The organism is Lachnoanaerobaculum sp. MSX33 (assembly GCF_000512995.1).
GTDB lineage: Bacteria > Bacillota > Clostridia > Lachnospirales > Lachnospiraceae > Lachnoanaerobaculum.
In genome coordinates this window covers 1-57,671 of record NZ_AZXX01000028.1, presented here as the reverse complement: position 1 = coordinate 57,671, position 57,671 = coordinate 1, and the positions used below count along the sequence as shown (strand labels likewise).

Annotated in this window: 54 protein-coding genes (1 of these 54 running past the window's edge); 49 read left to right on the top strand and 5 right to left on the bottom strand. The window is 36.8% G+C overall.

Annotated features, from left to right (window positions below; all coding sequences use genetic code 11):
- Window positions 1-1,303: the 3' portion of a replicative DNA helicase gene (gene dnaB, locus HMPREF1495_RS03365; protein WP_034212047.1), read on the top strand. 29 nt of this gene lie to the left of the window's left edge; only the last 1,303 of its 1,332 coding nucleotides appear in the window; its start codon lies beyond the left edge, outside the window; it ends in the stop codon at window positions 1,301-1,303.
- A gap of 104 nt (window positions 1,304-1,407) precedes the next feature.
- Here the strand turns inward: dnaB and HMPREF1495_RS03360 are convergent, their stop codons facing one another.
- Window positions 1,408-1,575 (bottom strand): DUF362 domain-containing protein, encoded by a 168-nt coding sequence (locus HMPREF1495_RS03360; RefSeq protein WP_007592708.1) that lies wholly within the window; start codon window positions 1,573-1,575, stop codon window positions 1,408-1,410.
- 244 nt (window positions 1,576-1,819) lie between these two features.
- Between HMPREF1495_RS03360 and HMPREF1495_RS03355 the strand changes: the two genes are divergently transcribed.
- From HMPREF1495_RS03355 to hslO, 3 genes are read left to right on the top strand one after another with little or no spacing between them, the layout of a single operon-like run.
- Window positions 1,820-2,323, top strand: coding sequence for an SEC-C metal-binding domain-containing protein (locus tag HMPREF1495_RS03355; protein WP_034212045.1), 504 nt, complete (start codon window positions 1,820-1,822; stop codon window positions 2,321-2,323).
- Between the two features lie 57 nt (window positions 2,324-2,380).
- The gene (locus HMPREF1495_RS03350) at window positions 2,381-3,133 is read left to right on the top strand and encodes a class I SAM-dependent DNA methyltransferase (protein ID WP_034212043.1); all 753 of its coding nucleotides are present in this window, start codon (window positions 2,381-2,383) and stop codon (window positions 3,131-3,133) included.
- Window positions 3,134-4,018: an Hsp33 family molecular chaperone HslO gene (hslO, locus tag HMPREF1495_RS03345; RefSeq protein WP_034212041.1), complete on the top strand. Its 885-nt coding sequence runs from the start codon at window positions 3,134-3,136 to the stop codon at window positions 4,016-4,018.
- Window positions 4,019-4,089: 71 nt separating this feature from the next.
- Here hslO and HMPREF1495_RS03340 read toward each other — a convergent pair whose 3' ends face one another.
- Window positions 4,090-4,293 carry a cold-shock protein gene (locus HMPREF1495_RS03340; protein ID WP_007592698.1) on the bottom strand — a complete coding sequence of 68 codons (204 nt, stop codon included), beginning with the start codon at window positions 4,291-4,293 and terminating at the stop codon, window positions 4,090-4,092.
- A gap of 226 nt (window positions 4,294-4,519) precedes the next feature.
- Here HMPREF1495_RS03340 and HMPREF1495_RS03335 point away from each other — a divergent pair, with 226 nt between their 5' ends.
- Window positions 4,520-5,068, top strand: coding sequence for a DUF5662 family protein (locus tag HMPREF1495_RS03335; RefSeq protein WP_034212039.1), 549 nt, complete (start codon window positions 4,520-4,522; stop codon window positions 5,066-5,068).
- A gap of 143 nt (window positions 5,069-5,211) precedes the next feature.
- Here HMPREF1495_RS03335 and HMPREF1495_RS03330 read toward each other — a convergent pair whose 3' ends face one another.
- Entirely contained in the window at window positions 5,212-6,285 is a 1,074-nt protein-coding gene (locus HMPREF1495_RS03330; RefSeq protein ID WP_007592692.1) for a ribonuclease H-like domain-containing protein, read from the bottom strand.
- 123 nt (window positions 6,286-6,408) lie between these two features.
- Between HMPREF1495_RS03330 and ruvA the strand changes: the two genes are divergently transcribed.
- The 14 genes from ruvA (at window position 6,409) to HMPREF1495_RS03260 (ending at window position 20,190) form a co-directional block, all read left to right on the top strand.
- Complete coding sequence (ruvA, locus tag HMPREF1495_RS03325; RefSeq protein ID WP_007592690.1) at window positions 6,409-6,999, top strand: Holliday junction branch migration protein RuvA; 591 nt, start codon at window positions 6,409-6,411, stop codon at window positions 6,997-6,999.
- Window positions 7,000-7,023: 24 nt separating this feature from the next.
- Window positions 7,024-8,022: a Holliday junction branch migration DNA helicase RuvB gene (ruvB, locus tag HMPREF1495_RS03320; protein WP_034212037.1), complete on the top strand. Its 999-nt coding sequence runs from the start codon at window positions 7,024-7,026 to the stop codon at window positions 8,020-8,022.
- A gap of 2 nt (window positions 8,023-8,024) precedes the next feature.
- Window positions 8,025-10,274 (top strand): U32 family peptidase, encoded by a 2,250-nt coding sequence (locus HMPREF1495_RS03315; RefSeq protein WP_034212035.1) that lies wholly within the window; start codon window positions 8,025-8,027, stop codon window positions 10,272-10,274.
- Between the two features lie 68 nt (window positions 10,275-10,342).
- Window positions 10,343-10,789, top strand: coding sequence for an NUDIX hydrolase (locus HMPREF1495_RS03310; protein WP_034212033.1), 447 nt, complete (start codon window positions 10,343-10,345; stop codon window positions 10,787-10,789).
- The gene (locus HMPREF1495_RS03305) at window positions 10,776-11,399 is read left to right on the top strand and encodes a hypothetical protein (protein ID WP_034212031.1); all 624 of its coding nucleotides are present in this window, start codon (window positions 10,776-10,778) and stop codon (window positions 11,397-11,399) included. The genes HMPREF1495_RS03310 and HMPREF1495_RS03305 overlap by 14 nt, the downstream gene beginning before the upstream one ends.
- A gap of 1 nt (window position 11,400) precedes the next feature.
- Window positions 11,401-11,895, top strand: a complete 495-nt coding sequence (locus HMPREF1495_RS03300) for a dihydrofolate reductase (RefSeq protein ID WP_007592680.1) — start codon at window positions 11,401-11,403, stop codon at window positions 11,893-11,895.
- Between the two features lie 25 nt (window positions 11,896-11,920).
- Window positions 11,921-12,946 carry a sugar kinase gene (locus tag HMPREF1495_RS03295; protein WP_034212029.1) on the top strand — a complete coding sequence of 342 codons (1,026 nt, stop codon included), beginning with the start codon at window positions 11,921-11,923 and terminating at the stop codon, window positions 12,944-12,946.
- Window positions 12,947-13,085: 139 nt separating this feature from the next.
- Complete coding sequence (locus tag HMPREF1495_RS03290) at window positions 13,086-13,979, top strand: sulfide/dihydroorotate dehydrogenase-like FAD/NAD-binding protein (RefSeq protein ID WP_007592676.1); 894 nt, start codon at window positions 13,086-13,088, stop codon at window positions 13,977-13,979.
- A complete protein-coding gene (gltA, locus tag HMPREF1495_RS03285) occupies window positions 13,979-15,370 on the top strand; it encodes an NADPH-dependent glutamate synthase (protein WP_007592674.1) in 1,392 nt (463 codons plus the stop codon). The genes HMPREF1495_RS03290 and gltA overlap by 1 nt, the downstream gene beginning before the upstream one ends.
- A gap of 198 nt (window positions 15,371-15,568) precedes the next feature.
- Window positions 15,569-16,750: an ABC transporter substrate-binding protein gene (locus HMPREF1495_RS03280; protein ID WP_034212027.1), complete on the top strand. Its 1,182-nt coding sequence runs from the start codon at window positions 15,569-15,571 to the stop codon at window positions 16,748-16,750.
- A 120-nt stretch (window positions 16,751-16,870) separates the two neighbouring features.
- Window positions 16,871-17,752 (top strand): branched-chain amino acid ABC transporter permease, encoded by an 882-nt coding sequence (locus HMPREF1495_RS03275; RefSeq protein ID WP_007592670.1) that lies wholly within the window; start codon window positions 16,871-16,873, stop codon window positions 17,750-17,752.
- A 7-nt stretch (window positions 17,753-17,759) separates the two neighbouring features.
- Entirely contained in the window at window positions 17,760-18,719 is a 960-nt protein-coding gene (locus HMPREF1495_RS03270; protein WP_007592668.1) for a branched-chain amino acid ABC transporter permease, read from the top strand.
- Window positions 18,719-19,471 carry an ABC transporter ATP-binding protein gene (locus tag HMPREF1495_RS03265; protein ID WP_034212024.1) on the top strand — a complete coding sequence of 251 codons (753 nt, stop codon included), beginning with the start codon at window positions 18,719-18,721 and terminating at the stop codon, window positions 19,469-19,471. The genes HMPREF1495_RS03270 and HMPREF1495_RS03265 overlap by 1 nt, the downstream gene beginning before the upstream one ends.
- An 8-nt stretch (window positions 19,472-19,479) precedes the next feature.
- On the top strand, window positions 19,480-20,190 hold the full coding sequence (locus HMPREF1495_RS03260) for an ABC transporter ATP-binding protein (RefSeq protein WP_034212022.1): 711 nt from the start codon (window positions 19,480-19,482) through the stop codon (window positions 20,188-20,190).
- Between the two features lie 24 nt (window positions 20,191-20,214).
- On the opposite strand, the gene HMPREF1495_RS03255 is transcribed toward HMPREF1495_RS03260, so the two are convergent.
- Window positions 20,215-20,742, bottom strand: a complete 528-nt coding sequence (locus tag HMPREF1495_RS03255) for a DUF4364 family protein (protein ID WP_007592661.1) — start codon at window positions 20,740-20,742, stop codon at window positions 20,215-20,217.
- A 177-nt stretch (window positions 20,743-20,919) separates the two neighbouring features.
- Here HMPREF1495_RS03255 and HMPREF1495_RS03250 point away from each other — a divergent pair, with 177 nt between their 5' ends.
- The 10 genes from HMPREF1495_RS03250 (at window position 20,920) to fsa (ending at window position 34,252) form a co-directional block, all read left to right on the top strand.
- Window positions 20,920-24,477, top strand: a complete 3,558-nt coding sequence (locus HMPREF1495_RS03250) for a DUF5717 family protein (protein WP_034212020.1) — start codon at window positions 20,920-20,922, stop codon at window positions 24,475-24,477.
- 49 nt (window positions 24,478-24,526) lie between these two features.
- Window positions 24,527-25,768, top strand: coding sequence for a DUF5716 family protein (locus tag HMPREF1495_RS03245; protein ID WP_034212018.1), 1,242 nt, complete (start codon window positions 24,527-24,529; stop codon window positions 25,766-25,768).
- Window positions 25,759-26,577, top strand: coding sequence for a tetratricopeptide repeat protein (locus HMPREF1495_RS03240; RefSeq protein WP_007592655.1), 819 nt, complete (start codon window positions 25,759-25,761; stop codon window positions 26,575-26,577). The genes HMPREF1495_RS03245 and HMPREF1495_RS03240 overlap by 10 nt, the downstream gene beginning before the upstream one ends.
- An 11-nt stretch (window positions 26,578-26,588) precedes the next feature.
- A complete protein-coding gene (locus HMPREF1495_RS03235; RefSeq protein ID WP_034212016.1) occupies window positions 26,589-29,231 on the top strand; it encodes a valine--tRNA ligase in 2,643 nt (880 codons plus the stop codon).
- A 1-nt stretch (window position 29,232) separates the two neighbouring features.
- Complete coding sequence (locus HMPREF1495_RS03230) at window positions 29,233-30,435, top strand: bifunctional folylpolyglutamate synthase/dihydrofolate synthase (RefSeq protein WP_034212014.1); 1,203 nt, start codon at window positions 29,233-29,235, stop codon at window positions 30,433-30,435.
- Window positions 30,432-30,572, top strand: coding sequence for a hypothetical protein (locus tag HMPREF1495_RS13840; protein WP_007592648.1), 141 nt, complete (start codon window positions 30,432-30,434; stop codon window positions 30,570-30,572). The genes HMPREF1495_RS03230 and HMPREF1495_RS13840 overlap by 4 nt, the downstream gene beginning before the upstream one ends.
- Before the next feature lies 1 nt (window position 30,573).
- Window positions 30,574-31,911: a tetratricopeptide repeat protein gene (locus HMPREF1495_RS03225; RefSeq protein ID WP_034212012.1), complete on the top strand. Its 1,338-nt coding sequence runs from the start codon at window positions 30,574-30,576 to the stop codon at window positions 31,909-31,911.
- Window positions 31,911-32,456 (top strand): HdeD family acid-resistance protein, encoded by a 546-nt coding sequence (locus tag HMPREF1495_RS03220; protein ID WP_034212010.1) that lies wholly within the window; start codon window positions 31,911-31,913, stop codon window positions 32,454-32,456. The genes HMPREF1495_RS03225 and HMPREF1495_RS03220 overlap by 1 nt, the downstream gene beginning before the upstream one ends.
- Window positions 32,457-32,478: 22 nt before the next feature.
- On the top strand, window positions 32,479-33,522 hold the full coding sequence (locus HMPREF1495_RS03215) for a hypothetical protein (protein WP_034212008.1): 1,044 nt from the start codon (window positions 32,479-32,481) through the stop codon (window positions 33,520-33,522).
- 79 nt (window positions 33,523-33,601) lie between these two features.
- Window positions 33,602-34,252, top strand: a complete 651-nt coding sequence (gene fsa, locus HMPREF1495_RS03210; RefSeq protein ID WP_009664108.1) for a fructose-6-phosphate aldolase — start codon at window positions 33,602-33,604, stop codon at window positions 34,250-34,252.
- 62 nt (window positions 34,253-34,314) lie between these two features.
- On the opposite strand, the gene rpmB is transcribed toward fsa, so the two are convergent.
- Window positions 34,315-34,500 (bottom strand): 50S ribosomal protein L28, encoded by a 186-nt coding sequence (rpmB, locus tag HMPREF1495_RS03205; RefSeq protein WP_007592637.1) that lies wholly within the window; start codon window positions 34,498-34,500, stop codon window positions 34,315-34,317.
- A gap of 246 nt (window positions 34,501-34,746) precedes the next feature.
- On the opposite strand from rpmB, the gene tkt reads away from it, so the two are divergent.
- The 20 genes from tkt (at window position 34,747) to HMPREF1495_RS03105 (ending at window position 57,442) form a co-directional block, all read left to right on the top strand.
- On the top strand, window positions 34,747-36,738 hold the full coding sequence (tkt, locus tag HMPREF1495_RS03200) for a transketolase (RefSeq protein WP_034212006.1): 1,992 nt from the start codon (window positions 34,747-34,749) through the stop codon (window positions 36,736-36,738).
- Window positions 36,739-36,803: 65 nt separating this feature from the next.
- The gene (locus tag HMPREF1495_RS03195; RefSeq protein WP_034212004.1) at window positions 36,804-38,213 is read left to right on the top strand and encodes an amidophosphoribosyltransferase; all 1,410 of its coding nucleotides are present in this window, start codon (window positions 36,804-36,806) and stop codon (window positions 38,211-38,213) included.
- A gap of 71 nt (window positions 38,214-38,284) precedes the next feature.
- Window positions 38,285-38,734: a MarR family winged helix-turn-helix transcriptional regulator gene (locus HMPREF1495_RS03190; RefSeq protein WP_198006706.1), complete on the top strand. Its 450-nt coding sequence runs from the start codon at window positions 38,285-38,287 to the stop codon at window positions 38,732-38,734.
- 98 nt (window positions 38,735-38,832) lie between these two features.
- Window positions 38,833-40,803, top strand: a complete 1,971-nt coding sequence (gene metG, locus HMPREF1495_RS03185) for a methionine--tRNA ligase (protein WP_034212002.1) — start codon at window positions 38,833-38,835, stop codon at window positions 40,801-40,803.
- Window positions 40,804-40,868: 65 nt separating this feature from the next.
- Complete coding sequence (locus HMPREF1495_RS03180; RefSeq protein ID WP_242832840.1) at window positions 40,869-41,543, top strand: TraX family protein; 675 nt, start codon at window positions 40,869-40,871, stop codon at window positions 41,541-41,543.
- Between the two features lie 32 nt (window positions 41,544-41,575).
- Complete coding sequence (locus tag HMPREF1495_RS03175) at window positions 41,576-42,361, top strand: TatD family hydrolase (RefSeq protein WP_034211998.1); 786 nt, start codon at window positions 41,576-41,578, stop codon at window positions 42,359-42,361.
- A gap of 42 nt (window positions 42,362-42,403) precedes the next feature.
- Window positions 42,404-43,282, top strand: a complete 879-nt coding sequence (gene rsmA, locus HMPREF1495_RS03170) for a 16S rRNA (adenine(1518)-N(6)/adenine(1519)-N(6))-dimethyltransferase RsmA (RefSeq protein WP_034211996.1) — start codon at window positions 42,404-42,406, stop codon at window positions 43,280-43,282.
- 20 nt (window positions 43,283-43,302) lie between these two features.
- Window positions 43,303-44,916, top strand: coding sequence for a C40 family peptidase (locus HMPREF1495_RS03165; RefSeq protein ID WP_034211994.1), 1,614 nt, complete (start codon window positions 43,303-43,305; stop codon window positions 44,914-44,916).
- Window positions 44,917-45,035: 119 nt separating this feature from the next.
- On the top strand, window positions 45,036-45,815 hold the full coding sequence (gene udp, locus HMPREF1495_RS03160; protein ID WP_084544485.1) for a uridine phosphorylase: 780 nt from the start codon (window positions 45,036-45,038) through the stop codon (window positions 45,813-45,815).
- A 128-nt stretch (window positions 45,816-45,943) separates the two neighbouring features.
- Window positions 45,944-47,044 carry a BMP family lipoprotein gene (locus HMPREF1495_RS03155; protein WP_034211992.1) on the top strand — a complete coding sequence of 367 codons (1,101 nt, stop codon included), beginning with the start codon at window positions 45,944-45,946 and terminating at the stop codon, window positions 47,042-47,044.
- A gap of 103 nt (window positions 47,045-47,147) precedes the next feature.
- Complete coding sequence (locus HMPREF1495_RS03150; protein ID WP_034211990.1) at window positions 47,148-48,692, top strand: YjjI family glycine radical enzyme; 1,545 nt, start codon at window positions 47,148-47,150, stop codon at window positions 48,690-48,692.
- Window positions 48,692-49,534 carry a YjjW family glycine radical enzyme activase gene (locus tag HMPREF1495_RS03145; protein ID WP_034211989.1) on the top strand — a complete coding sequence of 281 codons (843 nt, stop codon included), beginning with the start codon at window positions 48,692-48,694 and terminating at the stop codon, window positions 49,532-49,534. The genes HMPREF1495_RS03150 and HMPREF1495_RS03145 overlap by 1 nt, the downstream gene beginning before the upstream one ends.
- A 41-nt stretch (window positions 49,535-49,575) precedes the next feature.
- The gene (locus HMPREF1495_RS03140; protein ID WP_034211987.1) at window positions 49,576-51,093 is read left to right on the top strand and encodes an ABC transporter ATP-binding protein; all 1,518 of its coding nucleotides are present in this window, start codon (window positions 49,576-49,578) and stop codon (window positions 51,091-51,093) included.
- Entirely contained in the window at window positions 51,086-52,153 is a 1,068-nt protein-coding gene (locus tag HMPREF1495_RS03135; protein ID WP_034211985.1) for an ABC transporter permease, read from the top strand. Before HMPREF1495_RS03140 ends, HMPREF1495_RS03135 begins: the two co-directional genes overlap by 8 nt.
- Window positions 52,153-53,088, top strand: coding sequence for an ABC transporter permease (locus HMPREF1495_RS03130; RefSeq protein ID WP_007592607.1), 936 nt, complete (start codon window positions 52,153-52,155; stop codon window positions 53,086-53,088). Before HMPREF1495_RS03135 ends, HMPREF1495_RS03130 begins: the two co-directional genes overlap by 1 nt.
- A gap of 7 nt (window positions 53,089-53,095) precedes the next feature.
- Window positions 53,096-53,752, top strand: coding sequence for a deoxyribose-phosphate aldolase (gene deoC, locus HMPREF1495_RS03125; RefSeq protein ID WP_009664149.1), 657 nt, complete (start codon window positions 53,096-53,098; stop codon window positions 53,750-53,752).
- A gap of 10 nt (window positions 53,753-53,762) precedes the next feature.
- Window positions 53,763-54,734: an adenosine deaminase gene (add, locus tag HMPREF1495_RS03120; protein ID WP_034211982.1), complete on the top strand. Its 972-nt coding sequence runs from the start codon at window positions 53,763-53,765 to the stop codon at window positions 54,732-54,734.
- Between the two features lie 47 nt (window positions 54,735-54,781).
- Window positions 54,782-55,969 carry a phosphopentomutase gene (locus HMPREF1495_RS03115; RefSeq protein WP_034211980.1) on the top strand — a complete coding sequence of 396 codons (1,188 nt, stop codon included), beginning with the start codon at window positions 54,782-54,784 and terminating at the stop codon, window positions 55,967-55,969.
- Between the two features lie 10 nt (window positions 55,970-55,979).
- Window positions 55,980-56,801, top strand: a complete 822-nt coding sequence (locus HMPREF1495_RS03110) for a purine-nucleoside phosphorylase (RefSeq protein ID WP_034211978.1) — start codon at window positions 55,980-55,982, stop codon at window positions 56,799-56,801.
- Window positions 56,802-57,253: 452 nt separating this feature from the next.
- Window positions 57,254-57,442: a hypothetical protein gene (locus tag HMPREF1495_RS03105; protein ID WP_034211976.1), complete on the top strand. Its 189-nt coding sequence runs from the start codon at window positions 57,254-57,256 to the stop codon at window positions 57,440-57,442.
- Window positions 57,443-57,671: the final 229 nt, after the last annotated feature.

Genomic DNA, 57,671 nt, shown 5'->3' with positions numbered 1-57,671 from the left:
GCCAAACAGTATAGATGCCGAAAAAGCGGTTTTGGGATCTATGCTGCTTGACAAAGAGGCTGTTGCAAGTGCTATAGAAGTTCTGGATAAAAATGATTTCTACAGCAAGGCATACGGCACTGTATTTGAATGTATGGTTGAACTCTTTAATGAAGGTAAACCTATAGATTTGGTGCTTATTCAAAATAAACTTGTTGAAAAGCAGGTACCTCCGGATATAACAAGTCTTGATTTTTTCAGAGGGATAATGGACTCGGTTCCGACATCTGCAAATATAAAAAATTACGCTAAAATAGTTAAGGATAAGTCCAATGTCAGAAGGCTTATTAAAATATCGGAGGAAATAGTAAACGATTGCTATGTGGGCGAAAAGGGAGTCGATGAACTTTTTGCAAAGACGGAAAATGAGATATTTAAACTGCTTCAGACCAAGGAAACAAAGGATATTGTACCTATAAATGATGTGGTATTAAATGTTTTGGATAAAATAGAAGCCGCATCAAAAAACAGTGATACAGTTACAGGTATTCCTACAGGATTTGTGGATTTGGATTTTAAGACCAGCGGACTTCAGCCTTCCGATCTTGTTTTGGTGGCTGCGAGACCTTCCATGGGTAAGACCGCATTTGTCCTTAATATAGTTCAAAATATTACTATGAAGAAGAAAATTTCATGTATGGTTTTTTCTTTGGAGATGAGTGCCGAGCAGCTTGTCAACAGACTTTTGAGTATGGAGAGTAATGTGGATTCGCAAAAACTTCGTACAGGAAATCTTAATGACAATGACTGGAACAGTTTGATAGAGGGTGCTGTAAGTGTCGGATCCTCCACATTGGCAATTGATGATACTCCGGGTATTTCAATAAATGAGTTAAGGTCCAAATGTAGAAAGATGAAGCTTGAAAAAGGTCTTGATATTATTATAATAGATTATTTACAGCTGATGACGGGAAGCGGAAAGACTAATATAAGCAGGCAACAGGAGATTTCGGACATTTCCAGAAGTTTAAAGGCTTTGGCAAGAGAGATGAGAGCACCTGTTATCGCACTTTCGCAGCTTTCAAGAGCCTGTGAAACAAGACCGGATCACAGACCTATGCTTTCGGATTTGAGAGAGTCCGGAGCGATAGAGCAGGATGCCGATGTTGTAATGTTTTTGTACAGAGATGATTATTATAATAAGGATACGGAACATCCGAATGAAGCCGAGGTTATTATTGCAAAACAAAGAAACGGTGCAATAGGAACAATAAATCTGGTTTGGAAACCTGATATAACAAAGTTTGTAAACATGGCGAGATAGGCAACTGTCTCGCTTTTTTATATAAGTAAATATCTTTTAGGTAATAAAAAAGACCTGCATGAGCAGGTCGTATGATAAGTATTATCGCTTTGAGCAAGCAATAATTAAGCTATAATAGCATCTGTAGGGCAAACTGAAGCACATGTACCGCAATCGATGCAAGCATCAGCGTCGATGTTGAACTGAGTATCTCCCTGTGAAATTGCACTTACAGGACACTCGCCCTCACATGTTCCGCAACTAACGCACTTATCTGTAATTGTATATGCCATTGAAATTTCCTCCTAAAATTTATATGTTTCTCTTACTTGATGATATTCTAATCTATTTAATGTAAAATAACAAGAGTAAATTTGCATGTATTGAATAAAATACAAGTTAGTACGACCTTACTTAATATACAATTTATACAATAATTTGCATTAATCAGAATATTCTACAATCCTGCTATCTTGCTTTTAAAGAGGTTTTAGTATATAATACTTAATCAAGTTTAAGAAAAAAGGGGAAGTTACGATGACCTTATTGGAAAATTGGAGAAATAAAGCTTACGGCGATGCAACAGATGACAGGCAAAAAGAAGAGATTTGGAAAAACTACTTTATAGTTGAAAAGGGTATCTATGAGAAGATCTTAAAGAACCCTAAAGATGTTATCAAATGCACCGTAGCGGAATTGGCAACAAAATTTGATACAGATATACAGACAATTACAGGCTTTTTGGACGGTATAAATGATTCACTTAATAAGCCTAATCCTATTGAAGAAATGAAGGAAGATACGGAGATTGCTCTTGATATCGACCTTGAGAAGCTCTATTACAACATGGTGGAGGCTAAGGCGGACTGGCTTTATAACTTACCTGAGTGGGACAGCCTTCTGGATGAAGAAAAAAGAAAAGAACTCTACAAGGCTCAGAAAAAGAGCGGTACTGTAGTTAAAGAAAAGAAAGTCGGCAGAAACGATCCATGTCCGTGTGGAAGTGGAAAGAAGTATAAATTCTGCTGCGGTAAGAACTAAATAAGGGTATTATTTTAGGTGGCGGTTTGACGTCACCTAAAATTTTAAGGAAAAATAATGGAGCAATATACAAATTTTGCAAAAGTATATGATTTGTTCATGGACAATGTTCCCTATGACAAGTGGGTGGAGCAGATAAAGGATATATTATATAAAGAGAATATAAAAGACGGGTTGATATGTGATCTGGGATGCGGTACCGGAGCAATTACCGAAAGGCTTGCAAATCTGGGATATGATATGATAGGTATAGACAACTCGTATGATATGCTTGATGTGGCAATGGAGAAAAAATATGCTTCGGGTAATGATATATTATATCTTTGTCAGGATATGAGAGAATTTGAGCTGTACGGAACTGTAAGCGCAATAATATCTCGTTGTGACAGTTTGAATTATATAAGGGAATTATCTGAGCTTAAAGAAGTATTTGCCTGGGTGAATAATTATTTGGATCCTAACGGGCTTTTTATTTTTGATATGAATACTGAATATAAATATCAAAATATACTTGGGGATAATACTTTTGCAGAGGTAAGAGAACAGGCAAGTTTTATATGGGAAAATACATATGACATTGATAAAAGAATCAATGAATATGATTTGAATCTTTTTATAAAGCTTGAAGGTGATAATTACAAAAGGTTTGAAGAAAGGCATGTACAAAAAGCTTATACCTTTGATGAAATATTATCTGCGATAGATTCAAGTAATATGGTGCTTGAAAAATATCTGGATGCGGATACTTATGGGGATATAAGTGAAAATACTGAGAGAATACTTTTTGTGGCCAGAGAGAAGGGAAAGTAAATGAAAGATTATATGGTGAAAGCCACTGCGGCAAACGGATATATAAGAGCTTTTGCTGCAAATACAAAAGATTTGGTTGAGGAAGCCAAAAACGATCATAATACTTCACCGGTGGCGACTGCGGCATTGGGAAGAATGCTTACCGCAGCGGCAATGATGGGAAGCATGATGAAGGGAGAAAAGGATCTCCTTACATTAAAAATAGAGGGCGACGGCCCTCTCGGAGGAGTGATTGCAACAGCAAACAATAAAGGTGAAGTAAAGGGATATCCTTTTAATCCTACTGTTATTATTCCTCCTAATGCAAAGGGTAAACTTGATGTTGCAGAGGCAATCGGTGTCGGACTTATGAGTGTTATAATGGATACCGGAATGAAGGAGCCTTATGTAGGTCAGGTGGCACTTTTATCCGGAGAAATAGCTGAAGATTTGACATATTACTATGCGACAAGTGAGCAGACACCTTCAAGTGTCGGACTTGGGGTATTGTTAAATAAAGATAATACAATAAATGCGGCAGGAGGTTTTATTATACAGCTTATGCCACATTGTCCTGATGAAATAATAGATAAGCTTGAAATAAAAATAAATAATTTAAGACCTGTCACCACAATGCTGAGTGAGGGCATGTCTCCAAATGAAATACTTAAGGATATCTTGGGAGATGTGGATCTTGAATTTAACGAGAGTCTTGATCTTTGCTTTAAATGCAATTGTGATAAGGAGAGGATAGAAAAGGCTCTTATAAGTGTAGGGGAAAAAGAGTTGCAGGAAATGATAGATGATGGTAAGTCTATAGAAGTGAAATGTCATTTTTGCAATAAGGCATATGATTTTAATGTGAATGAGCTTAAGGATATGCTGAAAAAAGCTACAACAAAGTAGTTTACGGCATCTTGATGAGAAGACGATATAAAAAAAGAGCTCTTAAAAGAGCTCTTTAAACATATCTATGATTATCTGACTACTGTAACGTTTACGGCCTGTGGTCCCTTAGCACCCTCAGTTAAATCATATTCAACCGAGATTCCCTCATCAAGAGTCTTAAATCCTTCCATGTTTAAATCAGAAAAATGTACGAATACATCACTTCCGCCTTCATCTGAGATGAAACCGTAACCTTTTTGGTTATTAAACCACTTAACTGTACCTCTGTTCATAAATAATGCCTCCAAATAAAAAAGTGTAACTACAGAAAAAAGTTAAATAGCTTGAAAGATTACAGGCTCAAAAATCCGTTTGGGGGATAATTGAAAGTCGTTCTTTGTTTAGATGAAAGTAAAACTTTCTATCATCAAGCATTCAAGTGGTAATTTTTATCTGTAATTATATGATATCACGCAATGTGTATATTGTCAAATATTTAATTAGAGGAGATAGATAATTATGCATAATAACAGTGTATTTAATCATTTAAAGACAATAAATAAACATAAGCTTACTGTAATGGACTTTTGTTTTAAAATTGGTCTAATTAAGCAGGGATTCCTACACGATTTGAGCAAATATTCGCCTGAAGAGTTCTTAATAGGTATAAAATACTATCAAGGAGACAGGAGTCCGAATGCTATAGAGAAGCTTGAAAAAGGGTATTCAAGCTCATGGCTACATCATAAGGGAAGAAATAAACATCATTTTGAGTACTGGATTGACTACGGTCCTGACGAAAAAGACGGGCTTATGGGTATGAAAATGCCTTTAAAATACGTGCTTGAGATGTGTTGTGACAGAATTGCGGCTTCAAAGGTATATTCCGGAGACAGCTATACAACAGATGTTCCATGGGATTATTACAGCAAGAGAAAAGATTATATTGATTTACATAAGGATACAAGAGCCTTGCTTGAAAAAATCCTGCTAATGAATAAGAATGAGGGTGAAAAGAAGGCTTTGGCATATATGAGATGGCTTTTAAAACATCCATATGTATATTGATTTTATATTATAAATTGTAGAAAAAATTGAAAATATATATTGATTTAATACATAAAGTCCTTATAATCAGAATTTATAAGGACTTTATAAATTTATAACCTATTTCAGTATTTTTTGTATCTATTTTCTGAATAATCTAATTATTATTTTAATAGTTTAAAATGTTTGAATATTTCGACCAAGTATTTACCGAAAAACTCTTTGTCATCAAAATCGAGTTTTGCTAAATTTATATATTTTTCTTTTGCTTTGTAATCTTTTTTAAATGTTTCATCAATATCAGACATATTAAAGCAGTATATATAATCGGCAAACTGCCTGATATAGGCGGTTTGTCTGGTGGCTTTTTTCTTTACCGCTTTGTCTACAAATTCTCCTATACTTTTATGTATGGCATAATCTTCAATTGTGAGATAATAGTAGTCCTTGTAATTTTCAAAGAAAAATTTCAACTCATCTTTTAATATAGGTATGCTTATTTCCGCTTTATTACCTGAAATATATAATGAAATATCGTCGGTGAGTTTCAAATCATGCGGTAGAGTTTCATTGCAGATGTAGTTTAAAAACAGTGTATCATCATTTACATGTCCTGATTTGACGGTAAAGTTTGAGTCAAAAAAATCCGGGTAAGAGAGCATCTCCACAACCTTTAACATACCCAAAAGATCTTCTTCGTTATGTAATAGCAGGGCATGTAAAATATCCGAATCTTTATTTTGTGTATATCTGTAGTAAAATTCTATAAGTTCGCCTCCGGTATAGATATCCTCTCGATGCAGCCCCAGAAATTCCTCCAATGATTTCTGATTCATTCTTTCAAGTCCGAGCGGTTTCTTTAAATGTCTTATTTTCTTGTATATATCGATGCTTACATACTCATCAAGCGGATTGAAAAGATAGTATTGCTTGGCACATTCTCTTATATAAGGAAGGTCAAAGCCGTCTCCGTTAAAATGAATCAAAGTATCGAATTTTGCGGCATACTCATAAAATGACTGTAACATAGACGTTTCATCGGACATATTTTCGGAAAACCATTGCTTAAAGTTTAAATTGTCTTTTTCAACACTTATACAGCCGATAAGATAAAGCTTTGAATTTTTCGGACTCAGTCCTGTGGTTTCTATATCAAAAAAAAGTACTTTTTCCGGATTTCCTATTTTTGATAAATCATATTTTATATTGTTCTTAAAAATCTTTGTTATTTCTTTCATACCTGTATTATAATATCCTCGCATGTTTTAATCAATAATTTGCGAAAGTGTGTTCGATTTTGTTTGATTTGTAATCTTGCTATATGATATTATAGTCTTGAGATTAAAATATTGGGAAGAGATATGATTGCATATATAAAAGGAATTGTTGTAGAGAAAAATATTGACAATATAATAGTGGAATGTGCCGGTTTGGGTTATGAAGTATTTGTTTGCGGTAGAGATCTGGAAAATATATCAAAGGGAAAAGATATTGTTATACATACATATTTGAAGATTTCAGAGGATGCACATACATTATACGGATTTTTAGACAGAGCGGACCTTAGTATGTTTAAAAAGCTTATAGGAATAAGCGGTGTCGGTCCGAAGGCTGCGCTCAGTATAATGTCGACTTTAAGTACATTTGACTTGAAGATGGCTATAGTTTCCGATGATCACAAGGCGATAAGTGCGGCTCAAGGTATAGGACCTAAGATTGCGAAGAGAATAATTCTTGATTTAAAAGAGAAGGTTGATCTTGAAAGTATCAAATCCATAGAAAATGAAAAGCCTGTAAACGGCGGAGTGCAAAGTGAAGTTGTGGAAGCTTTGGTTTCCTTGGGATATTCAAGCAGTGAAGCTTATAAGGTGTTAAGAAGCATTGATATAAATGAATCCGATACTACAGAGGATATACTGAAAATTGCTTTAAAAAAGATGGCGATATTCTAAGAATAAGATATAGTGGGCATATAAATGGAAAGAAGAATAATTTCAACTGAAATAACAAAAGAAGATAAGCAGATAGAAAAAAGTCTGAGACCTCAATTTTTAAATGAATATATCGGTCAGGATAAAATAAGAAAAAACCTTAAAATTTATATAGATGCTGCAAAGCTTAGAAAAGAAAGTCTTGACCATGTGCTTTTCTACGGCCCTCCGGGACTTGGAAAGACTACACTTTGTAATATCATTGCAAATGAGATGGGAACAAACTTAAAGGTTACCTCAGGCCCTGCAATTGAAAAGCCGGGAGATATGGCTGCGATTTTAAATAATCTGAATGAGGGTGATGTGCTTTTTGTGGATGAGATACACAGGCTGAATCGCCAGGTGGAAGAAGTGCTTTATCCTGCAATGGAAGATTTTGCAATAGACATTGTAATAGGTAAGGAAGCCGGAGCAAGAAGTATCAGACTGGATTTGCCCAGATTCACTTTGGTGGGTGCAACCACAAGAGCGGGCCTGCTTACGGCACCGCTTAGAGACAGATTCGGTGTGGTACAAAAGCTTGAATTTTATACTACAGACGAGTTGAAAGAGATTGTAATGCGCTCATCCATGGTTCTCGGTGTGGAAATAGATGAGAGCGGAGCCATGGAAATTGCAAGAAGAAGCAGAGGTACTCCAAGACTTGCAAACAGACTTTTAAAGCGTGTCAGAGATTTTGCACAGGTAAAGTATAACGGTGTGATAGATAAAAAAGTTGCGGATTATGCACTGGATATCCTTGATGTTGACAAACTTGGGCTTGATAACAATGACAGAATGATTTTACTCACTATTATAGAAAAGTTTGGAGGAGGTCCGGTGGGACTTAATACTTTGAGTGCGGCATTGGGTGAGGATGCAGGTACTTTGGAAGATGTATATGAGCCCTATCTTTTGATGAACGGACTTATAAACAGGACACCGGGAGGAAGAGTTGCTACTGAGAATGCATATATCCATCTCGGTATTGAAATGAAAGGTTAAGAATGAATAATGTAGAGCTTTTGGCTCCTGCCGGCTCGTATGAGAGTCTTGTGGCGGCGGTCAATGCAGGAGCGGATGCGGTATATATAGGAGGAAAAAAGTTTTCAGCCAGAGCATATGCCGATAATCCGGAAGAGGATATTTTAATAAAGGGTATTGAATACGCTCATACTTTCGGGGTAAATGTCTATATGACTGTAAACACTCTTTTAAAGGAAAGTGAAATCGGAGAGCTTTTTGATTATATAAAGACTTACTATAATGCAGGTGTTGATGCGGTTATAGTACAGGATCTCGGTGTGTTTGAATTTATAAGGAAGCATTTTCCGAAGTTACCGGTACATGCCAGTACTCAGATGACTATAACGGGAAGCTACGGAGCCATATTTTTAAAAAATCAGGGGGCAAGCAGAATAGTTCCGGCCAGAGAGATATCTTTGGAAGAGATAAGAGACATAGATAAAAAGAGCGATATTGAAATAGAGTGCTTTGTACATGGAGCGCTTTGCTACTCATATTCAGGGCAATGCCTTATGAGTTCAATGATAGGCGGAAGAAGCGGAAACAGAGGAAGATGTGCTCAAACCTGCAGACTGCCTTATGATGTGTATGAAGGTGACAAAAAACTTAATAAAGCCGATGAAAGAAATCTTTTAAGCTGTAAGGACCTATGCAGTTTGGATATTTTGCCGGATCTTATTGAGGCGGGAATAGATTCTTTGAAAATTGAAGGAAGAATGAAAGCGCCAAGATATACTGCAGGTGTGGTAAGTATATGGAGAAAGTATTTGGATCTGTATAATGAAAAAGGAAGAGCCGGATATAAGGTTGAGAAGGCGGACAGAAAGCTTTTACTTGACCTCTTTGACAGAGGCGGACAGACCGACGGTTATTATAAGGAGCATAACGGCAAGGATATGATTGCTCTGCATGAAAAGCCTGTTAATAAGCAGGTGAACTCGGAGTACTTTGATTATCTTGATAAGACTTTTGTTGAAGGTAAAAAGCAACTTTCCGTTTCAGGCTCAATCATATTAAAAGAAAATACTCCTATAACATTTGATGTAAGTATAGATAATTTAAAAGAGGTCTATGGCAGAGATAAAGAATTTGACAAGTTTTTATCTGTGGAAATTATCGGTGATATACCTCAGCCTGCAAAGAACAAAGCTGTTTCTTTGGAAGATGTGGATAAACAACTAAAAAAGACGGGTAACAGCAGATTTCACTTTGAGAATTTAAGTATAGAGCTGGATGATAATCTGTTTATCCCTTTAAAGGCTTTAAACGAGATAAGAAGAGAGGCCTTGGATAAGCTTGAAGAGAAAATTTTAACAAGGTATACAAGAGATGATTCGGATATAAAGGAATACGAAGGATTTATACATCCGGTTATAAGCGGCGAGAAAAAAGAATCCGATAGAGTAAAACTCAATATACTTTGCGAGAGCATGGAGCAGATAGACGGTGCAATTCAATTTGCAAAGGAAGAGGGGATTGTACTTGATGAGATAAGTATAGAGAGTGAACTGCTTGGATATGAAGGCATAACTGAAAAAATAAATACATTAAGGTCTTATTCAAGCAACTGTAACTTATATATGCCGCATATTTTCAGAGATGAGGCAAAGAAATTTTTTGCAAAGCATATAAAAGAAATTAAAGATTTTAAGTTTGATAATTATATAGTCAGAAGTCTGGAAGAAATATTTTACATAAATGATAATATAGACGCTTCGGCAAGTATTATACTTGATTACAATATCTATGCTTATAATAAGAATACAATAGACTTTTATAATGAAAAGTTTAATGTAAAGAGACTTACATATCCTTTGGAGCTGAATCTGAATGAGATGAAACAGCTTGAAAATGAGGGAAATGAGATGGTTGCTTACGGAAAGATCCCTATGATGGTTTCTGCACAATGTTTAAAGAAAACTACAAAGGGCTGTGACCATAAGAAGGAAGTACTTGTATTAAAGGACAGAAAAAACAGTGAGATGCAGGTAAAAACACACTGTGATTTTTGTTATAACACGATACTTAATTCAAAGCCGCTTTCAGTTATAGGAATGGAAAAAGAAATAAAAAAGATTGCACCGGGAATATTAAGACTTTGGTTTACCACAGAGAATGTGAGAGAGACAAAGGCTGTCATAAGGAAATACTTTGATTATTTTATTAAGGGAATTGATGTTGAAAATATTTCGGATTTTACAAGAGGACATCTAAAAAGAGGCATAGAGTGATATGTTCTTTACTATAGCGCAGCATTGGTTTATACTTCTTTTAGTTATCACTAAAGTGGAGGTGTGGAATGATAGAAGCAACCAGCTGCGGTGGTGTAGTTATATATCATGGAAAGATATTGACCTTGTTTAAAAATTATAAAAATAAATATGAGGGATGGGTTTTGCCGAAAGGAACTGTGGAACCGGGTGAAACATTTGAACAGACTGCACTGAGGGAGGTTTACGAGGAAACCGGAGCAAAGGCTAAAATAGTACAATTTATAGGAACCAGCCATTATACATTTAACACAAGTACGGAGATTATTGATAAGAGAGTACATTGGTTTTTGATGAAGACCGACAGCTATTTTTCAAGACCGCAAAGAGAAGAATATTTTGTAGATTCGGGGTATTATAAATACCATGAATCTTTTCATCTTTTGAAATTTTCAAATGAAAGAATGATGCTTGAAAGAGGCTATAATATGTATATGGAATTAAAAAGAAAAGGGAGATGGGATGATAGATTTTAACAGAGTTTATGTTATGAATTTGGAAAATGCCATAAGAGGCGCAAGAAATCCGATGAATTCATGGGCGAGATCGGACAGTTATTATGATGAAAACGGTCAATATATTTTAGGGGAGAATGATTTATCGCTTGCAAAAAGGCTTAGAAATGCCGGAACAAGCGACCACAGAAAGTATTTAAGACAGGTAATGCTTTCTGTTGATATAACCGCACCTATGTATTGGTGGAAAGAGTACGATACATATAAGGTTGCCACAGTTGCAAATTCCACATCCACGATGCACAAGATTCATTCAAAACCTTTTGAGATTGAAGATTTTTCACATGATCATCTGACTGAGAACGGTCTGAAAGTTTTAAAAGGCCTTGTTGATGAAATGGAAAAGATAAGGCTTGAATATGTGGAAACTAAGGATAAGGCACTTTGGTATGACCTTATACAGCTTTTACCTTCAAGCTACAATCAAATGAGAACCTGTACATTAAACTATGAAACTCTCATTAATATTTATAAATCAAGAAAACATCATAAACTTGAAGAGTGGAGAAGATTTTGCAATTGGATAGAGACATTGCCTTATGCAAAGGAACTGATTATAGCTGAGGAATAGGATGAATATAATTGTTTCGGTAGATAAAAAATGGGGAATCGGAAATAAGGGGAAGCTCTTGGTTTCGATTCCCAAAGATATGAAACTTTTCAGGGAGGAGACTGTAGGAAAGGTGATAATAATGGGACATAATACATTATTGTCACTTCCCGGTTCTCAGCCGCTTGCAGGAAGAGAAAATATAGTTTTATCAAAAGATAAAAACTTGAAAATAAAAGGTGCAACAGTAGTAAACAGTGTGGAGTCATGCTTGGAGTACCTTAAAGAAAATAATATTAATAATGAAAATGTTTTTGTTATAGGGGGAGAAAGTGTTTATAGAAATTTCTTGCCCTATTGCAATGTCGCCCATGTTACATATATTGACTATGAGTATGCGGCTGACAGACATTTTTTGAATCTGGATGCTGATAAGGAATGGAGTCTTTTGCTTGAAACAGAGGAAGAGACATATTTTGATATACCTTATACATTCAGAATGTATAAAAGAGTTTAGGTAAGTTTTTTTGAAAGGCAAAGAGATGGATAAGAAATTTGATTTATTGACTTTGGGACAGGCGCTTTTAAGACTTTCACCTGTAAGAGATGACAGACTGGTAAGAGGAGATACACTTATCAGACAGGTAGGAGGTGCGGAGTTAAATGTTGCGGTAGGTGCATCACTTCTCGGATTAAAAACCGGAGTTATAACAAAGCTTCCTTCACATGAAATGGGTGCATATATAAAGAATACTGTCAGATCTTATGGAATCAGTGACGATTATATAATATATGATTCGAATAAAGATGCCAGAGTGGGGATATATTTCTACGAAAACGGGGCATATCCGAGAAAGCCTAATGTAATATATGACAGAAAAAATTCATGCTTTGAAAGTATAAGTATAAATGAGTTTCCGGAAGATATGTATAAGTCCACCACATGTTTTCATACAACAGGTATAACATTGGCTCTTTGTGAAAAGTCAAGAGAAACCGCAATAGAAATGATAAAGAAATTTAAAGAGAATGGATCTATTATATCATTTGATGTAAATTTCAGAGCCAATCTTTGGTCCGGTGATGAGGCAAGAGAGACAATAGAAAAGATATTGCCGTTTGTGGATATATTCTTTTGCTCCGAGGATACAGCCAGACTTACTTTCGGAAAGACCGGAGATGTAAGAGAAATTATGAAGTCGTTTACCGAGGAGTATCCTATCTCAATAGTGGCATCTACACAAAGAACAGTGCATTCACCGAAGGTACATGATTTCGGATCTGTAATATATAATGCTTATCAGGATAAGTATTATACGGAAAAACCTTATAAGGCTATAGATGTTGTTGACAGAATCGGAAGCGGAGATGCATATATTGCAGGAACATTGTACGGACTTTTACATTACAGACTTGACTGCGAAAAAGCGCTGGCTTACGGCAATGCATATTCTGCCGTAAAAAACACTATACCGGGCGATGTGCCTTCTTCAAATCTGAATGATATCGACAATATAATTGCGGATCATAATATGACTGACGGCTATAAGTCTGAAATGAACAGGTAGCTAAAAATAACATTTGAGGTTAAATTAGCCAAAAAAATAACGAACTGTTCTTATATATTGCTTTTATTTAGTTTGTTTTTTTTGTTTTTTTATGTTAATATTATAGTTGAGATTTTATCTATTTGGAGGGATAAGCAATATGTTTCCTATTGTGAAGAAAAGAAAATTAGCTGAAAACATTTATTTATTCGATGTTTTGGCTAAGAGAGTAGCAGCAAAATGTCTTCCGGGAGAGTTTGTTATAGTAAAGCAGGATAAGCAGGGTGAGAGAATTCCGCTTACAATCTGTGACTATGACCGCGAAGCCGGAACTGTTACTATAGTTATTCAGGTTATTGGCGGCTCAACCAGACTGATTGCAGATGAGCTCAACGAAGGCGATGAGTTTATGGACTTTGTAGGACCGCTTGGAAATGCAAGTGATCTTATAGGTGAAGACATAGAGGAATTAAAAAAGAAGAAGATTCTTTTTGTTGCCGGCGGACTTGGTACAGCTCCTGTATATCCACAGGTTAAATGGCTCTTTGAAAGAGGTATTAAGGCTGATGTGGTTCAAGGTGCAAAGAGCAAAGACTTTGTAATTCTTGAGGACGAGCTTAAGTCGGTATCGGATAATTTATATGTATGTACAGATGACGGTTCTTACGGATTTAAGGGACTTGTAACAGATAAGGTAAAAGACCTTGTTGAAAATGAAGGCAAGAAGTATGACCACTGTGTAGTTATCGGTCCTATGATAATGATGAAATTTGTATCACTTCTTACAAAAGAACTAGGTATACCTACTATCGCAAGTATGAATACAATCATGGTAGATGGTACCGGTATGTGCGGTGCCTGCAGACTTTCTGTAGGTGATGAAATTAAGTTTGCATGTGTAGACGGACCTGAGTTTGATGCACATAAGATTAATTTCAATGAAGCACTTCAAAGATTACAGATCTATAAGACGGAAGAAGGTAAGGAACTTTTGAAGATTGTAGAAGGCGAAACACATCATGGCGGATGTGGCGTATGTGGAGGTGACAAATAATGGCACAGGATATGTGGAAAAAAGTTGCTGTTGCTGAGCAGGAGCCTGAAGTAAGAGCTAAAAACTTTGAAGAAGTATGCCTCGGATATACTGAGGAAGAGGCAATGGCTGAGGCTGCAAGATGCTTCAACTGTAAGAATGCAAAATGTATACAGGGTTGTCCTGTATCTATAAATATTCCGGCTTTTATACAGGAAATATTAAAGGGTGATATTGAAGGTGCGTCAGATGTTATCGCACAGTCAAGTTCACTTCCTGCCGTATGTGGAAGAGTTTGTCCGCAGGAGACACAGTGTGAGGGTGTATGTATCAGAGGAAACAGAGGTGAGGCTGTTTCAATAGGTAAGCTTGAAAGATATGTGGCCGATACCGCAAGAAAAATGGGTATTAAGCCGAAGGCAAATCCGAATAAGAACGGAAAGAGAGTTGCCGTAATCGGTTCAGGTCCTGCAGGACTCAGCTGTGCAGGCGATCTTGCAAAACTCGGATATGAAGTTACCATATTTGAAGCATTGCATGAGCCGGGCGGAGTTTTGATTTACGGAATTCCCGAGTTCAGATTGCCTAAGGATGAAGTTGTTTTACCTGAGATTCAAAACGTTATAGACCTCGGTGTAAAGATTGAGACTGACGTTATCATCGGAAAAACCGTTACAATAGATGAGCTTTTGGAAGAAGAGGGATTTGATGCCGTATTTATCGGTTCAGGAGCAGGTCTTCCGATGTTTATGGGTATTCCGGGTGAGAACGCAAACGGAGTATTCTCAGCTAACGAGTATCTTACAAGAAATAACCTTATGAAGGCTTTCAGAGACGACTATCACACACCTATTATTAAGAGTAAAAAGGTATGTATCGTAGGTGGTGGAAACGTGGCTATGGATGCTGCAAGAACCGCCCTAAGACTTGGAGCCGAAGTTCATGTTATATATAGAAGAAGTGAAGCCGAATTACCTGCAAGAGCTGAAGAAGTTCATCATGCAAAGCAGGAAGGTATCATATTTGATATTTTGACAAACCCTGTTGAGATCCTTGAAGATGAAAAGGGTTGGGTAAAGGGCATGAAAGTTATCAGAATGGAACTTGGAGAGCCTGATGCCAGCGGTAGAAGAAGACCTGTAGAGGTAAAGGGAAGTGAGTTCGTTATCGACTGTGATACTGTTATCATGTCACTCGGTACTTCACCTAATCCTCTTATCGCAAGAACTACAGAAGGTCTTGATATCAATAAGTGGAAATGTATTGAAGCCGATGAAAAAACCGGACAAACTTCAAGAAAGGGAGTTTTCGCAGGTGGTGATGCCGTAACAGGTGCCGCTACGGTTATTCTTGCTATGGAGGCCGGAAGAGCCGGAGCAAGAGGAATACATGAGTATCTCTCAGAAAAATAAATATAAAATAATATAAATTAATTGAAGCCTTTATAGTCGTATTTAGTAAAAAATAACGGTTATAAAGGCTTTGTTATATCTATTTGTTATACCTGCCATGAAAAAAATATATATGCATTTCAAATGTGTTTATTGACAGAATTATATGAAATAAATATAATGAGATGAGTTTTATAAAATTTAATTTATGGAGGCATTATGAAGAAAAGAGTATTATTGTCAGCAATGGCATTGACATTCGGATTGGCATTGACAGCTTGTGGAAACGCAGGTTCAGATAAAGCTGCGGATTCAGGATCTAAGGCTGAGACTGAAGCTGCTGCAAAAGTTGACGGTGACGTATTTACAATAGGAACTACAGGACCGCTTACAGGTAGTGCTGCATCTTACGGTAACTCGGTAAAGAACGGTGCTACTATAGCTATTGACGAGATCAATGCGGCAGGCGGAGTAAAGGTTGGAGACAAGACATATAAGCTTGCACTTAACTTCCAGGATGATGAAGCTAAAGAAGATAAGGCTGTTAACGCATATAACAATCTTATGGACAGCGGAATCAATGTATTTATGGGCTCTGTAACAAGTGGTTCATCACTTGCACTTACAGATTTAACAGCAAAGGATAATATTTTACAGATTACACCTTCAGGCTCAGCTAAGGCAATCACTGAGAATCCAAATGTTTTCAGACTTTGCTTTACAGATCCTCTTCAGGGAAAGATGATTGCAGATTTCGTTGTAGATCAGGGATATGAGAGTGTTGCTGTTCTTTACAACAACTCCGATGAGTATTCAACAGGAGTATATGAGGCTTTCAAAGAGGAGCTTAACACAGCCGGAAAGTCCGATTTACTTGTAAATGAGCAGTCATTCACAAATGATGATGTGGACTTTACAACTCAGTTGACACAGATCAAGGCTTCAGGAGCTAAGCTTATATTTGTACCGGGATATTATGAAGCTGCAGCATATATTGTACAGCAGGCAAAGCAGCAGGGTATCGATGCGGCATTTGTAGGTTCTGACGGTTGGGACGGAGTTTTAGGACAGGTTACAGATCCAAGCGCTGTTGAAGGTGCGGTATTCTTAAGTCCCTTCTTGGCTTCAGATCCTTCTGCGGCAGATTTCACAAAGGCGTATGAGACTGCATATAAGGCAATACCTGACCAGTTTGCAGCTGACGGATACGATACTGTTTATGTAATCAAGGCGGCTATGGAGAAGGCAGGAAGCATTGAGAGTGATGACCTTATCAAGGCTATGACCGAGATAGAGGTAAACGGTATTACAGGTAAAGTATCATTCAATGCCGACGGTGAGCCGAACAAGGAGCCTAAGTTTGTTACTATTACAAACGGAGAGTATAAGCTTTTTGATTAATCTATGAAATTTTAAAGAGGACGGGATTATTGTCCCATCCTCTTTTTCTGACATAGACCTCGGAAAGCTTCTAACGTAAGGTAGGAGTTTTCCGTAGTTTAGGTAAAGAGGGGTAAAAAAATGTTAATTAACTTTATTGAACAGTTAATAAACGGATTGAGGACAGGAAGCATTTATGCATTGATAGCTATAGGTTATACAATGGTATACGGTATAGCTAAAATGATAAATTTTGCTCATGGAGATATAATAATGGTAGGAGCATATGCTCTTTATTTTAGTATATCGGTATTGGGTTTACCTGTTCCGGTAGCACTTTTATTAACTGTTATTGTATGTTCCGTTTTGGGCGTTTTGATTGAAAAGATTGCGTATAAGCCGCTTAGAAAAGCACAGCCTTTGGCAGTACTTATCACTGCAATAGGTATGAGCTTCTTTTTACAGAGTAGTTCTTTGTTGATATTCGGTTCAACACCGATACCTTTTCAATCTGTGATTCCGAACGAAAATATAAAGGTAGGACCGGTAATAATTTCAAGTATTACTTTGGTTACATTGGTAGTTACCGCTGTTGCAATGATTTTACTTACATTGTTTATAAACAAGACTAAGATGGGTTCTGCAATGAGAGCCGTTTCGGAGGATAAGGGAGCTGCGGAACTTATGGGTATTAATGTAAACAGTACCATATCGATGACTTTCGCAATAGGTTCGGCACTTGCGGCTGTAGCGGGTATTTTGTATATAAGTCAGTACCAGTCTATGAAGCCTACACTTGGAGCGTTGCCTGGTATCAAGGCGTTTGTGGCTGCGGTTCTTGGAGGAATCGGAAGTATACCGGGAGCTATGCTTGGTGGAATACTTCTGGGACTTATTGAAAGTGTGTCTAAGGCATATATTTCAACAGAGCTTGCAGATGCTATTGTTTTCGGAGTTTTGATTGTCGTTTTATTGTTCAGACCTTCAGGACTTTTGGGCAAGAAGAAGATTGTAAAGGTATAGGTGTGGTATGAAGATATTAAATAAAAAAACTATATTTAATATAGCTGTAATGTTACTGGCCTATGTATTGGTGTTTGTTTTGATAAACTCGGGAATACTCAGTAGACAATATAAATCCTTGATAGTTCCTATTTGTGTGAACATAATGTTGGCTGTTTCACTGAATCTTGTAACAGGATTTTTGGGAGAACTTTCTTTGGGCCATGCCGGTTTTATGTCAATAGGAGCATATACAAGTGCTTTGATTTCTATCAATACAAGCTTTTTACCTCCGGCGCTGTCCTTTTTTATAGCTGTTGTTTGCGGTTGTATATTGGCGGCTGTTTTCGGATTTTTAATAGGCGTACCTGTACTTAGACTCAGAGGTGACTATCTGGCTATAGTAACACTTGCATTTGGAGAGATAATAAAGTCTGTTATAAATTATCTTAATTTTACCGGAGGATCAAAGGGACTTAGTAAGATTCCTTTATATTCCGATTACAATAATTTTACAGTCGTATTTATTATCATGGTAATATGCATAGTGCTGATTTCAAATCTTATAAATTCAAGAGACGGAAGAGCGATAAAGTCAATTCGTGACAATGATATTGCGGCGGAGTCTATAGGAATAAAGATAAGTAAGTATAAGGTAAGCGCTTTTGTTATAGCTGCAGGTTTTGCAGGACTTGCAGGTTCACTTTATGCTCATAATGTGGGCATTATAAAACCTAATATTTTTGACTATAATAAATCAATTGAGATACTTGTATTTGTAGTTCTCGGAGGTATGGGAAATATTCCGGGTTCAATAATATCCGCAATAATTCTTACCGTATTACCTGAGTTCTTAAGAGGTGCGGACAATTTGAGAATGTTACTCTATGCAATAGTATTGATTTTGATGATGATATTTAATAACAGTAAGTTTAAGGCTAATTTATCACTGAATAAAACCTTTAGAAAGCTTGGAAAGGAGGATTAATGCTGGAGTGTAAGAATCTTGGAATTCAATTCGGAGGATTAAAGGCGGTAGACAATTTTAATCTTAATATTGAAAAAGGAATGTTATACGGTCTTATCGGACCGAACGGTGCGGGAAAGACTACAGTTTTTAACCTCTTGACAGGAGTATATAAGCCGACCGGAGGTACAATACGACTTGACGGAAATCTTATAAACGGAAAAACACCTACACAGATCAATAATATGGGTATTGCAAGAACCTTTCAGAATATAAGACTTTTTTCAAATATGTCGGTTCTTGATAATGTAAAAGTGGCATTGCATGAAAAGGTAAAATATCCTCTGCTTACATCCATGACTCATATGTTCGGATTTTCCAAAAAGGAAAAGGAAATGGATGCTCTTGCTTTGGAGATACTGGATGTATTTTCACTCGGCTCAAAGAAAGATGTTCTGTCGGGAAATCTTCCTTACGGTGAGCAGAGAAAGCTTGAGATAGCAAGAGCTCTTGCTACAAGTCCTTCTTTGCTTTTGCTTGATGAGCCGGCGGCAGGTATGAATCCTAATGAGACGGAAGAGTTGATGGAAACTATCAGAAAAATAAGGGATATGTATAATCTTACAATTCTCTTGATTGAACATGATATGAAGCTGGTGGCTGGAATTTGTGAAAAGCTTACGGTACTTAATTTCGGTACCGAGCTTGCAAGCGGAACACCGAGTGAAGTACTTAATAATCCTGATGTAATTACAGCATATTTGGGAGAGTAGGAGGAACGATGGAAATATTAAAAGTAAAAGATCTTGTCGTGAACTATGGAATGATCAAGGCTGTAAAGGGTGCAAGTTTTTGCGTCAATCAAGGTGAGATAGTTGCTCTTATAGGTGCAAACGGTGCAGGAAAAACTTCTATTTTGCACACGGTCACAGGACTTCTCAGTGCAAAGGAAGGAAGTATCGAGTTTGACGGCAAGGATATAACGAGGACCAAAGCACATGATATTGTTAAGCTCGGAATGGCACATGTGCCTGAGGGAAGAAGAGTTTTCGGAGATTTGACGGTAATTGAAAATCTGAAACTCGGCGCATATATAAGAAACGATAAGGCCGGAATTGAAGAGAGTCTTGAGAAAATTTATAAGAGATTCCCAAGACTTTTTGAGAGAAAGACTCAGGTTGCAGGTACACTTTCAGGCGGTGAGCAGCAGATGCTTGCAATGGGAAGAGCTCTTATGAGTAATCCTAAAGTTATTTTGATGGATGAGCCTTCAATGGGTCTGTCACCGCTTTATGTAAATGAGATATTTGATATTATAAGAGAAATCCATGAGAGCGGTACCACGGTACTCTTGGTTGAGCAAAATGCAAAGAAGGCGCTTAGTATTGCCGACAGAGCCTATGTTCTTGAAACAGGAAATATAGTTCTTGACGGAGATGCAAAGACACTTATAGATGATGACAGTGTAAAGAAAGCATATCTTGGGGAATAAAAAAGGACACATAAGTGTCCTTTTTTATTCCATGCCTCCAAGAAGTCTTTTCATAATATACTGATAAATATCCTGACTGCAGGAGCGCCAATTGTTTTTCATAATATTGGCCTGTTCTTCATCAGGTGAATTTATTTCGATATTTATAAGCGGGGTTTTACCTTCTAAAACCTCACAGTGTACAATCAGGTCATTTCCCGGAAGCTTATAATATTCTGCTGTAGTGGAAACTTCGTTTCTCATGCGGAATTTATTTGTCTGTATAAACTCGTTTATATCTGTAATTATAGCCGGAGAAATCTGTTTCTCAAAAAAAGAGAGGGCTTCCTTGCCTTCTTTTGTCATTTCATATCTGGAATTGTTGTTTATATTCTCTACACTCAGCAAGTTTGATTCCAGAAGCTCCGAAAGGGCCTGTTGGACTATAAAATATGTAGTATATTCTTTACTGACAAAAAAGTCGGATATATTTGAGTTTGTAAGTGGAAATTTCACTTGTTTTAACATATATAGTATCATTAACTTATATAAAGTCATCGGTTCTGAGAGCATCGTCGGACCTCCTGTGTAATATAAAGATTTTACAACAAATGCGATATTATGTAAAGTGTAATACATTACCGGGTATTTTATTCAGTTGCCTGTGGATTACTAACTGCCGATTAGATATAGAAATTCATTATTATTTATGATAAAATGTAGGTTATGGTTTATGGAAGAGGTGTATAAATGAGAGAGCGAATCAATCGTTTGGCAAAGGGGATTATTGAAGAAGAATTACCTATATTGGTCTGTGAGCCGGATAATATAGAACTACCTATAAAGATGGATGAAGCCGTTCGCTTTGAAATAGAGGTACGAAGTGACAATAAAGTACCTTTGAGAGGAGTGGCGTATTCCGACAATATAAGAGTAAGAGTGGTTGATGCAACTTTTGGCGGAATAAAGAACAAAGTTGTACTTGAGATCAACTCGAAAAATTTGAGCAGAGAAGAAAAAATAGAGGGTATTATAACTCTGGTAACAAATGCCGGAGAAAGAGATATACCCTATACTTTTTATATAAAAAATACGGATACTGTACTTGTGCTGGAGTCATTAAAGACAGTGGATGATTTTATGGTCATTGCAAAGGAAGACATAAATATTGCATTGGCTATTTTTATGTATAAAGACTTTTGTAAGTCGGGTTTTATGAAGGACCTGAGATATCAAAAGATTTACGAAGTACTTAATAAGGGCAATAACTTCAGATTAAACCTTGAAAATTTCCTGCAGGCTGTGGGAAATAAAGAAGCGGTGGATTTTTTGCTTGAATCGGATTCGCTTTATTTAAATACGGTAGAAGAAGATAAAGTTTATACCGTCAAAGTTTACAAAGAAAACTGGGGACTGCTTGATATTGATGTATCAACAAATGCAGGTTTTATTAAATTAAATACGGATAAAATCAAAAACGAAAACTTTGAAGATAATACTTTTGAACTTGGATTTACTATAGATCCCGAGCTTTTGCAAGACAGAAAAAATATTGCAAGTATAAAGTTTGGTAACGGTTTAAATGAAAAATATCTCGAAGTTGTAATAAATAAAAATCTTGAAAAAGAATATCAAAGAGAAGCAAGAATATTTGAAAGAAAACAGTGGATTGCCTATATAAAGCTTAGAGTTGAGCATGAACTTTGCAACGATAAAATCGAAAAAAATGAGATTTTATTTAAAATGCTTGCGGTACTTGACAGATTACAGGCAAGTACATACAGGAGTTTTTTGGTAAGGCTTTTAAAGGCCGAAATATACCTGATGCAGGGAGATAAGGCTACGGCAAAGTCTATTATCAACAGTCTGGATTCAAAAATAAAAGAAAACAGGCATGAACTTAGAGATGAGTATCTGATTTTAGAATACCTGGATACATATATGTATCCTGATGCCGAAAAGATGAGAGACCTTACAAAGCTTATCAAGGATTTATATAAGAAATATCATTCAAATATTGAGTTTATGCTTGTATTAAATCTTGATGAAAGTCTGGCGGACAACCCGGCGGAAAGACAGAAGTTTTTAAAGAGGGCTTTTGAGCTTGGTGACAGGTCAAAAATATTGATGATGGAATATGCTCTTTTGCTTTGTAAAAATCCGCATCTTTTGACAAGCTGTACAAGATTTGAAGTGTTGGCGCTTGGCTTCGGCATAAGAAATAATCTTATATCGGTCAATCTTTCGGAAAAAATACTCTTAGTTGTAAGAGAGACAAAGAAGATTAACGGAGCTATATTAAATATTCTGCTTTCAATATACAATGCATTGCCAAGCAATGAACTGCTTACAGATATATGTGAGATTTTTATAAAAGGTAATGTCAGAAAAAAGTATGTAAATGCATGGTATGAAAGATGCATTGAAAAGGGATTGCCGGTGGAAGGCATATATGAGTATTTTGTTTACTCACTTCCGGAAAAATATGATTTACCTATACCTGAATCTGTGCTGAAGTATTTTGAAAGAATAAACTCGATGGCTGATGACTTTAAGGTAAAGATATTTGAAAATATTGTAGAGTTTTATCCGCATAACAGTGAAATATACAGAGAGTTTATAAAGAGAATAAAGATTTTTACCATTGACAATGCTATGAAATTGAAGATGGATGACCATCTTATAAATATCTATTCCGGAATTCTTGAGGATGATGATATAGATGAAAGATTGGCAAAAATTATTCCGTTTTTGATGAACTCATATGATGTGAGAGTGCCTGAAGATAAAGCGGCTTCTATAGTTGTTGTATATCCGGAACTGAACGGCGAAAAGAAATATGAGCTTGTAAATAGCAGGGCTTTTGTAGCACTGTATTCGGAAAATGCAATTATACTTACGGAGGACTGTGAGGGCAACAGATACTATTCCAAAAATATGACAGTAGATAAGATATTCCATATGCAAAATCTTATAGACAGGTCTTATGAGTTGGATAAAAATCATGATATGCACAGGCTTTTGATGCTTGGAAAGATTGCAAAAAGCAGTGAAATCGGTGATGAAGATATAGCTTTAATAGAAGGTGTATTGGATGAAATAGACATTGATTCAAGATTTAAAAATATTCTTTTATCAAAGCTTATTGAGCATTTATGGAAAGATTCAGAAAGGGAAGAAGAGATTAACTTTAAGCTTCTTTATAAGACGGCTGAGATGAATCTGGATGAAGACAATATTTTCATGTATTGTGATACATTGATGAATACCGGAAATGTAAAAGAGGCAATAGATGTAGTCAAATTCTTCGGAGTCGATAATTTCAAAAAAGATGAATTACTTAAGCTAATTATTAAGGCGATTTACGATGAAGCATTTAATCAAAATAAAATACTTGCTTTGATGGCTTTTAATCTTTATAAGGATGAAAAGTACACAGATAAAACTTTGGAATTTATTGCAAAGGTTTACAACGGAAAAACACAAAATATGTTTGATTGTTTAAAGTTATGTGTTGAAAAAAATATTGAGACATATGATTTTGAAGAAAGATTGCTTATACAGATGCTTTTCTCAAATCAGACAGAAGATCTGGATGAGGCTTTCGGAATTTATACGGAGAGAAAAAGAGTTACGGATATAATCATAAGAGCATATTTTACTGTAAAGAGTGATTTATTCTTCATGAATGATGAAAATATAAAAGACAATATATTTGAGTATCTGGAAGACGGACTCAGTGATGTTGACGATATAAAGGAATTCCCGAATATTTATATGCTGGCATTGTCAAAATATTATTCAAAGAAGGATAAACTTAACTTTAAGCAGACAAGATTATGTGAGCAGATAGTAAATAATCTTTGCGATATGGGAATGGTATTTTCGTATTTTAAAAATCTGTCAAAGTTTGTAGCGGTTGAAAGAGATATACTGGAATCCACTTTTGTTGAATACAAGGCAAAGAAAGATTCCGTTATATTGAAGTCAAGAATTTTTCCTTTAAACGATGATTTTATTGAGGAGGAGTTTCCCAATATCTATAAAAATATATTTGTTAAATATAAGAAGATTTTTTCGGATGAGATATGGGAATATCAGATTCTTGAAGATGAAGACGGAGAGATGAAAGTTTCGGTAAATGACTGTGTTCAATTCAGTAAAGCGGATAATGCCGTAGAGAGCAGGTTTATTCTTATAAATGATATAGAGGAACTGCCAAAAGACAAAGAGAAAGAACTTAAGGAAAAATTGACCGAGTTTGTGTATAAAGACGAGTTGGTAGCTAATTTATTTACACTGATATAAAAAATGAAAGGAATGTAAATTTTATGTTTACATTTGATATTTATATAAAATGGGAGATACGATGAATCCGAAGGTACTTGGAATCGCTTTATCGGATATAAGTACAAATCTTATATTTTACCCTGATGATGAAGCATTGATTTTCCCCACTGTTATTAGCAAAAAAAAGGGTGAAGATGCCTGGGTAGTGGGTGAAGATGCTTATGCTTTGGCATTGGACGGAAAAGGTATAATTACCGATAAATTATTAAAATTGACAAGAAAAGACGGTATAGCAACCATTGACGGTACAAGATATGAAGGAAAAGAAATATTAAAGATTTACTTCAGAGAAATAATAAATGCCGGAATGGAAAAATTATATAAGGAAAAGCCTGAGGAAGTAGTTGTAGCTATGGCAGGTTTGGAAGAAGATATAGTCGGTGATATAAGGGAGGCCTTTGTAGGGCTTGGATATCAACCGAACCATATACATATAATAAGCAAGGAAGAAAGCTTTATCTATTTTGTTCTTTCATTAAAAAAAGATATATGGAACAATAAAGTGGGAATGTACGATCTTTCGGATGTAAGTCTTACATACTATGAAATGCTTGTAAACAGAAATTCAAGGAAACTGCTTGTTAATGCGGAGTCCGAAAATATGGATGAGGCTTTTAACTTACAGATACTTAATAATCCTTCAGGAGCCAAGCTTGCAGATAAGATTTTGACTTCAGTTGCCGAGAAAGTAATGGATAAGAAAAAATTTTCGTCTATTTTTCTTACAGGGCAGGTATTTGCGGAACATGAGTGGGCAGACGGATTTATAAGTTATCTGTGTTCAAGAGGTAAGGTATATCTTGATACAAATATTTTTGCAAAAGGTGCGGCATTTAAAGGTGTTGACCTTGCGAGTGAGAACTCCATATATAATTTAACTGCACTTTGTGAAGGAAGACTGAGGTCGGATGTTTATATAAATGTGGAGAACAACGGTAAAGACGGAAAGATATACCTTGCAAAGGCGGGAGACTTTTGGGGTGAACCGGATACCGAACTTTTAATGATACCGGATGAGAAAGAAGTAATAGATATCAGTGTGGTAGGAGTTGACGGTAAGGTCAAGAAAAACATTCCTATTGTACTGGACTTTCTACCAAAAAGGCCTATAAAGACCAGAAGATTTTATTTCAGAACAAAATTTTTGGACGATAAAATCATGAATGTCGAAATAGAGGATGCAGGCTTTGGAGATATGTATCCGCCTACCGATGTAAAGAGAAATATCGAGGTAAATATATGGGATTGATACTGTGTGAAGCCTTAAAAGTAAAAAAGCCTTTCCATATAGAAGTATTATCGCTTGATATACACAGTTATGAAGAGTTGTGCTATATAATATTTGAGAATCCTATTTTAGTCACCGAGGGAATAGTAAGTGATACCTTGGTTGAATTTATAAGGAATGAGTTGAATTTGGAAGTCTTAGCCGATAATGTGAAAAGGAAAATGTCCAACGGAACGGCTGATGAGGATATTTTGGTATATATCATTGATTCATGCAGTCTGTACAATAATGCAGAGACAATTATTTTCAGAAATGTCATGGGAAAGATAAAGAAAATGGCGGTACATGAAGTTGCCAAGCAAAGAGCGGACTATATGTTTTATATAGGAAAGTATGATTTGGCAAAAAAGTACTATCTGGAAATCCTTGATATGGATACAAAGGCTGAGAACGGTTTTATTGGAAGCGTATATCATAATCTCGGTGTTATTTATGCAAATCTCTTTTTATATGAAGAGGCTTTGGATGCGCTGAAAAAGTCATATGAAATCACAAATGATGATGTGATTTTGATAGAAATATATTTCCTTAAGAGAATATTTACAGCATCATATGAAGAAGAAAATGATGAGGAAATGAGTAAACTCTTAAAAGCCGATTTGGCAGGCGAAGCAAAGAAAGCTTTTGATATAGCATTGGAAGGCGTTGGAGAAAGTGAAAGAATAAAGAATATAAATTCTATATTCGAGACGGAAGATACGGCAAGGAAGAAAAAAGTTTTAGATGATTATATCGCTGATTTAAAAGCGGATTACAGAAATATGAAATAAGGCAGGTAGATATGAAAGAATTGGAAAAGACATACAGCCCCGAAAAAATAGAGGGCAGAATATACAAAAAATGGTTGGAAGAAAAGTACTTCCATGCAAAGGTAAATAAGGATAAAAAGCCTTTTACAATTATAATGCCGCCGCCGAATATCACAGGTCAGTTGCATATGGGACATGCACTTGATAATACCATGCAGGATATACTGATAAGATATAAGAGAATGGCCGGATATGAGGCACTTTGGCAGCCGGGAACGGACCATGCGGCTATTGCTACAGAGGTAAAAGTTATTGAAAAGCTTAAAGCCGAGGGCAAGGATAAGCACGAGCTTGGAAGAGAAGGATTTTTAAAGGAAGCTTGGGCATGGAGAAATGATTACGGCACAAGAATAATCAATCAGCTTCAAAGACTTGGTTCATCTGCAGACTGGGACAGAGAAAGATTTACCATGGATGAACAGGGACAAAAGGCTGTAAAGGAAGTTTTCCTCAGATTGTATGAAAAAGGCTATATTTACAAGGGTAACAGGATTATAAACTGGTGTCCTGTTTGTAAAACATCCATTTCAGATGCCGAGGTTGAACATATTGAGATGGATGGCAATTTCTGGCATATAAAGTATCCTGTTGTGGGAGAAGAAGGAAAATTTGTCGAGATTGCTACAACAAGACCTGAGACACTTCTTGGAGATACTGCGGTTGCGGTAAATCCTTTGGATGAAAGATATAAGGATATTATAGGTAAGAAGCTTGTTTTACCGCTTGTAGGAAGAGAAATACCTGTAGTAGCGGATGAATATGTTGATAAAGAGTTCGGAACAGGATGTGTAAAGATAACACCTGCACATGACCCTAATGACTTCGAGGTAGGAAAGAGACATAATCTGGGCGAAATCAATATAATGCATGATGATGCAACTATTGATATGCCGGGAAGCAAGTATGACGGACTTGACAGATATGAGGCAAGAAAACTTATAGTAAAGGATCTTGAAGAAGCAGGTCTCTTGGTAAAGGTGGTTCCTCACAGCCACAATGTAGGCAGACATGACAGATGTAAGACAGTTGTAGAGCCGCTTATAAAGCCGCAGTGGTTTGTAGCTATGAACGAGATGGCAAAGCCGGCTATAAAGGCGATTGAGACAGGAGAACTTAAGTTTGTACCTGAAAGCTATGCAAAGACATATTTGCATTGGCTTGAAAATATAAGAGACTGGTGTATTTCAAGACAGCTGTGGTGGGGACATCAGATACCTGCATATACATGTGAAAAATGCGGTGAGATAACTGTTGCCGGAGAGAAACCTGAAAGCTGTCCGAAATGCGGATGCCATGAGCTTGTACAGGATGAGGATACTTTGGATACATGGTTTTCATCAGCACTTTGGCCTTTCTCAACACTCGGATGGCCTGAGGATACTGAGGAAATGAAGTATTTCTATCCTACGGATGTTCTTGTAACAGGTTATGATATTATTTTCTTCTGGGTAGTAAGAATGGTGTTCTCAGGCTATGAGCAGACCGGAAAATCACCTTTCCACACGGTTCTTATCCATGGACTTGTAAGAGATTCCGAGGGTAGAAAGATGAGTAAATCTCTCGGAAACGGTATCGATCCGCTTGAGGTAATAGACAAGTACGGTGCGGATGCACTCAGAATGATGCTTATTACAGGAAATGCACCCGGAAATGATATGAGATTCTACTATGAGAGAGTGGAAAGTGCCAGAAACTTTGCAAATAAGATCTGGAATGCCGCAAGACTTATCATGATGAACATAGGTGAGGACAAGCCGGGTAAAATAGATAATTCAAAGCTTATGCTTTCAGATAAGTGGATACTTTCAAAGGCAAACAAACTTATAAAGGAAGTTACAACAAATCTTGATAAGTTTGAGCTTGGTATAGCACTTTCAAAGATATACGATTTTGCATGGGAAGAGTTCTGTGACTGGTATATCGAAATGGTAAAGGTAAGACTCTGGAATAAGGAAGACGAAACACGAGATACTGCGCTTGCAGTACTTACAGAAGTTTTAAATACTATTCTAAAGCTTTTACATCCGTTTATGCCTTTTATCACAGAGGAAATCTATTGTACCGTAAATGAAGATGTAAAGAGTATAATGATTGAACCTTGGCCTGCAGAAAATCCTGAATACAATTTTGAGGATGATGAAAATAAAGCCGAGCTTATAAAAGAGGCCGTAAGAGCAATAAGAAATGTAAGAGCATCTATGAATGTACCGCCTTCACATAAGGCAAAGGGAATTGTAGTAAGTGAAAGCGAAAAGATAAGAGATACATTTGAAAGTGCCGGAGATTTCTTTAAGCAGCTTGCAGGACTTGATAAGCTTATAATAGATTCGGATGACAGTACTGTTGAGAAGGACTCTGTAAGAGTTGCAATACCGAATGCATCCATATGTTTACCTTTAAAAGAGCTTGTAGATATTGAAAAAGAAGTTGAAAGACTGAAAAAAGAAGAAAAGAAGCTTATAGGCGAGGTGGCAAGATCAACAGGTATGCTTTCAAATGAGAAGTTTGTAAGTAAAGCGCCTCAGGCAAAAATAGATGAAGAAAAGAAAAAGCTTGAAAACTATGAGCAGATGCTTTCACAGGTAAGAGAGCAGCTTGCAAGATTAGCCGACTGATATGAATGAAAAAGAATATATAGAGAGCATTCCCATGTGGGCCAAGAAAAAGAATTCACTTTCGGAAGTAAGAAAGAATATTGAAATTCTGGGTATAAAGCTGCCGAAAGTAATACATGTGGCCGGTACCAACGGAAAAGGCTCCGTATGTGCATATCTTGGCAATATTCTTATAGAAAATCATATGAAGGTGGGAACATTTATCTCCCCTCATTTGATAGAAGTAAACGAAAGAATATTGCTTGATATGACACCTATAAGCGATAGAGAACTTGAGAGTATATCAAAATACGTAAGGGAAAAACTTGGTAATTCCGATACGTCTCCTACATATTTTGAATATATCTTCTATATCGCAACGGTATTTTTTTCAAAAACAAATCCGGATTATGTAATACTTGAAACCGGAATGGGTGGGCGACTTGATGTAACAAATGTTTTCGAGGACACTTTAAGTATTATTACAAGTATAGGAATGGACCATATGCAATTTCTCGGAAACAGTATAAAAGAAATTGCTTATGAAAAGGCCGGTATTATTAAGCATAATTCCACAGTAATCTTCGACGACTCAAATGAAGAGGCAAATGAGATAATAAGAGAATTTGCAAAAGCTAAAGCGGCAAAAATAATACCGCTTTCCGATTTTGACTATGAAAGCCTGAAATTTACATATGTAAAGTACAAAAAGAAAGCGGCTGCACTTGCTATACTTGGAGCGGGGCAGCTGCTTAATACTATAGATAATATAGATGAAGCTTTAACAAAGACTGTATGGCACGGAAGAATGGAAGAGATAGAAAAGGATATTATTATTGACGGAGCACATAATGAACCGGCAATTATAGAGTTTACAGAAAATGCAATGAAGCTTGCAAAAGTAAATAATAAGAAAATCAAGCTTTTGATCTCAGTAGTAAAGGATAAAGAGGTGGAAAAGATTTTTGATATTATTACTTCCAAGCTTGAGGTAAAAAAATACTATCTGACAGCCATGAATTCTTACAGAAGCAATTCTACGGATGAGCTTTATAATAGCTTAAATATACTTTTAGAAAAAAATAAAAGACAGTCAAAGATAAGTTGCTATAATAGCAGTATAGAGGCCTTTAACGAAGCAAAAAAAGAAAAGGCTGATGATGAAATTTTGTTTTGTGTTGGCTCATTATATTTAATGGGAGAGATATTAGAGGGAAACAGATGATAGATTTTGAGGAAGAATTAAGAAAATTTAAGCCTTCACCGGATATTTCCGCAGTGGAGGATATTATAGCAAAAAGTGATATTTCAGATATGAATGATATTTTGATGGAATTGTTGAAAGAGCAAGTAAAGGGCTGATATGAAGAAAAACAGACGTCTGGAACAGATATCAAACGGTTATTATAATTTGGGATTGTCTCTTGCAAAGGAAAGAAATTTATCTTCCGCATTGAATGCGCTAAGCATATCTTTGGGATTGAATAAGAAAAATACCGATGCCAGAAATTTATACGGACTTATACAGTTTGAAATGGGTGAAGAGACCAAGGCTTTGATTTCATGGGTTATAAGTATAAATATTAATCCTATAAACAATCCGGCACAGAATTATTTGCAAAAATTGAGAAATAAATCCGCTTACCTGGAAAAATCACAGGATGCCATTTCAAAATATAATAAGGCGATCTCTCAAATAAAGACTGTAAATTATGATATGGCAAGGATAACATTAAAGCAGGCTGTAGATATAAGGCCGCATTTTGTAAAGGCAATGCTCGCACTGGCACTTCTTGATATCAGAGAAGGAAAATCCAGTGAGGCAAAAAAGCTTTTGGAGAATGTACTTGCAATTGACAGATTCAATACTAAGGCTATCACTTACCTTGAAGAGATGAAACCTCTGACTGAAAAAAATGCAAGGAAAGAAAAACTAAATGTTATAGGCAGTCCGGTAAAGAAGGAAAAACCTGTAGAAAATGTAAATAACGGTATGCCTGTGACCGAGATATATAAGAATTATTCGGGAATGTTTACAGCTATTAATGTAGGTATAGGATTGATAGTCGGTGCCTGTGCAATGGTATTTTTATATATGCCTACTATGAAGGTGGCATTAAATAATGCACATAATAAAGAAATTGTAGAGATATCACAACAACTTAATGATGTAAATTTATCCATAGAAACACTGAAGAGTGAAAATGAAGGATTGAACGAACAGGTAAATAAACTTACAGAAGTTAATAACACATCAACTGAGAATATGAACTATAAGCTTTTGCAGTATGTTTATTTCTTAGGTCTTATAAAAGAGTACAATACAAAAAATTACACAAGAGCCGCCGAGATATTTTCAAATCTGGATGTGGGTCAGCTTACAGATGTTGACAACGGCTTAGGTATATCCGTAACGGGCACATTTGCCGAAATGGCGCCTAAGATGAGAGATGAGGGTCCTAAACTTTTACTTAAAGTGGCGGACGGACTTAACAGATCCGGTGATTTTGCCGGAGCGATAGGCTATTATGACGCCGCTCTCAGAATATCCCCGGATTATGTGGAAGCCAAGTATAAGAAAGCTTTGGCATACAAGACTATGGGTGATGTTGATACTGCAAACAATCTGTTTACAGAAATTATTACAAATTATCCTGATGACAGGTTTGCAAATGAATCAAAGAAAGAAAGAGGTTATTGATGAATAATATTTCAAGTGCAAAATATTTTTCGCTTTTTTCAGGAATAATATTCTTGATAGTTGGAATATATGTGATTGTAAATCCTTTGTTTATAGCAGGTACAATAAATATTATATTATGTGTGCTGTTGTTAATAGAGGGAATTTCTCAAATAAGCGCTTATCTGTCTGAGAAAAGAGAAGGCAGAAGTATTTGGAGACTGATTGAAGGTATTTTATCTGTTGCGGCAGGAATATACTTTGCGGTTAAAGATTCTCTGGGATTGTCAGTTGCTTTTATAGTAGCGGCAGGTATTTGGTTGCTACTTATCGGAATAAGCAGAGTATTTATGGGAATGAGAGTGGTGAAGTTTGAAAAGAATATAGGTCAGAGACTTATTTTCATTGCGATAATTGATTTACTGCTCGGTATCATTCTTGTGATAAATCCTGTATTTGTGGCAGGCTATATTTCGGTACTTTTCGGGGTTTCGTTGATAGTGCAGGCTGTGGTTGCAATTTTCAGATTCTTTAGATTAAACAGAATGGAGAGGAAGTTGAAATAAATAATGCAATAAGGAGAATAGTATGATTATTAAAAATAAATTATCGATATGTGTAGTATTGAGTTGTATCGCTTTTGCTTTAGTGGGATGTAGTAGGACCGCTGTAAATGTACAGGGAAATCAGGTGACCCAAAAAGTATCAGTAGAAAAGAACTATTTTCCTTATGAAAATTTACATGAGCTGTCCATTGATAAAAATGCTGACAGTGAAAACATTAAGAGCATAATAAATAAACTGCCGATGTTGGCAGATTATCTTGAAATAAAGGATGCAAAAATAGAAAATACAGACATAGGTGTCGGACTTGTTTTAGAATATAATGAAATATATGATAAGGCAAAACAGCTGAAACTATCTGAGAACCCTTTGTATCATTCTCCTTATTTTAATACATTTAAGTTTAATAACAGCATGTTATTGATGCTTGAAAATGACTACATTTCATATATTAAAACAGAAGTTAATATTCCCAAAGAATATGTAGAAGGAACAGATAAAAAAAGAGTCGATGTAATAAGCAGAGAAAGCTTATTGCAAAAAAATATAAACTTTGAGTACATGAAAGAAAATCAAAGTTATTATAATGAACTATTGGAATTTAATAATGCGATATATGCAGACAGACTGTTTTATAATCGTATCAGACTTGGTTCTGATGAAGAAACCTTGATACAGAGGAATGGAGATCCCGATAAAAAAGAAGAGAAAGATGATTTGGAATCCATTTATACTTATGGCGATGAAAACAGTTACACCTCATTTAAACTGACACCTAAAAACAACGGATCGGGTGAACCGGAAGTATCAGCGATTGTAGTGCATCCAAGTAAAGAAGATATTAACGGCGGTGAGTTACTATATAATTTGGGTTTATTACCTAATGAAAACGAATATTTAAAGAAGGTACAGGTAAGAGATTATCTGGGAGAGCCTGTTTTTGAGATTGAAAATGCAGATTATTATAGAATAAGCTCAGATATATCGGATTATTTATATTTTATTTACTCAGAAGGTGGTGAAGTTATTGAATATGGAGTCCACAAATGGATTATTCCTGTAAACTAGTCTAATATTATATATATAATACTTTGAAACAGTACACAAAAGTGGTAAAATAGAATAAAAATATATGTGAGGTGTATGTATGAAATTTTTTATTGATACCGCAAATGTGGATGAGATCAGAGAAGTTGCCGCCTGGGGCGTGTTAGCAGGCGTTACAACAAATCCTTCATTAGTTGCAAAGTCAGGAAGAAAATTTGAGGATGTTATCAAGGAAATCACAGACATTGTAGACGGGGCTATAAGCGGTGAGGTAAAGGCTACAACTACAAAGGCTGAGGATATGATAGCCGAGGGAAGAGAAATTGCAAAGATCCATAAAAATATGGTGGTAAAGATTCCTATGACTGCTGAAGGACTGAAGGCAATAGCTGCACTCAGTAAAGAGGGAATTGCCACAAACTGCACTTTAATCTTTACACCGCTGCAGGCACTTTTGGCTGCAAGAGCAGGTGCAAGCTATGTTTCACCATTCCTTGGAAGACTTGACGATGTGGGAACAAGAGGTGTTTCTTTAATAGAGGACATCGTTGAGATTTTTGAAATTCACGGTATAGAGACTGAGATAATTGCAGCATCTGTACGTAATAATATGCATGTACTTGAGTGTGCCAAGGCAGGAGCAGATATTGCAACAGTACCTTATTCCGTATTTAAGTCTATGTTAAATCATCCTCTTACAGAAGCGGGTATTGAAAAATTCATAGCAGACTATGAGAAGTCGGTTAAATAACAATAAAAAAGAGCCTTTATGGGCTCTTTTTTATTGCTTGAATACGTATTCTCAAGTATTAATTATGCACGCTCTACAAAACCTGAACGAAGGCATGAAGTACATACATACATCTTCTTAGATCCACCCTCTGTTTTGACCTTAACTGACTTAACGTTAGCCTTCCATATTTTGTTGGATCTTCTATGAGAATGGCTTACTGCATTACCAAAATGAGCAGCTTTTTCGCATATTGAACATTTTGCCACGGTTACACCTCCTTTAACTTTAATTATAAAGATTTATAATTATTTTGGATTGGACTTCATCACAATAGGGAAAAACCCGTGCAAAATCCATAACGTATATATTTTACCAAATAAAAATACTATTTGCAAGACATTTTATAATTTATTATATTGTGGTAAAATGAAAAAGATTGGAGTTCAGAGCGAAGTTTTAGATTATCTTTATGAACCGAAAAATCGTATTGTTATGTAAAAAGGAGCATAGAAATGAATAATATTGACATCAAGTCTGTAAACACCATAAGAGTTCTTAGTGCAGACGGTATAGAGAAAGCAAAGTCAGGTCATCCGGGATTGCCTTTGGGAGCTGCCCCGATTGCATATGAACTTTTTGCAAATCATATGAAGCATAACCCGAAGAACCCTGATTGGGCAAACAGAGACAGATTTATTCTGTCTGCAGGTCATGGTTCAATGCTTTTATATTCATTATTCCACCTCTTCGGATATGGCGATTTGAGCATGGATGATTTGAAGAGTTTCAGACAGCTGGATTCAAAGACTCCGGGACATCCCGAGTACGGTCATACGGTAGGTGTAGAGGCTACTACAGGACCGCTTGGTGCAGGTATGGGTATGGCTGTAGGTATGGCTATGGCTGAAGCACATATGGCAAGTGTATTCAATAAAGAAGGTTATGATATAGTGGATCACTATACATTTGTGTTAGGCGGTGACGGCTGCTTGATGGAAGGAATATCATCAGAGGCATTTTCACTTGCGGGAACACTTGGACTCTCAAAGCTTATTGTATTCTATGATTCAAACGGAATTTCTATTGAGGGAAGTACAGATATAGCATTTACAGAGAATGTAGTGGACAGAATGAAGGCTTTCGGATTCCAGACTATAGAGGTAGAGGACGGAAACGATCTTGAAGCTATCGGAAAGGCTATACAAGAGGCTAAATCAGATAAGAATAGACCTTCATTTATTAAGATAAATACGGTAATCGGATATGGTGCGGGAAAGAAGCAGGGAACTGCAGGAGCACATGGTGAGCCTCTTGGAAGTGAAGCGCTTGCCGCACTTAAGTCAGGTTTCGGTTTTAATCCGGAAGAGAGCTTTAAAGTTGATGCCGATGTATATGAGAATTTTAATAAAATAAATGAAAAAAATGCAAAGATTGAAGAAGAGTGGAATAAGCTCTTTAAGGAGTATGCAAATAAATATCCTGAAGATGCAAAGAAATGGGATAACTATTACTCTGAAATCAATGCTTCTTTAATAGATAATGATGAGTTCTGGGCATGGGATGATGCACCTGCAGCTACAAGAAATATTTCAGGAAGCATTATCAACAGATTAAAAGATATATTCCCTAATCTCATAGGCGGTTCTGCGGACCTTTCACCTTCAAACAAGACTGTAATGAACGGTGAAGGATATATCTCAAAGGATGATTTTTCAGGAAGAAATATACATTTCGGTGTAAGAGAGTTTGCAATGACCGCTATTACAAACGGTATTTTATTACATGGCGGACTCAGAGCATATTGTGCCACCTTCTTTGTATTCAGTGATTATACAAAGCCGATGGCGAGACTTTCTGCGCTTATGAATATTCCTACAATATTTGTATTTACACATGATTCTATAGGTGTCGGCGAGGACGGACCTACACATGAGCCTATAGAGCAGCTTGCAATGCTCAGATCATTGCCTAATTTCAATACATTCAGACCTGCCGATGCGAGAGAGACAATTGCGGCATGGTATGCGGCTATGGTTTCAAAGTCTACACCTACAGCTATTGTGCTTACAAGACAGAATCTTCCGCAGCTTGACGGAAGCGGAAAGAAAGCGCTTAAGGGAGCTTATATTATAAAAGAAGCTTCAAAGTCTACACCTGATATGATTTTAATAGCGTCAGGATCCGAGGTTTCACTTGCCATTGAAGCTGCAACAGAGCTTGAGAAGGATAATATATCTACAAGAGTTGTAAGTATGCCGTGTATGGATGTGTTTGAGGCACAGAGCAGGGAGTATAAGGAAGAAGTACTGCCGAAAAATGTAAGAAACAGAGTGGCAATAGAGGCCTTATCAAGCTTTGGATGGGATAGATATACAGGTCTTGACGGAAGAGTAATATCCATGAATTCTTTCGGCGCATCTGCACCTCAGGATTTGCTTTTCAAAAAGTTCGGATTTACAAAGGAAAATGTTGTAACTACAGCTAAAGAAGTATTTAATCAATAAATAATATTAAAACAGATATAGAATTTCTATATCTGTTTTTGTGCTTATTTAGGGAAGGAAAAAACATGGGCGGTATTTTTGGTGTAGTAGGAAAAAATGATTGTGTTATGGACTTGTTTTTCGGGGTTGACTATCACTCGCATCTTGGAACAAGACGTGCCGGAATGGCTGTATTTGACGGAGAGTATTTCAACAGAGTAATCCACAATATTCAAAACTCGCCGTTTCGAACAAAGTTTGAAAAAGATGTGGAAGATTTGCGTGGGTATATGGGAATTGGTTGCATATCGGATGAAGATCCGCAGCCGCTTTTGATACAATCACATCTGGGCAGCTATGCTATAACTACAGTCGGCAAAATAAGCAATCATGATGAGATAATAAAAAAACTCTATAAAGACGGCAGAGTACATTTCCAGGAGCAGAGCGGCGGGCGTGTAAATGACAATGAGCTTGTGGCCACATTGATTTCTTCAATGCCTTCCTTTAAAGAGGGACTTGAGTACGTACAGGAAACGATAAAAGGCTCCATGACTGTTGTAATTATGACAAAGGAGGGTATATATGCCGCCAGAGATAAATTCGGAAGGACGCCTCTGGTTATAGGTTGCAAGAAAGATACATTCTGTATTACATTTGAAAATCATGCATATTTAAATTTGGGATACAGCTTTTATAAGGAACTTGGACCGGGAGAGATAGTATTTATCACACCGGATAAGGTAAAAGAAATATCACCTGCAAAATCCGAGATGAAAATCTGTTCGTTCTTATGGGTATACTACGGTTATCCGACAGCTTCATATGAGGGTGTAAATGTAGAAACCATGAGATATAAATGCGGTGAACTTTTGGCAAAAAGAGATAATGTAGATGCGGATATTGTAGCCGGAGTTCCGGACTCCGGTACCGCGCATGCCATAGGTTATGCAAATAAATCGGGTATACCTTTTGCCAGACCTTTTATAAAGTATACACCTACATGGCCAAGGTCTTTTATGCCTACAAATCAAAGTCAGAGAAATCTTATCGCCAAGATGAAGCTTATACCTGTACAGGAACTTATAGAAAATAATGATATACTCCTGATAGACGATTCCATAGTCAGAGGCACGCAGTTAAGAGAAACCACGGAGTTTTTGTATAATTCCGGTGCAAAGAAGGTACATGTAAGACCTGCATGTCCTCCGCTCTTATTCGGGTGTAAATATCTTAATTTTTCAAGATCGAAATCCGACTATGATTTGATTACAAGAAGAATAATAAGAGAAAGGGAGGGGGATAATGTAAGCAAAGAACTCCTCTTTGACTATGCCGATCCGAACAGCAAAAACTACGAAGAGATGGTTGAGGAAATCAGAAAGATTCAAAACTTTTCAAGCCTCAGATTTCACAGACTTGATGATTTAACAGAATCCATAGGTATAAGTCCATGTAAGTTGTGTACATATTGCTGGAACGGTAAGGAAGCTTGATATTCTGTAATAAATTTAGTATAATATTGGTTTGATAAATCAGGTGTTGTGTTTTATGCAATACGAAAAGGATGAGTATTTTGAGGGGTTCAAAGGAATTTAAAATAATCCTTGTTAAGTTATTTAATGATATACTTGATTATGAGGAAAGCGTTTTACGTGCTTCCGAGTTTAAGGATTTGACCAACAATGATATACATGTAATACGAGCTATAGGAATGAATGAAAAAAAGAATATGTCAATGATTGCAAAGGAGCTGGCGGTTACCATAGGGACTTTGACGATTTCAATAAACAGCCTTGTAAGAAAAGGGTATGTTATAAAAGAGAGATCCGAAAAGGATAAGAGAGTGGTTTTTGTAAACCTCTCATCAAAAGGTGAAGCTGCTTTTTCAAGAAATGAAGAACTTTATGATCAGATGGTCAATTCAATGCTTGAAGACTTGGAAGACAATGAAATGGACATATTGATGAAATCATTATTAAAAGTAAACAGATGTATTAAACAGAATAAAGCTTAAAAAGTATATCGGTAATAAATACGGATATCAATATTGATGGAGGATTTTATTCTTCATATTTTAGATATAATAGAAATTGTAAGAAGGCGGAATGACAAATGAGTAAGAAACCATATTATATAACAACGGCTATTGCCTATGCTTCAGGAAAGCCACATATCGGAAACACATATGAGATAATATTGGCTGATGCAATAGCGAGATTCAGAAGAGAAGAAGGACTTGAGGTTTTCTTTCAGACAGGAACAGATGAGCACGGTCAAAAAATAGAGAATAAGGCAAAGGATGCAGGTATTACTCCAAAGGAGTATGTAGACAATGCGGCAGGACAGATCAGAAAGATCTGGGATATGATGAATACATCATATGACAAGTTTATCAGAACTACAGATGAAGACCATAAAAAGCAGGTTCAAAAGATTTTCAAAAAATTCTATGATCAGGGCGATATATATAAGGGATTCTACGAGGGCATGTATTGTACTGCCTGTGAGTCATTCTTTACAGATTCCCAGCTTGTTGACGGAAAATGTCCTGATTGCGGCGGTGAAGTATATCCTGCAAAAGAGGAAGCATACTTCTTTAAGATGAGTAAGTATGCGGACAGACTCATAAAGCATATCAATGAGCATCCTGAGTTCATACAGCCTGTTTCAAGAAAAAATGAGATGATGAATAACTTCCTTTTACCGGGATTACAGGATCTTTGTGTCAGCAGAACAAGCTTTACATGGGGAATTCCGGTAGATTTCGATCCTAAGCATGTTACTTATGTATGGCTTGATGCACTTTCAAACTATATCACAGGTATCGGATATGATGTAGACGGAAACAGCAGTGAGAGATTTAAAAAATTCTGGCCTGCAGATCTTCATCTTATAGGTAAGGATATTATAAGATTCCATACAATATACTGGCCTATATTCTTAATGGCACTTGATTTACCGCTTCCAAAGCAGGTTTTCGGTCATCCGTGGCTTTTACAGGGTGAAGGTAAGATGAGTAAATCAAAGGGTAATGTTCTTTATGCGGATACATTGGTTGATTTCTTCGGGGTTGATGCTGTCAGATACTTTGTATTACATGAGATGCCGTTTGATAATGACGGTGTTATAAGCTGGGATTTGATGGTGGAAAGGTTCAATTCAGACCTTGCAAATGTACTTGGAAATCTTGTAAGCAGAACAATATCAATGACTAACAAGTACTTTGACGGTGTTTTGACAGATGCAAAAGATGAGAGCGTTGCCGGTTCAACGGAAACAGATACCGATTTAAAAGATGTAGTGCTTATGTCTGTTGAAAAGGTTGTAAAGAAGATGTCTGAGCTTCGTGTTGCTGATGCTATTACAGAGATATGGACATTGTTTAAGAGATGTAATAAGTACATTGATGAGACTACACCTTGGATTCTTGCAAAAGAAGAGGATAAGAAGGCCAGACTTCAGACTGTTTTATACAATTTGGCGGAGTCAATATCTATAGGTGCTTCTTTACTTTACAGCTTTATGCCTGAGACATCTGAAAAGATACTTGATATGTTCGGAACAAATAAGAGAAGCCTTGAAGATATGAATAAATTCGGACTTCTTATGAGTGGAACGAAGGTTGTGGAAGAGCCTGAAATATTATTTAAGAGACTTGATCTTGAAGAAGTGTTAAAGCAGGTTGAGGCTTTAAATCTTGGTGAAAAAACTGAGAAGCAGGAGCCTGAAATAGAGGGCGTTGATGTAGAAGCAAAAGATACTATAGAGTATGATGATTTTGCAAAGCTTCAGATACAGGTAGGACAGGTTATAAAATGTGAGGAAGTTCCTAAGTCAAAGAAACTTCTATGCTCACAGGTACAGATAGGAAGTGCAACAAGACAGATTCTAAGCGGTATCAAGCAGTGGTATTCTGCAAAGGATATGGTTGGAAAGCAGGTGCTTGTAGTTACAAATCTTGCACCGAGAAATATTGCGGGACTTGAGAGTCAGGGTATGATACTTATGGCTGAGGATGATGCCGGAAATGCGGTTTTGGTATCACCTGAGAAGAATATAAAGACAGGTTCTGAAATAGCATAAATATTATTGTGTGGGGAATGCTTTTCTTTGCGTTCCCCGATTTTTAAAAGCGCATAAAGGTGAATGTGTTGGGAAAAATAAAAATAAAGTTTTTTTCTTCAGCGGTACTGAAGTATATAGCAATGGTTACAATGCTCATAGATCATATCGGAGCAAGCGGATTGATCTTTTTAATGTTCAATATAGCTGTTTCTATGAGGATGTACTATATTTCAAGGATGATAGGGCGTGTAGCCTTTCCTATATATCTTTTTTTACTTGTTGAAGGATTTGTTCACACAAAAAACATAAAAAAATATATAATCAGACTTACATTATTTGCGATACTTTCAGAAGTACCGTTTGATATGGCGTTTTGGGGCGGATTTGTCAATATGCAGCATCAAAATGTAATGTGGTCTTTGCTTATATGTGTTATCATGCTTTGCGGAATAAAAAAATATCCGGATTTCAGTGTGATTTTTGTAGGTATGGGATGTTTTGCGGCATGGATTATAAAGTCCGATTATGAGTATATTGGACCTTTGGCCGTGGGATGTATGTATTTATTCAGAGAAAGAGCCGTTTATAAAAATGTTGCTACAGCAATTATTTTTTCATTTGAACCGCCGGCATTATTCAGTCTTATACCGATAAATATGTACAACGGTGAGAAGGGAAAGAGTTTGAAATACTTGTTCTACTTCTTTTACCCCGTGCATCTGTTGGCTTTAGTTTTAATTAAGAATATTTTGCGATAAAAAATATTACATAAATTTTAAGAAAATATTACATGGACAAAAAAGAAGATTTATATATAATAGATACACATGCTCATTATGATGATGAAGCATTTGAAGAAGACAGGGATGAGCTTTTAAAAAGCTTTGAAGACAAAGGTATAAAGAGAGTTGTAAATATCGGTGCTTCAATGGAAAGTTCAAGAAACAGTATCGCATTGGCAAAGGAATATAACTTTGTTTATGCTGTAGTTGGAATTCACCCGTCTTGTGCAGAAGAAATCTCGGATGAAAATATTTCTTTACTTGAAGAAATGTCTTTTGATGAGAAGGTGGTGGCTATCGGAGAAATAGGACTTGACTATTACTATGATGAGCCGGATAAAGAGATACAAAAAAAGTGCTTCAGAGCACAGCTTGACTTGGCAAAGAGGTGTGATTTGCCTGTAGTTATACATTCAAGAGATGCCGCAAAAGATACTCTTGATATCTTAAAGGAATTTGAAGGTGTCAAAGGAGTTATACATTGCTATTCTTATAGCAAAGAAATGGCGAGAGAATTTATTAAGCTCGGATATGTACTGGGTGTCGGCGGTGTAGTTACATTTAAGAATGCAAAAAAACTTGAAGAAACTGTAGAAGAGATTTCTTTTGATGATTTTGTGCTTGAAACTGATTGCCCTTATTTATCCCCTGTTCCGAACAGAGGAAAAAGAAATTCTTCATTGAATTTGACTTACATTATAGATAAATTGAGTGAGATAAAAGGAGTCTCAAAAGATTTTATTATAGAGAAGTCTTTTGAGAATGCAAAAAAATTGTATCCTAAGATGAAATAATGAGTTTTCATTATACTCACATAGAGTGAGATGGAGTTTGAAATGACAAATATTGCTAATCCGGCAAACACTATAGAAATAATCAAAAAATATGATTTCAATTTTCAAAAGAAATTCGGACAAAATTTTTTGATAGATACACATGTTTTAGATAAGATATGTCAGGCATCGGGACTTGGTAAAAATGATTTGGCTATTGAAATAGGTCCCGGAATAGGTGCATTGACACAATACCTCGCAAATGCCGCAAAAGCGGTTGTTGCTATTGAGATTGATAAAAATTTATTGCCGATATTAAATGAGACATTGGCAAATTATGAAAATATAAGTATAATAAATGCTGATTTTCTAAAAGTTGATTTGGAAAAGCTGATTGAGGAGTGCAGGCAAAAATACGGTGACTTTGAGAATATAAGAATTGTTGCAAATTTGCCATACTATATCACCACTCCTATAATCATGAATGTACTCGAGTCACATATTCATATTGACAGTATTACAGTCATGATACAAAAGGAGGTTGCTGACAGAATGCAGGCATTGCCCGGAAGCAAGGATTACGGTGCATTGTCTTTGGCTGTGCAGTATTACTCGGATCCGTATGTTGTAGCATTTGTTCCGCCGAACTGTTTTATTCCAAGACCTAAGGTCGGCTCAAGTGTTATACGTTTGGATATTTACAAGGAAAAACCTATAAAAGCAGTTGATGATAAATTGATGTTTCAAATAATTCGTGCGGGATTTAATCAAAGAAGAAAAACTTTGGTAAATTCTCTCGGTAATTTTGAAGGTCTTAATTTTTCAAAAGAAAAGATAATTCACGCTTTGTCATTGCTTGGAAAGTCTGAAAAGATAAGAGGTGAAGCTCTTACTTTAGAGGAGTTTGCAAAATTGGCAGGATATTTAAAAGAGAGCATATAAATTTTGACAAGGAAGAGAAGATGAGCAAGAAAAAAAAGAATGAATTTTTACGAAGTGTAAAAGATAGAGTGGAAACTATACAGGACATGGATAAAAGTAAAAAGATAATGGCAGGAGGAGTCATAGGTGTAGTTGCCTTGGCGGCAATTATAGGTGTTTCTATGTCCGGAAAGAGTGCAAGAAGTGTTGTTACCGAAACTACAGTTGCCGTAGAGAGTTCATCTACAGAAGTAGAGGTTGCTGCGGCACAGGTAATGCCTATGGAAAAGGCCGGAAATGAGTTCCCTTCACTTGGTATTGAAGTTGAAACGGAGGAACCGAGACCTGAACTTTTGGAAGAGGGTGTGCAGCACTCATATATAGAAAAAGTTCAGGAAAGACTTATGCAGCTCGGTTTTATGGACAATGATGAGCCTACAAATTACTTCGGTGAGGTTACAAAGGCGGCTGTAATGATTTTCCAAAGACAAAACGGTCTTGCACAGGACGGTATTATCGGTCCTTCAACACTACCTCTTTTGATGGATGACAATGCAAAACATTATGCGGCTAAGCTCGGTGATGTCGGCGAGGATGTTAAAAGAATACAAAACCGTCTGTATGAGCTTGGATATCTGGCTTCTGCAGATATGATTACAGGCACATATGATGAGAAAACTCAGGAAGCCGCATTAAAGCTTCAGCAGGTAAACTCATTAAGTGAGGACGGTAAGGTCGGAAGTGAGACCATGAACCTCTTATATTCTGATGAGATAAAGGCAAATACACTTTCACTCGGAGAGCACAGTGAAGTCGTACAAAACATTCAAAACAGATTGTTTGAACTGGGTTATCTTACTACAAGACCTGACGGTACATACGGTAAGGATACAGAGCTTGCCGTAAGAGTATTCCAGTCAAAGAATGACCTTGTAGTGGACGGATACCTCGGGCCTTCTACAAGAGCTGTTATACTTTCAAGTGAAGCAAAGGCAAACGGTCTCGTCCTCGGTGATGAAAATGAGCAGGTTGCAAGACTTCAAAGTCTTCTTGCAAAGGCGGGATATTTAAATGAATCGAATGCTACAGGATATTTCGGAGAGCTTACAGAATCTGCATTAAAGAGATTCCAAAGCAATAACGGACTTTCTGCAGACGGTAGAGCAGGAGCACAGACATTTGCCAAGTTGAGTTCGGGAAATACAAACGGACCTTCAAGAAATGATTCTTCAAACGTTGGAAAGTCGGACAAAAAATCAAGTGGAGGAAGCTCAGGAGGCGGAGGCTCATACTCAGGTAGTGTAGGAAGTATGATAAGCATTGCTTCATCAAAAATCGGAAGTCCGTATGTATGGGGAGCAAAGGGATCAAACTCATTTGACTGCTCGGGATTTGTATACTGGGTTCTTAAGCAGATGGGAGTAGGACAGTCATATATTACATCTTCGGGATGGAGAAATCCGGGAAGATATACAAGAATAAGTTCATTCTCAGATATACAGGCAGGAGATATCGTAGTAGTTTCAGGACATGTCGGTATAGCTGCCGGAGGCGGCGAGATAATAGATGCTTCATCTTCAAGAGGTAGAGTAAAGAGAAGCAGCATGTCAAGCTGGTGGAGAAATAACTTTATAGTTGCTTGGAGAATATTCTAATATTTAAATTAAAGTCTATGTCTGTTTGGGATATAGACTTTTTTGTTGATTAATTTAGATTGTAAAAAAACTGCTCTAAATATATAATATTTTTATAAAACATTGAAAGGAACAAGTAGATGATTGATTATACCGAAGGTGCCGGCGTTCAATATCATATTGGCGTCGGCAAGGGTGATGTGGGAAAGTATGTAATACTTCCGGGAGATCCGAAAAGATGTGAAAAGATTGCCGCATATTTTGATGATGCAAAACTTGTGGCGGACAGCAGAGAGTATGTAACATATACCGGTTATCTGGACGGTGTAAAGGTTTCCGTAACTTCAACAGGTATCGGAGGACCTTCATCGGCTATAGCACTTGAAGAGCTTGTAAGATGCGGTGCAGATACATTTATAAGAGTCGGAACCTGCGGCGGAATGAAGCTTGATGTATGCGGTGGTGATTTGGTAATAGCTAACGGAGCTATAAGAATGGAAGGTACCAGTAAAGAGTATGCCCCCATAGAATTTCCGGCAGTGGCTGATTTTGATATAATTACCGCATTAAAAGAAGCGGCCGACAAACTGAAATACAAGTCACATATAGGAGTTGTTCAGTGTAAGGACGCATTCTACGGTCAACATGAACCTGAAAATAAGCCTGTAAGCTATGAACTTGTAAATAAATGGGAGGCTTGGCTTAGGCTTGGTACATTGGCTTCAGAGATGGAGTCTGCGGCATTGTTTACAGTGGCATCATATCTTGGCGTAAAGGTCGGCTCGATATTTTTGGCAATTGCAAATCAGGAGAGAGCAAAGGCCGGACTTAGCAATGAGCAGGTACATGATACAAGTAAAGCTATTGAGACGGCTGTTGAAGCTATCAGAATACTGATAAAAAAAGAGCAGTTAAAATAGATAGATTAAAAGATTAAATCTATTTAATATTACATTTAAATATAACAACTTGATTACAAATAATTTATGATATATACTTAAAATGTTATTCAAATATAATATTTATATTCGTTTTTAAGGAGGAAAAAATGAAAAAAAGATTATTAGCTATCGGTATGGCGACACTTATGGGATTTTCACTCGTTGCCTGTTCTTCAGGTTCAACTGAAAGCACAAAGGCTGAGAGCACTGAGAAGGCACAGGAGAGCAAGGACGGTGAAGAAAGTACTGCAGCCGAAGAGAAGAAGGCATCTACAGATTTAAAAATCGGTATGGTAACAGATGTCGGCGGTGTAAATGACGGATCATTCAACCAGTCAGCATGGGAAGGTCTTCAGAGAGCACAAAAGGAGCTTGGAATACAGGCAAAGTATCTTGAGTCAAAGACAGATGCCGATTATATTCCAAATATTGAAACATTGGTGGATGATGACTATGATCTTATCATCTGTATCGGATACCAGTTGGCAGACGCTCTAAGAACAGAGGCGGAAGCAAATCCTGATAAGAAGTTTGCAATTGTAGATGACGCTTCAATCGAGCTTGACAATGTTGCATGCCTTATGTTTGAACAGGCACAGGCATCATATCTCGTAGGATATATTGCAGGAAAGACAACAAAGACAAATACTGCAGGTATTGTTATCGGTATGGCAACAGATGTTATGAACGAATTCGGATACGGATATCTTGCAGGTGTTAAGGATGCAAATCCCGATGCAAATATTTTACAGAACAATGTAAACAGCTTTGCAGATACAGGTGCAGGTAAGACAGCAGCAAACAACATGGTGGCAAATAATGCAGACGTTATTTTCCATGCGGCAGGCGGTACAGGACTTGGAGTTATCGATGCGGCTAAGGAAGCGGGAATATGGGCTATCGGTGTTGACTCGGATCAGTCAAAGGTTGCTCCTAAGACAATTCTCACATCAGCTATGAAGAGAGTTGACAATGCAGTGTATGATGAGGCAAAGGCTGTACTCGACGGTGAATATAAGGCCGGAGTTAAGACTTATACATTAAAGGACGGCGGTGTTGATATAGCACCTACAACAGACAATCTTCCTGAAGAACTTCTTAAGGAAGTTGAAGATGTTAAGGCAAAGATTATAGCAGGAGAGATAAAGGTTCCAAACAACAAGGCTGATTTTGAAGCTAAGTATGGTGATATCTACGAATTGGATTAATTAATCTGTTTATTTTTAAAGGGCAGCACTGTGCTGCCCCCTTAAATATATCTACGAATTTCGTAGGTATATTTAAGGGGACACCCTTATAGAATGGAGTAATATGAGAGATATCAGTTTAGATAAGGTAAATGAAATAAGAGAGAGAATGCTTGAGACTGTAAAGACTGCAAGCCTCACACATGAGCAAAAAGTAGCTACCATGGCAAACCATGCGGATTCACTTCTTGAAGTTTTGGACAAGCCGGAAGGACTTGATGAGTTACTTGATGCCGAGATAGATAGTCAATGTATATGTGATTTGTTTGAAGGACATGCTCCTATGAGACCCAGATACATAATACCTGATTATGCAAAGTTTATGAAGGAAGGAAGTAAGTTCCTTCAGCTTGATCCGCCGAAGGATTTATATGAAGCTTTGAATTCACTGCTTATTTTCTATCGCCATGTACCGAGTGTAACAAACTTTCCGGTATATGTGGGACAACTTGATGAATTGCTTGAGCCTTTTGTGCATGATGTGGACAGAGATCTGGCTAAGAAGATGATAAAGCTTTTCTTTATCAATATGGACAGAACTATTTTGGATTCATTTTCACATGCAAATATAGGTCCAAAGGACACTTTAGCGGGAAGATTGATACTTGAAGTTGAGGCCGAACTTGAGCAGGCGGTTCCAAATATCACACTTAAGTATGATCCTGAGATAACAAGTGATGAGTTTGCTCTTATGGGAATAAATACCGCACTTCACAGTGCAAAGCCTTCATTTGCAAACCATAAGATGTTTACAAGTGAGTTTGGTGAAAGATATGTTATTGCAAGTTGCTATAACGGCTTGCCTCTTGGCGGAGGTGCATATACTCTTTCAAGATTGATCATAAAAAATATCGCAAAAAGAGCCAAGAACATAGAGGATTTCAAGACAAATACTTTGCCTTATGTAATGGATATTATGGCAAGATATATGGATGAAAGAATCAAGTTTGAAGTTGAAGAGAGCGGATTCTTTGAAAACAACTTCCTTGCGAAAGAAGGCTTTATAAAGAGAGAGAGATTCTCGGCAATGTTCGGTATGGTAGGTCTTGCAGAAGCTGTAAACATTCTTCTTGAGAAAGAAGGAATTGAAGGCAGATACGGACACAGTGATGTTGCAGACAAATTGGCTGTAGAAATAATGGATATTATAGATGAGTTTAATAAAAATCATTTTAATAAATACTGTGAAGTATCCGATTGTCATTTCCTCTTACATGCGCAGGTAGGAATTGCTACAGATGTTAATGTATCTCCGGGAACAAGAATTCCGATAGGTGAGGAGCCTGAGGATCTTATAGAGCATTTGAAGCATTGTAAGAAATTCCACAAGTACTTCCCTTCAGGTACAGGAGATATTTTCCCTATTGACCTTACAGTACATAAAAACCATGAGTATGTACTTGATATTATAAAGGGTGCAATGAAAGAAGATATAAGATATCTTTCATTCTATTCATCAGATTCGGATGTAATAAGAATTACAGGATATCTTGTAAAAAAATCGGAAATAAATAAGCTTGAAAAGGGTCAGAGTGTACTTCAGGATACTACAGCTCTCGGAATGGGAGCAAAACACAATTGTAAGATATTGGAGAGGAAAGTACGTTAGTGTACAGTGCCGATATCAATAAGATAATACCGTTTAGCAGCGTGGACGGACCGGGAAACAGGACTGCGATATTTTTGCAAGGTTGTAATTTCAATTGCAAATACTGTCACAATCCGGAAACCAGAAACCATTGCATTAATTGCATGGACTGTGTAGAGCCCTGCCCAAGCGCTGCTTTAAAAAATGAAAACGGTAAGGTTGTATTTTATCCTGAAAAATGTATAGGTTGTGATACCTGTATAAATATTTGTAAACATGGTGCTACACCGAGAATTGTAAGACTTACTTCAGAGCAGACATTTGAAAAGATATGTGAGAATGTTCCTTTTATAAGAGGAATAACATTTTCAGGCGGCGAATGTATGTTGTATCCTGATTTTATGAGAGAAGTTTTTATGCTGTGTAAAGAAAAGAATCTGGGCACACTGATAGACAGCAATGGAAGTGTGGATTTTGAAAAGCATACAAAACTTTTAGAGTATACAGACGGAGTAATGCTTGATATAAAGGCATATGACAGACAGGAACATATAAATGTAACCGATGTAAAAAATGATACTGTATTAAAAAATGCTCTTTTTTTGGCATCGCTAGGTAAACTCTTTGAAGTAAGGACTGTAATAGTACCTGAATTATTTGACTTTAGAAAGACTGTATTTGATACATCTGCGGCTTTGGCTCCTTTCCTTGTAAAGTCAAATATAAGATATAAGCTTATTTCATATAGAGAAAACGGTGTAAGAAAAGAATACAGAAATTATAGAATGCCGACTGAAGAAGAGATGAATGAGGCTAAAGAAATAGCACAAAAAAACGGCTTTAGAGATATTGTACTTATATAACATAAATAGTATATGAAGCTTTTATAGGATAAGGAGGAAAAATGGACATAGCTGTCAAGATGCAGGACATAGTCAAGAAATTTGGTGACTTTGTTGCAAATGACGGTATCAATCTCACTGTAAAAAAAGGAGAGGTTCACGCGATTTTGGGTGAGAACGGTGCCGGAAAATCTACGCTTATGAATATTTTATACGGTTTATACCATCCCACATCAGGAAAAATATTCATTGACGGAAAAGAAACCGCTATAGGTACTCCGCAAAGGGCAATTGATTTGGGAATAGGTATGGTACATCAGCATTTCATGTTGATACCTCCGTTTACAGTTACCGAAAATATTGCACTGGGAATGGAAGATACCAAGGGCGTTGTTTTGGACTTGAAAAAATCAAGAGAAAAGATTGTAGAACTGTCAAAGAAATACGGATTATCGGTAGATCCCGATGCAAAGATAGAGGACATTTCCGTAGGTATGCAGCAAAGAGTGGAGATAATAAAGGTTTTGTACAGAGGTGCAAATACTTTGATACTTGACGAGCCTACAGCTTCGCTTACTCCACAGGAGATAGTTGAGCTTATGGATATCATAAAGAGTCTTACAAAAGACGGTAAATCTGTAATTCTTATCACACATAAGTTAAAAGAGATAAAGGCATGCGCTGATTCCTGTACCATTATCAGACATGGAAAATATATTGACACTGTGGATGTAAAAGTCACAAGTGAAAGTGAACTTGCAGCTATGATGGTAGGAAGAGATGTTTCATTTACAGTTGAAAAAGAAAAGAGAGAGCCGGGAGAAGTGGTTCTTGAAGTTAAAGATCTCTGTGCCAAGGACTACAGAAAGGTCGATATACTTAAGTCTTTAAGCCTTAATGTAAGAAGAGGTGAGATAGTAGGTATTGCAGGTGTTGACGGAAACGGACAGTCCGAACTTGTAGAGATACTTACAGGGCTTAAAAAAGCCGAGTCGGGAAGCGTAACCATACTTGGGAAAAATGCTTTTAATGTTACACCGAGACAGAGCTTTGATATGGGTATTACAAGTATACCTGAAGACAGACAAAAACATGGTCTTGTATTGGATTTCACAGTTGCTGAAAACCTTATTTTGCAAAACTTTGAAAAAGAGCCTTTTTCAAAGAGCGGAATATTAAATGATAAAAATATAGAAGCTCATGCAAAAAAGCTTATAGAAAAGTTTGATATCAGACCGAATGACAGCGCGAAAAAAGCCGCAAAAACATTATCCGGCGGTAATCAGCAAAAGGTTATAATTGCGAGAGAGGTGACAAACGACTCCGATCTTTTGATTGCGGTAAACCCTACAAGAGGTCTGGATGTAGGAGCTATAGAGTTCGTTCACAGGTATCTGGTTGAACAAAGAAATAAAGATAAAGCCGTATTGCTCGTATCTTTTGAACTTGATGAGATTATGAATCTTTCAGACAGAATAGAGGTAATTTTTGACGGACAGATAACAGGTGAAGTTCTTGGCGAAGATGCCGATGAGAAGGAGCTTGGACTTTTAATGGCAGGAGGAAAAAAGGATGAGTAAGAAAAACAGTATACTTTCAAGCAATGCTTTTTACACTCTGATATCAATAGTTATAGGTTTTGTTGTAGGTGCTATACTTTTAAGCATTGCAAAAATCAATCCTTTGGATGCGTACAAGCAGCTCTTTAACGGTATTTTCGGTAAGCCTAAATTTATGGTCTGGTGTTTGATTTATGCGGCACCGCTTATATTTACAGGACTTAGTGTTGCATTTTCATTTAAAACGGGTGTTTTTAATATAGGTGCGGAGGGCCAGTTTGTAGTAGGCTCACTCACAGCCTGTGTTTTAGGTATACTCATAAAGGCTCCGGCAATTATTCATGTTCCACTTTGCTTTTTAGGAGCGGCACTTGCAGGAGGTATCTGGGGTGCAATAGTAGGAGTTTTGAAAATCAAAAAAGGTGTAAATGAAGTTTTATCCTATATCATGTTTAACTGGATAGCTTTCTATTTATCAAACTTTGTTGTAAATCTAAGTATTATCCATAAAGACGGTGGCGGTGAGGCAACAAAGGATATTGCGGCTACAGCAAGAATTTTGGCTCCTAAATCAATTATAGCCGCTACAGGTGCGTCAGCTGCAAACTACGGCTTTATACTGGCAATAATATTTGCTGTAATTGTATGGTTTATTATAAACAGAACAACTCTGGGATTTAAGCTCAGAGCTGTAGGTTTCAGTAATACGGCTGCACAGTATGCGGGTATTGATACAGGAAAATCATTCCTTACGGCAATGGCATTTTCAGGTGCATTGGCAGGTATCGGAGGTGCCGTACAGCTTATGGGTATGAGCGGAAGAATTTCGCAGTTCTCAGGTCAGGAAGGATACGGATTCCAAGGTATTACAGTAGCGCTTATCGCTTCATCAAATCCTATTGCATGTATTTTTGCCGGAATATTCTACGGTGCAATGAAATACGGCGGTGGAAAACTGTCTTTGGTAAATGCTCCTGCAGAGGTTGTAGATATTATAATGGGTATTATTATCCTGTTTATAGCTATATCAAGCCTGTTTAAAAATATATTCTTAAATCATGGAAAGAAGGGAGCGGTATAATGGACGTTTTAATAAGGAATTTAGGTCTTCTTATAAATGCAATATTGATAGCAACACCACCTCTTCTTTTGGCGGCGCTCGGATCATGCTTTTCTGAGAGAAGCGGTGTGGTAAACATCGGTATAGAAGGTATGATGACAATCGGTGCCTTCATTGGTGCATGTGTGGCATATTTTAGCGGCAACGGATGGTTGGGATTTTTTGTAGGCGGACTTAGCGGTGCACTTCTGGGAGTTATACATGCAATTGCGTGTATACAGTTCGGAGCGGATCAGACTATATCAGGTACTGCGATAAACTTTATAGGGCCGGGACTTGCAGTGTTTTTATGTAAGGCTATATTCGACAATTCATCAGATTCACCTGCACTTGACACGGCTGCAAAGCTTCCGAAGATGTTTGAAGGTGTGTTTAAGTCGGGTTCATTCGGCTATAATGTTTTTTCCACTTATTCAGTGGCGTATTTAAGTTTTCTTTTAGTTTTGGTAGTGTGGTTTGTATTCTATAAAACAAAGTTCGGAATGCATCTTAGAGCTGTAGGTGAGCATCCACAGGCCTGTGCAACTCTCGGAGTTAATGTATATCTGACAAGATATATCTGTGTTATACTTTCAGGCTTTCTTGCAGGACTTGGAGGAGCATTCGTTACACTTGCAACTGTAAGTCAGTTCAGACCTGCAGTAATAGTAGGACAGGGATTTATTGCGATTGCTGCGGTAATCTTCGGTAAGTTTAAACCGCAGGGAGCATTTAAGGCATGTTTACTTTTCGGACTTTGCAACGGTATAAAGGCACTGCTTGGAGCAGGTAATGCTGTTTCACCGAATTTAGTTTCAATGATTCCATATGTAGTAACAATTCTTGCACTTGTGTTTGTAGTAGGAAGTACAAGAGTACCGGCTGCAAATGGTAAGCCTTTCTTAAAGGCCAGATAGGGGGATTATGTTAGCAACAAAATTATTTGATCACACAATTTTAAAGGCTGATGCAACAAAGGAAGATGTAAAAAAGGTATGTGAAGAGGCAATGGCTTACAGCTTTTGCTCCGTATGTGTAAATTCATACTATGTTCCTTATGTTGCCGAACTTCTTCACGGAAGCGACGTTAAAATATGTACCGTTGTAGGCTTTCCTTTAGGAGCTATGTCTACAAGAGCCAAGGCACTTGAAGCAAAGATTGCTGTAATGGACGGTGCCGATGAGGTAGATATGGTTATAAATATCGGTGCATTAAAAGATAAAGATTATGATGTTGTTTTGGAAGATATAAAGGCTGTAAAAGAAGCTTGCGGAAACGCTCTTTTAAAAGTAATTATCGAGACCTGCCTTTTGACGGATGAAGAAAAGGTTAAAGCATGTGAGCTTTCAAAAGAGGCAAATGCCGACTTTGTAAAGACCTCTACAGGATTTTCAACCGCTGGTGCAAAAGTTGAAGATGTTAAACTTATGAGAGAAACTGTCGGCAAGGACATGGGAGTAAAGGCAAGCGGCGGAATACATGACAAAGAGTTTGCAAATGCATTGGTTGAAGCGGGTGCAAGCAGACTTGGTACCAGCGCTACTATTAAGATAGTGGAATCAGCCTTTTATGATGTATAACGGTTAAGATATGAACAAAGAAGATATTATAAAATTACCTAAACTTGATTTGCATTGTCATTTGGACGGTTCATTATCAAAGACATTTTTAGAGAATGCTTTGGGAAGAACTTTTACTATGGAAGAGCTTTCAGTCAGTATGGATTGTAACAGTCTGGTGGAATATCTTGAAAAATTTGATATTCCGCTAAAGGCCATGAACACAGCCCAAAATATCAAGGCTGCTACTGTTGATGTAATGAAGTCGGCATCAAAAGAGGGCGTGAGATATATTGAAATAAGATTTGCCCCTCTTTTGTCGGTTTCAGACAGTATGAAGACAAGCGATGTGATAGAGGCTGTAATATCAGGAATCAATGAAGGAAGTAAGCTTTTTAATATCCATGGTAATGCCATATGCTGTGCAATGACACATCATGATATTGAAGAGAGCAAGGCAATGTTTAAAGTTGCAAGAGAATATTACGGTTTTGGTGTGGCAGGACTTGATTTGGCAGGAGATGAAGCAAATCATCCTATAGTAGAGTTTAAAGATCTGTTTAAATATGCAACGGATCTGGGGATGAATTTTACTATTCATGCAGGTGAGGCAGGACCTAAGTCCAATATAGAAGGTGCTATAGAATACGGTGCAAAGAGAATCGGACACGGTATTGCTATGAGAAACGATGAAAGGCTTTTGAAACTTGCTAAAGACAGACGCATAGGTATAGAAATGTGTCCTATAAGCAATTATCAAACAAAGGCGGTAGGAAAAAATGAAACTCATCCATATGCCGATTATATAAAGAGGGGCATACTTGCTACTGTCAATACGGATAACAGATTGGTCAGCAACACAAGTATAACAAATGAGATATTATTCTTACAGGAAAAAGATATGATATCGGATTGTGATATTATTCAGGGAATAAAAAACGCAATAGAAGTATCATTTGCAAGTGATAATATTAAAGATGCATTGCTTAGAGAGCTGAAGTAAGCGTATATTTACTTTGTAACATATAGGCTGATCGGAAAGTTTTATTTATGAGAAAATATAAAAGAGTTTTTGTGGTTGTACTGGATTCTTTGGGAATCGGTGCAATGCCTGATGCCGAAAGATTCGGTGATATAAATACAGATACTTTCGGGCATATAGTAAAAAGTTATGGAAAGCTTGATATTCCAAATTTGAAAAAACTGGGAATGTACAATCTTCATCCTGTAGAGGGAGAGCCGGGAGTGGAAAAACCGCTTGGAAGATTTTGCAGAATGGAAGAGATGAGTAACGGCAAAGATACAATGACAGGCCATTGGGAAATGATGGGTCTTAGAATTGAAAAGCCGTTTCAGACATTTACAGATACAGGTTTTCCTAAGGAGCTTATAGATGAGCTGGAAAAAAGATGTGGTAAGAGAGTAATAGGTAACAAGTCCGCTTCAGGTACGGAGATACTTGAAGAACTTGCGGAAGAAGAGATAAATACCGGAGCGATGATAGTATATACATCTGCAGATTCGGTACTTCAAATCTGTGGAAATGAAGAGACATTCGACCTTCAAAACTTATACAGATGCTGTGAGATTGCAAGAGAACTTACAATGAAGGACGAATGGAAGGTAGGAAGAGTAATTGCCAGACCTTATGTAGGTAAGAAAAAAGGGGAATTTAAGAGAACTTCAAACAGACATGACTATGCTCTAAAGCCTTTTGGAAGGACTGCTCTTAATGTATTAAAGGATAACGGACTTGATGTTATTTCAATCGGAAAGATAAATGATATTTTTGTCGGCGAAGGAATTACAAAGGCATATCATTCGGATTCAAGTGTGCATGGTATGGAACAGACAATTGATATGTTGTCGGAAGATTTTACAGGGCTTTGCTTTACAAATCTTGTTGATTTTGATGCTCTTTGGGGACATAGAAGAGACCCGATAGGATATGCCAAAGAAATTGAAAAGTTTGATGTTAAGCTTGGTGAGTTTATGGAGAAGATGAATGATGACGATCTTTTAATACTCACTGCAGATCATGGAAACGATCCTACACATACGGGAACAGACCATACAAGAGAAGCCGTTTTCTTTATGTCATATTCAAAGAAATTTGACGGCGGAAAATTACTTGATACAACAGATACATTTGCGGTAATCGGTGCAAGTATAGTGGACAATTTCGGCTTAAAGATGCCTGAAAACACGATTGGTTACAGTATTTTAGATAAGTTATAATGGAGGTTATATGAATCCGGTTTTTGAAAAAGTAAAAAAGAGCTATGATTATATCAGAACTGTTACAGATTTTACACCCGAAGTTGCTTTAGTACTTGGATCAGGACTTGGTGAGTTTGCAAAGCATATGGAAGTTGAATGTGAGATTCCATACTCAAGTATTGAGGGATTCCCTGTATCAACCGTAGCAGGCCATGACGGAAGATTCCTTTTCGGTACGGTTGAGGGTGTAAAGACGGTTATTATGAAGGGAAGGGTTCACTACTATGAGGGCTATCCTGTAACAGATGTAGTACTTCCTACAAGACTTATGATTATGCTCGGAGCAAAGAAGTTAATTCTTACAAACGCTGCAGGTGCTGTAAATACTTCATACAAGCCGGGTGATTTGATGATGATTACAGATCATATATCAACCATAGTACCTTCACCGCTTATTGGAGAAAACATAGGTGAATTCGGAACAAGATTTCCTGATATGAGTAATGTTTATTCAAAGAGACTTCAGGATGTGGTAAGAAAGTCCGCTAAGGAAGTGGGAGTTTCTTTAAGAGAGGGCGTATATATGCAATTTAGCGGTCCTGCTTATGAGACACCTGCCGAGGTAAAACTTGCGAGATTACTTGGTGCGGATGCTGTAGGTATGTCCACTGCGATAGAGGCTGTTGCTGCAAATCATATGGGAATTGAAATCTGCGGTATTTCATGCTTTACAAATATGGCGGCAGGTATCTTGGATCAACCTCTCAGCCATGAAGAGGTATCCGAGGCTGCAAATAAGGTATCTCATATCTTTGAGGGACTGGTAAAAAGTATAATAAAGAATATGTAAAAAAGGAGGCTACGAGCCTCCCTTTTTTAGTGGGAGTGTATTAAATAAAATGATAGATTATGCATAAATATAAAATCTATATAATGTATTTATACATAAAATAATAGTATTTTATTATTGTCAATACTTTTATTAAGTTTATTGTCAATACTTTTATTAAGTTTATTTGATTAGTTTTAAGTTTTGTGATATTATTAGATTGTATGAAAATTTAGAGGAATGACACTAAAAAAGGCTTAGGTGTTGAAATGGGATTCTCATAAAAGAGTGATGCTGTTCGTATTGCTCAATATGAGAGCTGCAAAGTATCACAAAAAAGAACGCCGTAGTATTAATGTTAAAAGATTTAAGTTGTAATTATATAAATATATACAGTTATGAACATTTGAGAAAGGTCAAACGCTTTATGTTCAATTTATTTTGGATGGAAGAATCCACAGGTGACTCTCTATATGTTTAAATTATATAAATGCTTTGACAGTAATGATAATCGCAATATCTATGGTATGTATAATGACAATAACTATGGCGGTATATTTCCTCCTGTTGCTTTAGTATTTAACTATAGTCCTATCAATGGTTTCATGTGTAAATATGCATATCATTTTAACGAGTGGCAAAAGGAAGAAAAAATATTTTGAGTGAAAATTGAATTGGTCTGTTACCTGCAATAATTGCGAAAAATTTGAACCGTCAATTCAATGGATAAAAATCAAGTAATATGTAATTGCGAAACTCGCTGAGCTCGTTCGCAATCATTATTGTATACAAGGATAAATTTGTGCAAAGCACAAATTTTAAGCTGAAAAGTTGACAACTGCAAGATTTGGGCGCACTTTAATAAGTGTAGTGCTTATATAAAGTTGATGA

Coding starts and splice junctions, on each gene's coding strand:
- HMPREF1495_RS03360 (WP_007592708.1), bottom strand. CDS start 1,575: ATGGCATATACAATTACAGATAAGTGCGTTAGTTGCGGAACATGTGAG.
- HMPREF1495_RS03355 (WP_034212045.1), top strand. CDS start 1,820: ATGACCTTATTGGAAAATTGGAGAAATAAAGCTTACGGCGATGCAACA.
- HMPREF1495_RS03350 (WP_034212043.1), top strand. CDS start 2,381: ATGGAGCAATATACAAATTTTGCAAAAGTATATGATTTGTTCATGGAC.
- hslO (WP_034212041.1), top strand. CDS start 3,134: ATGAAAGATTATATGGTGAAAGCCACTGCGGCAAACGGATATATAAGA.
- HMPREF1495_RS03340 (WP_007592698.1), bottom strand. CDS start 4,293: ATGAACAGAGGTACAGTTAAGTGGTTTAATAACCAAAAAGGTTACGGT.
- HMPREF1495_RS03335 (WP_034212039.1), top strand. CDS start 4,520: ATGCATAATAACAGTGTATTTAATCATTTAAAGACAATAAATAAACAT.
- HMPREF1495_RS03330 (WP_007592692.1), bottom strand. CDS start 6,285: ATGAAAGAAATAACAAAGATTTTTAAGAACAATATAAAATATGATTTA.
- ruvA (WP_007592690.1), top strand. CDS start 6,409: ATGATTGCATATATAAAAGGAATTGTTGTAGAGAAAAATATTGACAAT.
- ruvB (WP_034212037.1), top strand. CDS start 7,024: ATGGAAAGAAGAATAATTTCAACTGAAATAACAAAAGAAGATAAGCAG.
- HMPREF1495_RS03315 (WP_034212035.1), top strand. CDS start 8,025: ATGAATAATGTAGAGCTTTTGGCTCCTGCCGGCTCGTATGAGAGTCTT.
- HMPREF1495_RS03310 (WP_034212033.1), top strand. CDS start 10,343: ATGATAGAAGCAACCAGCTGCGGTGGTGTAGTTATATATCATGGAAAG.
- HMPREF1495_RS03305 (WP_034212031.1), top strand. CDS start 10,776: ATGATAGATTTTAACAGAGTTTATGTTATGAATTTGGAAAATGCCATA.
- HMPREF1495_RS03300 (WP_007592680.1), top strand. CDS start 11,401: ATGAATATAATTGTTTCGGTAGATAAAAAATGGGGAATCGGAAATAAG.
- HMPREF1495_RS03295 (WP_034212029.1), top strand. CDS start 11,921: ATGGATAAGAAATTTGATTTATTGACTTTGGGACAGGCGCTTTTAAGA.
- HMPREF1495_RS03290 (WP_007592676.1), top strand. CDS start 13,086: ATGTTTCCTATTGTGAAGAAAAGAAAATTAGCTGAAAACATTTATTTA.
- gltA (WP_007592674.1), top strand. CDS start 13,979: ATGGCACAGGATATGTGGAAAAAAGTTGCTGTTGCTGAGCAGGAGCCT.
- HMPREF1495_RS03280 (WP_034212027.1), top strand. CDS start 15,569: ATGAAGAAAAGAGTATTATTGTCAGCAATGGCATTGACATTCGGATTG.
- HMPREF1495_RS03275 (WP_007592670.1), top strand. CDS start 16,871: ATGTTAATTAACTTTATTGAACAGTTAATAAACGGATTGAGGACAGGA.
- HMPREF1495_RS03270 (WP_007592668.1), top strand. CDS start 17,760: ATGAAGATATTAAATAAAAAAACTATATTTAATATAGCTGTAATGTTA.
- HMPREF1495_RS03265 (WP_034212024.1), top strand. CDS start 18,719: ATGCTGGAGTGTAAGAATCTTGGAATTCAATTCGGAGGATTAAAGGCG.
- HMPREF1495_RS03260 (WP_034212022.1), top strand. CDS start 19,480: ATGGAAATATTAAAAGTAAAAGATCTTGTCGTGAACTATGGAATGATC.
- HMPREF1495_RS03255 (WP_007592661.1), bottom strand. CDS start 20,742: ATGCTCTCAGAACCGATGACTTTATATAAGTTAATGATACTATATATG.
- HMPREF1495_RS03250 (WP_034212020.1), top strand. CDS start 20,920: ATGAGAGAGCGAATCAATCGTTTGGCAAAGGGGATTATTGAAGAAGAA.
- HMPREF1495_RS03245 (WP_034212018.1), top strand. CDS start 24,527: ATGGGAGATACGATGAATCCGAAGGTACTTGGAATCGCTTTATCGGAT.
- HMPREF1495_RS03240 (WP_007592655.1), top strand. CDS start 25,759: ATGGGATTGATACTGTGTGAAGCCTTAAAAGTAAAAAAGCCTTTCCAT.
- HMPREF1495_RS03235 (WP_034212016.1), top strand. CDS start 26,589: ATGAAAGAATTGGAAAAGACATACAGCCCCGAAAAAATAGAGGGCAGA.
- HMPREF1495_RS03230 (WP_034212014.1), top strand. CDS start 29,233: ATGAATGAAAAAGAATATATAGAGAGCATTCCCATGTGGGCCAAGAAA.
- HMPREF1495_RS13840 (WP_007592648.1), top strand. CDS start 30,432: ATGATAGATTTTGAGGAAGAATTAAGAAAATTTAAGCCTTCACCGGAT.
- HMPREF1495_RS03225 (WP_034212012.1), top strand. CDS start 30,574: ATGAAGAAAAACAGACGTCTGGAACAGATATCAAACGGTTATTATAAT.
- HMPREF1495_RS03220 (WP_034212010.1), top strand. CDS start 31,911: ATGAATAATATTTCAAGTGCAAAATATTTTTCGCTTTTTTCAGGAATA.
- HMPREF1495_RS03215 (WP_034212008.1), top strand. CDS start 32,479: ATGATTATTAAAAATAAATTATCGATATGTGTAGTATTGAGTTGTATC.
- fsa (WP_009664108.1), top strand. CDS start 33,602: ATGAAATTTTTTATTGATACCGCAAATGTGGATGAGATCAGAGAAGTT.
- tkt (WP_034212006.1), top strand. CDS start 34,747: ATGAATAATATTGACATCAAGTCTGTAAACACCATAAGAGTTCTTAGT.
- HMPREF1495_RS03195 (WP_034212004.1), top strand. CDS start 36,804: ATGGGCGGTATTTTTGGTGTAGTAGGAAAAAATGATTGTGTTATGGAC.
- HMPREF1495_RS03190 (WP_198006706.1), top strand. CDS start 38,285: ATGAGTATTTTGAGGGGTTCAAAGGAATTTAAAATAATCCTTGTTAAG.
- metG (WP_034212002.1), top strand. CDS start 38,833: ATGAGTAAGAAACCATATTATATAACAACGGCTATTGCCTATGCTTCA.
- HMPREF1495_RS03175 (WP_034211998.1), top strand. CDS start 41,576: ATGGACAAAAAAGAAGATTTATATATAATAGATACACATGCTCATTAT.
- rsmA (WP_034211996.1), top strand. CDS start 42,404: ATGACAAATATTGCTAATCCGGCAAACACTATAGAAATAATCAAAAAA.
- HMPREF1495_RS03165 (WP_034211994.1), top strand. CDS start 43,303: ATGAGCAAGAAAAAAAAGAATGAATTTTTACGAAGTGTAAAAGATAGA.
- udp (WP_084544485.1), top strand. CDS start 45,036: ATGATTGATTATACCGAAGGTGCCGGCGTTCAATATCATATTGGCGTC.
- HMPREF1495_RS03155 (WP_034211992.1), top strand. CDS start 45,944: ATGAAAAAAAGATTATTAGCTATCGGTATGGCGACACTTATGGGATTT.
- HMPREF1495_RS03150 (WP_034211990.1), top strand. CDS start 47,148: ATGAGAGATATCAGTTTAGATAAGGTAAATGAAATAAGAGAGAGAATG.
- HMPREF1495_RS03140 (WP_034211987.1), top strand. CDS start 49,576: ATGGACATAGCTGTCAAGATGCAGGACATAGTCAAGAAATTTGGTGAC.
- HMPREF1495_RS03135 (WP_034211985.1), top strand. CDS start 51,086: ATGAGTAAGAAAAACAGTATACTTTCAAGCAATGCTTTTTACACTCTG.
- HMPREF1495_RS03130 (WP_007592607.1), top strand. CDS start 52,153: ATGGACGTTTTAATAAGGAATTTAGGTCTTCTTATAAATGCAATATTG.
- deoC (WP_009664149.1), top strand. CDS start 53,096: ATGTTAGCAACAAAATTATTTGATCACACAATTTTAAAGGCTGATGCA.
- add (WP_034211982.1), top strand. CDS start 53,763: ATGAACAAAGAAGATATTATAAAATTACCTAAACTTGATTTGCATTGT.
- HMPREF1495_RS03115 (WP_034211980.1), top strand. CDS start 54,782: ATGAGAAAATATAAAAGAGTTTTTGTGGTTGTACTGGATTCTTTGGGA.
- HMPREF1495_RS03110 (WP_034211978.1), top strand. CDS start 55,980: ATGAATCCGGTTTTTGAAAAAGTAAAAAAGAGCTATGATTATATCAGA.
- HMPREF1495_RS03105 (WP_034211976.1), top strand. CDS start 57,254: ATGTTTAAATTATATAAATGCTTTGACAGTAATGATAATCGCAATATC.